This window comes from Floridaenema fluviatile BLCC-F154 (assembly GCF_041929135.1).
GTDB classification, from domain to species: Bacteria; Cyanobacteriota; Cyanobacteriia; order Cyanobacteriales; family Aerosakkonemataceae; genus Floridanema; species Floridanema fluviatile.
On record NZ_JBHFNS010000090.1, the window covers coordinates 57,672 to 98,699 of the forward strand.

At 39.3% G+C, this 41,028-nt stretch carries 38 protein-coding genes (1 of these 38 cut by a window edge); 26 read left to right on the forward strand and 12 right to left on the reverse strand.

Annotation, left to right across the window (positions count from 1 at the left end; genetic code table 11):
- The 15 genes from ACE1B6_RS25030 to ACE1B6_RS25100 form a co-directional block, all read left to right on the forward strand.
- On the forward strand, positions 1–34 hold the end of the coding sequence (locus tag ACE1B6_RS25030; protein WP_413260004.1) for a histidine phosphatase family protein. It extends 611 nt beyond the left edge of the window; only the last 34 of its 645 coding nucleotides appear in the window; its start codon lies off the left edge, out of view; its stop codon occupies positions 32–34.
- A 38-nt stretch (positions 35–72) separates the two neighbouring features.
- Positions 73–1,188 carry an AAA family ATPase gene (locus tag ACE1B6_RS25035; protein WP_413260005.1) on the forward strand — a complete coding sequence of 372 codons (1,116 nt, stop codon included), beginning with the start codon at positions 73–75 and terminating at the stop codon, positions 1,186–1,188.
- A gap of 2 nt (positions 1,189–1,190) precedes the next feature.
- Positions 1,191–1,553, forward strand: coding sequence for a hypothetical protein (locus tag ACE1B6_RS25040; RefSeq protein WP_413260006.1), 363 nt, complete (start codon positions 1,191–1,193; stop codon positions 1,551–1,553).
- Entirely contained in the window at positions 1,534–2,034 is a 501-nt protein-coding gene (locus ACE1B6_RS25045) for an NAD(P)H-dependent oxidoreductase (protein ID WP_413260007.1), read from the forward strand. The genes ACE1B6_RS25040 and ACE1B6_RS25045 overlap by 20 nt, the downstream gene beginning before the upstream one ends.
- A 71-nt stretch (positions 2,035–2,105) precedes the next feature.
- Positions 2,106–2,954: a hypothetical protein gene (locus tag ACE1B6_RS25050; protein ID WP_413260008.1), complete on the forward strand. Its 849-nt coding sequence runs from the start codon at positions 2,106–2,108 to the stop codon at positions 2,952–2,954.
- A 389-nt stretch (positions 2,955–3,343) separates the two neighbouring features.
- A complete protein-coding gene (locus ACE1B6_RS25055; protein ID WP_413260009.1) occupies positions 3,344–3,700 on the forward strand; it encodes a hypothetical protein in 357 nt (118 codons plus the stop codon).
- Between the two features lie 273 nt (positions 3,701–3,973).
- Entirely contained in the window at positions 3,974–5,068 is a 1,095-nt protein-coding gene (locus tag ACE1B6_RS25060; RefSeq protein ID WP_413260010.1) for an iron-containing alcohol dehydrogenase family protein, read from the forward strand.
- A 244-nt stretch (positions 5,069–5,312) separates the two neighbouring features.
- Complete coding sequence (locus ACE1B6_RS25065) at positions 5,313–6,524, forward strand: aspartate aminotransferase (RefSeq protein ID WP_413260011.1); 1,212 nt, start codon at positions 5,313–5,315, stop codon at positions 6,522–6,524.
- Positions 6,525–6,580: 56 nt separating this feature from the next.
- The gene (locus tag ACE1B6_RS25070) at positions 6,581–7,882 is read left to right on the forward strand and encodes a serpin family protein (protein WP_413260012.1); all 1,302 of its coding nucleotides are present in this window, start codon (positions 6,581–6,583) and stop codon (positions 7,880–7,882) included.
- Positions 7,883–7,991: 109 nt separating this feature from the next.
- Positions 7,992–8,297 carry a (2Fe-2S) ferredoxin domain-containing protein gene (locus tag ACE1B6_RS25075; protein WP_413260013.1) on the forward strand — a complete coding sequence of 102 codons (306 nt, stop codon included), beginning with the start codon at positions 7,992–7,994 and terminating at the stop codon, positions 8,295–8,297.
- Between the two features lie 53 nt (positions 8,298–8,350).
- A complete protein-coding gene (locus tag ACE1B6_RS25080; protein WP_413260014.1) occupies positions 8,351–11,884 on the forward strand; it encodes a PAS domain S-box protein in 3,534 nt (1,177 codons plus the stop codon).
- 29 nt (positions 11,885–11,913) lie between these two features.
- Entirely contained in the window at positions 11,914–12,921 is a 1,008-nt protein-coding gene (locus ACE1B6_RS25085) for a 1-acyl-sn-glycerol-3-phosphate acyltransferase (RefSeq protein ID WP_413260015.1), read from the forward strand.
- A 39-nt stretch (positions 12,922–12,960) separates the two neighbouring features.
- Complete coding sequence (locus tag ACE1B6_RS25090; RefSeq protein ID WP_413260016.1) at positions 12,961–13,275, forward strand: hypothetical protein; 315 nt, start codon at positions 12,961–12,963, stop codon at positions 13,273–13,275.
- 2 nt (positions 13,276–13,277) lie between these two features.
- Positions 13,278–13,670: a Shedu anti-phage system protein SduA domain-containing protein gene (locus ACE1B6_RS25095; RefSeq protein WP_413260017.1), complete on the forward strand. Its 393-nt coding sequence runs from the start codon at positions 13,278–13,280 to the stop codon at positions 13,668–13,670.
- A 100-nt stretch (positions 13,671–13,770) separates the two neighbouring features.
- Complete coding sequence (locus tag ACE1B6_RS25100; protein ID WP_413260018.1) at positions 13,771–15,033, forward strand: serpin family protein; 1,263 nt, start codon at positions 13,771–13,773, stop codon at positions 15,031–15,033.
- 64 nt (positions 15,034–15,097) lie between these two features.
- On the opposite strand, the gene rppA is transcribed toward ACE1B6_RS25100, so the two are convergent.
- Complete coding sequence (gene rppA, locus ACE1B6_RS25105) at positions 15,098–15,781, reverse strand: two-component system response regulator RppA (RefSeq protein WP_413260019.1); 684 nt, start codon at positions 15,779–15,781, stop codon at positions 15,098–15,100.
- Between the two features lie 134 nt (positions 15,782–15,915).
- Between rppA and hisG the strand changes: the two genes are divergently transcribed.
- The 4 genes from hisG to ACE1B6_RS25125 all read left to right on the forward strand — a co-directional run bounded on the left by hisG (position 15,916) and on the right by ACE1B6_RS25125 (position 22,289).
- Entirely contained in the window at positions 15,916–16,560 is a 645-nt protein-coding gene (hisG, locus tag ACE1B6_RS25110; protein WP_413260020.1) for an ATP phosphoribosyltransferase, read from the forward strand.
- A 142-nt stretch (positions 16,561–16,702) separates the two neighbouring features.
- Positions 16,703–18,550 carry an ABC transporter ATP-binding protein gene (locus tag ACE1B6_RS25115; RefSeq protein ID WP_413260021.1) on the forward strand — a complete coding sequence of 616 codons (1,848 nt, stop codon included), beginning with the start codon at positions 16,703–16,705 and terminating at the stop codon, positions 18,548–18,550.
- Positions 18,551–18,966: 416 nt separating this feature from the next.
- Positions 18,967–20,064 (forward strand): anthranilate phosphoribosyltransferase, encoded by a 1,098-nt coding sequence (gene trpD / locus ACE1B6_RS25120; protein ID WP_413260022.1) that lies wholly within the window; start codon positions 18,967–18,969, stop codon positions 20,062–20,064.
- Between the two features lie 89 nt (positions 20,065–20,153).
- Entirely contained in the window at positions 20,154–22,289 is a 2,136-nt protein-coding gene (locus ACE1B6_RS25125) for a GGDEF domain-containing protein (protein ID WP_413260023.1), read from the forward strand.
- Positions 22,290–22,349: 60 nt separating this feature from the next.
- Here the strand turns inward: ACE1B6_RS25125 and ACE1B6_RS25130 are convergent, their stop codons facing one another.
- Both ACE1B6_RS25130 and ACE1B6_RS25135 read right to left on the reverse strand, forming a co-directional pair.
- Positions 22,350–23,108 (reverse strand): peptidylprolyl isomerase, encoded by a 759-nt coding sequence (locus ACE1B6_RS25130; RefSeq protein ID WP_413260024.1) that lies wholly within the window; start codon positions 23,106–23,108, stop codon positions 22,350–22,352.
- A 66-nt stretch (positions 23,109–23,174) separates the two neighbouring features.
- Positions 23,175–24,089, reverse strand: coding sequence for a retropepsin-like aspartic protease family protein (locus tag ACE1B6_RS25135; RefSeq protein WP_413260025.1), 915 nt, complete (start codon positions 24,087–24,089; stop codon positions 23,175–23,177).
- Positions 24,090–24,265: 176 nt separating this feature from the next.
- Between ACE1B6_RS25135 and carA the strand changes: the two genes are divergently transcribed.
- The 5 genes from carA (at position 24,266) to ACE1B6_RS25160 (ending at position 28,206) form a co-directional block, all read left to right on the forward strand.
- Positions 24,266–25,417, forward strand: coding sequence for a glutamine-hydrolyzing carbamoyl-phosphate synthase small subunit (carA, locus tag ACE1B6_RS25140; protein ID WP_413260026.1), 1,152 nt, complete (start codon positions 24,266–24,268; stop codon positions 25,415–25,417).
- Positions 25,418–25,802: 385 nt separating this feature from the next.
- Entirely contained in the window at positions 25,803–26,147 is a 345-nt protein-coding gene (locus ACE1B6_RS25145; protein ID WP_413260027.1) for an STAS domain-containing protein, read from the forward strand.
- Positions 26,148–26,256: 109 nt separating this feature from the next.
- Positions 26,257–26,676 (forward strand): Mini-ribonuclease 3, encoded by a 420-nt coding sequence (locus tag ACE1B6_RS25150; RefSeq protein ID WP_413260028.1) that lies wholly within the window; start codon positions 26,257–26,259, stop codon positions 26,674–26,676.
- 92 nt (positions 26,677–26,768) lie between these two features.
- Positions 26,769–27,854 carry a 23S rRNA (guanosine(2251)-2'-O)-methyltransferase RlmB gene (gene rlmB, locus ACE1B6_RS25155; protein WP_413260029.1) on the forward strand — a complete coding sequence of 362 codons (1,086 nt, stop codon included), beginning with the start codon at positions 26,769–26,771 and terminating at the stop codon, positions 27,852–27,854.
- A gap of 70 nt (positions 27,855–27,924) precedes the next feature.
- Entirely contained in the window at positions 27,925–28,206 is a 282-nt protein-coding gene (locus ACE1B6_RS25160; RefSeq protein WP_413260030.1) for a DUF1816 domain-containing protein, read from the forward strand.
- A 97-nt stretch (positions 28,207–28,303) separates the two neighbouring features.
- Here ACE1B6_RS25160 and ACE1B6_RS25165 read toward each other — a convergent pair whose 3' ends face one another.
- From ACE1B6_RS25165 to ACE1B6_RS25180, 4 genes are all read right to left on the reverse strand, one after another.
- Positions 28,304–29,137, reverse strand: coding sequence for an alpha/beta fold hydrolase (locus ACE1B6_RS25165; RefSeq protein ID WP_413260031.1), 834 nt, complete (start codon positions 29,135–29,137; stop codon positions 28,304–28,306).
- A gap of 79 nt (positions 29,138–29,216) precedes the next feature.
- The gene (locus ACE1B6_RS25170; RefSeq protein ID WP_413260032.1) at positions 29,217–29,948 is read right to left on the reverse strand and encodes a DsbA family protein; all 732 of its coding nucleotides are present in this window, start codon (positions 29,946–29,948) and stop codon (positions 29,217–29,219) included.
- Between the two features lie 399 nt (positions 29,949–30,347).
- A complete protein-coding gene (locus ACE1B6_RS25175; RefSeq protein WP_413260033.1) occupies positions 30,348–30,482 on the reverse strand; it encodes a hypothetical protein in 135 nt (44 codons plus the stop codon).
- 222 nt (positions 30,483–30,704) lie between these two features.
- Positions 30,705–31,607 carry a S1 family peptidase gene (locus tag ACE1B6_RS25180; RefSeq protein WP_413260034.1) on the reverse strand — a complete coding sequence of 301 codons (903 nt, stop codon included), beginning with the start codon at positions 31,605–31,607 and terminating at the stop codon, positions 30,705–30,707.
- 267 nt (positions 31,608–31,874) lie between these two features.
- Between ACE1B6_RS25180 and gatA the strand changes: the two genes are divergently transcribed.
- Both gatA and dnaE read left to right on the forward strand, forming a co-directional pair.
- The gene (gene gatA / locus ACE1B6_RS25185) at positions 31,875–33,335 is read left to right on the forward strand and encodes an Asp-tRNA(Asn)/Glu-tRNA(Gln) amidotransferase subunit GatA (protein WP_413260035.1); all 1,461 of its coding nucleotides are present in this window, start codon (positions 31,875–31,877) and stop codon (positions 33,333–33,335) included.
- 111 nt (positions 33,336–33,446) lie between these two features.
- Positions 33,447–37,028 carry a DNA polymerase III subunit alpha gene (dnaE, locus tag ACE1B6_RS25190; RefSeq protein ID WP_413260036.1) on the forward strand — a complete coding sequence of 1,194 codons (3,582 nt, stop codon included), beginning with the start codon at positions 33,447–33,449 and terminating at the stop codon, positions 37,026–37,028.
- Positions 37,029–37,031: 3 nt separating this feature from the next.
- Here the strand turns inward: dnaE and ACE1B6_RS25195 are convergent, their stop codons facing one another.
- The 5 genes from ACE1B6_RS25195 to ACE1B6_RS25215 form a co-directional block, all read right to left on the reverse strand.
- A complete protein-coding gene (locus ACE1B6_RS25195) occupies positions 37,032–39,023 on the reverse strand; it encodes a protein kinase domain-containing protein (protein ID WP_413260037.1) in 1,992 nt (663 codons plus the stop codon).
- Positions 39,024–39,095: 72 nt separating this feature from the next.
- Positions 39,096–39,401 carry a DUF3593 domain-containing protein gene (locus tag ACE1B6_RS25200; RefSeq protein ID WP_413260038.1) on the reverse strand — a complete coding sequence of 102 codons (306 nt, stop codon included), beginning with the start codon at positions 39,399–39,401 and terminating at the stop codon, positions 39,096–39,098.
- A gap of 134 nt (positions 39,402–39,535) precedes the next feature.
- The gene (locus ACE1B6_RS25205) at positions 39,536–39,892 is read right to left on the reverse strand and encodes a DUF2499 domain-containing protein (RefSeq protein WP_413260039.1); all 357 of its coding nucleotides are present in this window, start codon (positions 39,890–39,892) and stop codon (positions 39,536–39,538) included.
- Between the two features lie 156 nt (positions 39,893–40,048).
- Positions 40,049–40,276 (reverse strand): DUF1816 domain-containing protein, encoded by a 228-nt coding sequence (locus tag ACE1B6_RS25210; protein WP_413260040.1) that lies wholly within the window; start codon positions 40,274–40,276, stop codon positions 40,049–40,051.
- 346 nt (positions 40,277–40,622) lie between these two features.
- A partial coding sequence (locus ACE1B6_RS25215) for a zinc ribbon domain-containing protein (protein WP_413260041.1) occupies positions 40,623–41,028 on the reverse strand: 406 nt, incomplete at its 5' end.

Sequence of the window (41,028 nt, forward strand, 5' to 3'; positions counted from 1 at the left end):
TAGCGAGTATTTGCGATCGTTACCTTGTACTTAGATACAATATTTACTATCAAGAGATGCGGAAAAGTTTTTATGCGTTTACTACGAGTTCAAGTTCCAGATTTTCGCGTTTTGCAGAATGTTGATATTACATTTGAAAAGGATTTTTTCCCTAATATTTTTCCCCTTGGCAGTCAAAATGGTGGTGGGAAAAGTACGCTTTTACAACTGATTTTTGGATTATTGCATTGTTCTGGGAATCCCGATCGGGTAGATTTTTTGAAAAACTTACTTCATGGGATTAAAGTTTATGACAAAAATAAAACTATCGCCTTAATTGATATTTGGGATGGAGAAAAATCTATCACGCTTAGGTTTTTGCTAGAGCAAAATAAGAAGCTTATTACATCAAAAACCAAAGAATCCTTTGGAATGATTTGGGATAATGATGATAATAATTATACGGAGAATACAATAGAAATATGCGAATATGAAAAAGAAGTTTTACTTTGCCATTTAGATAACTTAGATATAACTAAAGGAAAAATTTTTCTTAAGGAAGTTTCAGAAAAAATATTTCTGGCTGCACCTGCTACCCAAATTTTTCTCTTTCTTTCTCCCAACTCAAGAAAACTATTATTCAGAGAGCAAAATGAAGAAAATGACTACTATTCACAGCTTAAAGATGCAAAAGCTAAATTACCCGGCTTTTTTACTTATGATTTTATGGCTGTTGATCTACTAACTAAATCCTTGAAAGCAGCTATAGCAGAAGATATCAAACAAGTCAATGAAACAGGCAAATATGGAAATAGTTATAAAGAATTAATTAAAGATTTGCATCTAATATTGGGGAATAAAAAAATCAATTTAGAAGCTGATTTGTCTAGTATCAGTTTTAAATTAGAGAAAGATGGTGAAACTGTAGAACTATATCCAGAAGATTTAAGTCATGGGGAATTAAAGAGACTGAGTATTTATATGTGGTTGAAACATTATAATATAGAAGATGCGATCGTCCTCATGGATGAAATAGAAATTGCATTTCATCCTGATTGGCAATATCAAATAATTGCCGATCTCAAAGAATGGGCACCAAGTAATCAATATATTCTAGCAACTCATTCTTATGAACTATGCCAAGCACTTACACCTTCTCATGTTAAGGAATTAGAGCCAAAACTTCTCAAACAACAAGCATCAAGTTAATTATGAGTTTCGATCCAGCGCAGTTAAAGCGACACTGTGAAATTATTATTCAATCTCGAAGAATTAAGAATAAAATAGTTGTGTTATGTGAAGGAGAAGGAGGTATTAAGGATAATCGGTATAGATTATCGCCGCAAACTTATGCGAGAATGGAGCAAATGCCGGATGCAAACTTTTACAAAGCTTGTGTTCCAAGATGGTGGAGTCAGTATAAACCGGAATTTTTTAATTGTGGCGATCGCAAAGATGTAATAGACACCTACTTTGCCCTTTTAGAAATCCATCAACAAGATAGTGAAAATTCATATTTAACCCCCGGATTACTTCAAACAACAAATAGAAGAAATGCACGCTACCGAAGTTAACGGTTTTGCTCCTGATATTCAGGCAGAAATGGAAAAATTAGAATGGTGCGATTTATTAATTATACAGTTTCCTTTGTGGTGGTTTTCCTTACCTGCAATTCTTAAAGGTTGGGTCGATCGCGTATTTGCAATGGGCAAAATTTACGGTGGTGGTAGATGGTATGATAACGGAGTTTTCCAGGGTAAAAAGGCGATGCTCTCCTTAACTACTGGAGGGCCGGAAAATATGTATACTGCGATCGGGATTAATGGTAATATTAACGAAATCCTTTTTCCTATTAATCACGGAATTCTCAGGTTTGTTGGTTTTGAGGTATTGCCACCTTTTATTGCTTGGGCGGTTGCTCATGCAGATGAAGAAAAACGCCAAGCTTACTTAACAGAGTATAAAAAAAGATTGTTAAACATTGAGTCAACCGAACCGATATTTTACCCGCCTTTGAGTGATTATGACGATCGCTTTCAACTGAAAAGTAAATAATTTTGGGGGACTGGGTACTGGGATCTGGGAACTAGAGAAGACTAAATCTAAAATCTAAAAATGGTTTTAATATGGGTTATCGGACTCAGGCGATCGATACTTCTATTGAAGCAGAAAAAGTGCAGTTTGACCTTTGGCGAAAAATGACACCGAAGGAAAAAGAAGCTTTGTTTCAACGAGTAGTAAGAAAAGGCTCAGCCCTAGCTTTAATGGGAATTAAAAATCAGTTTCCTAATTCCTACCCAAGCCTAATTAAACAGCAATATATTAGAAGACGCTTAGGACAAGAATGGGCTGATTTTATCGGTAAATTAGAAGATTCGGGAGAACTAATGTTAGAAGATCCAATTTGGTTAGCACATCAATTAGCTACTATCTTCAACTCTCTGAATATTCCTTATTATGTTGGCGGTTCCGTAGCCAGTTCCCTCCAAGGAGAAGTAAGATTTACTCAAGACTTAGATTTAGTGATAAATATTCAACCTACCCAAATAGATCCACTAATTAAAGCAATGACAGGACAATTTTATATCAGCGAAGTAGCTGTAGACGAAGCCATTAGAGGGAGAACATCATCATTTAATATAATTCACCTAACTACAACCGAAAAAGCCGACTTATTTGTAATGCGTGACGATGAATTTTCTCGCTCCCAAATGTCTCGTCGCCAGTTACATATTCCCGACAATGATGTTAATAAATCCTTTTATATCTGTTCCCCTGAAGATACAGTATTACAAAAACTCCTTTGGTTCCGCATGACTGCCAGAGAATCGCAAAAGCAATGGCGTGATATTTTAGGTGTACTAAAACTACAAGGAGAAAATCTAGATTTTGGCTATCTCAACCAATGGGCGGAAAAACTGCAACTGATAGACTTACTAGCGCAAGCATTGCAAGAAGCAGGTTTAGCCGAATAATATCAAGTTTGTAGTAGCCACTTTAGTCGTAAATTGTATATGTAAAGACGTGAAAACACCAACAACTAGAAACTACCGAGACTACTTGATAAAATCACTGCAAGACCTGATTATTGCAGTTTTCCGCAACAGTTAATCAAAAAGAGCAATTATAAATCGCTCTTTTTAAACCACATCTAAAGTTTGTTATAACAGACAAAAATCTTTTTTTACATCCATTGCCAAGGCGATCGCTTTCTCGCAAAGTTTCGTTACATCGATCGGAGGAAAATACTTTAAGTAAAAACTCTCTAAAAAGTTTTGTAAAGCAGATTAATTATCAGCATTTCCCGCGATGTAATCTCATAAAATACGAGCAATGATAGGGTTATCAAATTCAATCAAGCAAAATGAAAAGCATATTATTAGGGGTTGCACTACTTCTAACTACCAACCAGATGCCAAGCTATGCCCAAAACGTTAAAGATCAAGAATTTCTTAATCATTATCGGACTTTAGCAGCAAGACAATCACACTCAGAATTACTCATCAATACATTAAACCAGAATCCTACAGGGCATATTCGCTTGGCGCAGAATCTTTGTAACTCATTAAAAAACGGGAAAACTGAACGAGAGTTAATGCAATCTTGGGTTAGTTTTTGGCGAAATTCGTCTAAAGAAATAGTTCAGGCGGCTATTCAATCTGGTAACATCATGTTTACCATTGCACCTAAACATTACTGTCCAGAATTTTCCAGTCCTTAATTAATTTCTGGAACTATTCTGGCTCTCAAAGATGTTGTTGATGTTCGTTTACAGATGAATGAGCTTTGCGATCGAGCTAAACAACACTAGACAAGACTTGATAAAATATTGTCAGAAACAGGAGCTACTGAAATTTCACGATCGCTATATTACAAAAATAATACTAAGAATAAGTTGTTTTTTCCAAGACAATGGCAGAATGTTAATTAGCTAACATAGTCTATTTGTAATACCGATTAATCTTTGCCATAAGTGTCTACTTCAACTACATCAGTGTCCCGTCTTGTCATTGCCCCAAGCCAAGTGATTCGCTGCACCCTAGCCCAGGAGGGTGGGGAAGCGATCGCACGGATAGGTAAAAACCCCTTGGTAGTCGGGGGCGTGCAATCTCTTGCCGTAGTTCAGCCGCAGTTGCAGCTAGTATCAGAACAAGAACAGCTAAGTGTTGCCTTTGCCCACTACACTCCCGATTGTTCCGAATCTACTTTGGCATCTTTAAGAGCAAAAGTAGAAGAACATCAAGCTGACATGATTATTGGTGTCGGTGGTGGTAAAGCTTTAGATACTGCCAAACTTTTAGCACATCAGTGCCACTTACCTGTTGTCACCATACCCACATCAGCGGCAACTTGTGCAGCTTGGAGTGCCCTTTCTAACATTTATTCCGAAAAAGGTGCATATCTCTACGATGTGTCTTTAGAACGTTGTCCCGATCTATTGTTGTTGGATTACAGCTTAATTCAAACTGCGCCACAACGGACTTTAGTTGCGGGAATCGGTGATGCTTTGGCGAAATGGTACGAAGCATCGGTGAGTAGTGGAAACTCTCAGCAAACTTTTATTATTGGTGCGGTTCAACAAGCCAGAGTTTTACGAGATATTTTATTCCAAAAGTCTCGTGTTGCTTTGCAAGAACCAGGAGGCGAAGTTTGGCGAGAAGTTGTTGATGCCACTGTGATGTTAGCCGGGGTGATTGGTGGGTTAGGTGGGGCGCAATGTCGCACTGTCGCTGCCCATGCTACACATAATGGCTTAACTCATATTCTGGCTGCCCATAATTCTTTGCATGGCGAAAAGGTGGCTTACGGGATTTTAGTGCAACTGCGTTTGGAAGAAATGCTGCAAGGTAATCAGTTAGCAGCTACGGCGAGACAACAGTTGTTAAAGTTTTATGCGGAAATTGGTTTACCGCGATCGTTGGATGATTTAGGTTTGGGTAATATTACTTTGACTGAGTTGCGCCAAGCTGCGGAAATTACCTGTTCTCCTAATTCTGATATTCATCGCTTGCCTTTTGAGGTTACGCCGGATCATTTGATGGCAGCAATGGTGTCTACGAAAATTCAGGAAGAGGCGAGGAAGAACTAGGGATTGGGGATTGGGGATTGGGGATTGGGGATTGGGGGACAAGAAGTAGGGTGCGTCAGAAATTCAAATCTTGATGCTGTCGATCGGATTTATCGTCTGACGCACCCTACAAACTTTCTGCCTTTCCCAGTCCCTAGTCCCCAATCCCCAGTCCCCAAAATAAGAGATACTTTTCAAACTACCCTTTTGGGTGGGTTTTTTTTCTCTATTAGTTATTTAGGCAGTTGTGCAATAAGTTAAGAAAATGAATTTAGATTGGATTACGCCTGCGGAACGTTTACAAGCTTTGCCTCCTTATGTGTTTGCGCGATTGGATGAGTTGAAGGCGCGGGCTAGGGAACAGGGTTTGGATTTGATTGATTTGGGAATGGGAAATCCTGATGGGGCGACTCCTGCGCCTGTGGTGGAGGCGGCGATTCGGGCTTTGCAAGATCCGGCTAATCATGGTTATCCGCCTTTTGAGGGGACTGCTAGTTTTCGGCGCACGATTACTGATTGGTATCGACGGCGTTATGGTGTGTCGCTCGATCCGAATAGTGAGGCTTTGCCGCTGTTGGGTTCTAAGGAGGGTTTGACGCATTTGGCGATCGCTTACATTAACCCAGGCGATCTGGTTTTGGTGCCTTCTCCGGCTTATCCGGCTCATTTTCGGGGTCCAGTAATTGCTGGGGGTGAGGTGTATAGTTTACATTTAAGCCCGGAAAATGATTGGTTGATTGATTTGGGGGCGATTCCTGATGAAGTTGCCCAACGTGCTAAAATGCTTTACTTTAATTATCCGAGTAATCCGACTGCGGCGACTGCACCACGGGAGTTGTTTGCGGAAATTGTGGCTTTTGCCCGCAAGCATGAAATTATGCTGGTTCACGATCTTTGTTATGCGGAGTTGGCTTTTGATGGTTATCAGCCGACTAGTTTGTTAGAAATTCCCGGTGCCAAGGAGATTGGTGTAGAGTTTCACACTATGTCAAAAACTTATAATATGGCTGGTTGGCGTGTGGGTTTTGTGGTGGGCAATCGTCATATTATTCAAGGTTTACGCACTTTAAAAACTAATCTGGATTATGGGATTTTTGCGGCTTTACAATCAGCTGCGGAAACGGCGCTTCAGCTGCCGGATGTTTATTTACAAGAGGTGCAAGAACGCTATCGTCGTCGTCGGGATTTCTTGATTGATGGGTTGGCGAGTTTGGGTTGGAATGTGCCGAAAACTAAGGCGACGATGTATCTTTGGGTACCTTGTCCGCCTGGTGTGGGGTCAACTGATTTTGCACTTTCCGTATTGCAGCAAACTGGTGTTGTAGTTACTCCGGGAAATGCTTTTGGCGTTGCTGGAGAGGGTTATGTGCGAATTAGTTTAATTGCTGATTGCGATCGCTTATCCACTGCTTTGCAACGCTTGAAACAGGCTAATATCCGTTATCAATCCCAGGCATTAGTTGCTAGTTCAGAGTGAAAGTTAAATTTGTCTTAAGTTATTTAATCATTTGCTGGGTCGCTCTCGGCTTGGTTATGATTTGGTGGCAAAAACAGTCTGTGGCTAATGGCTCTCGTTTTTCCACCAATTCTACTGTTTTGAATGCTGGATTTTTCCCGAATTTCCGATTGCTTCCAGTGGGAAATTTGGGGAAATCAACTAATTGGGAAAATACTTATTCTCAGTCGGTTCTTTCGGTTAATGAGTCGTCTATTAATCCCCGAATAGTTGCGGCTAATACTAGGTTTAGTTTCAAGCTGTTTTCGCAGTTGCAAACTGAACAAGCTAACCAGAATGTTTTTATTTCTCCGGCTAGTGTTAGTGTGGCTTTGGCGATCGCTTACAATGGCAGTAATGGGGAGACTAGACAGGCGATCGCTCGGACATTAGAATTACAAGAAATTAGTATTCAAGAAGTTAATCAAGCAAATGCTGTAATCAAAAAGCAGCTGCAAGAATCTCGTTTGAAATCCCAGATTCAGCTTGCTAATTCCTTATGGATAGATAAGCAAGAACCTCTGAAACCAGATTTTAGCCAAAAAATTCAACGGTACTATCAAGCGGAAATTCAAAGGATTAATTTTCGCGAACCGCAAGCTACTGCTAGGATTAATTCCTGGGTGCGAAAAAGTACTAATGGTAGGATCGATCGCATTATTGAACGGATAGAACCAAATACTGCTTTCCTCTTACTTAATGCGATTTACTTTGTCGGTAACTGGAAATATCCTTTTGCTAGAGAACTGACTAAAGATCATCCTTTCACTTTGGTAAATGGAACGCAAAAATCTGTAAAAATGATGTTTCAACAAATACCAGGAGTGAAATATTATGAAAATGAATTATTTCAAGCAATTAGCTTACCTTATTCTGATACTAGGTTAAGTATGTACATTTTCTTACCTAATAAAGATGTGGGTATTAAAGGTTTTTATCAAAATTTGAATCAGAAAAATTGGCAAAAATGGATGGAATATTTTAATAGTAATGAATTGGATAATGATTATTCTCAATTCATTTCTGTTGGTTTACCTCGATTTCAATTAAATTATGAAGTTGATTTAATAAATGCTTTGAAAGCTTTGGGAATGCAAATAGCTTTTAGTCAGAAAGCTGATTTTTCCTCTATTACTGTTCCTCCTTTATGGATTGGTAAAGTGCAACACAAGACTTTTTTAGAAGTTAATGAGGAGGGAACTACAGCCACAGCAGTTACTAATATAGGAGGTAGTAGAGGAGGACTAACTAAAATTATTGTCGATCGCCCATTCTTCTGTGTAATTTGTGACAATGAAACTGGAACTATACTGTTTATGGGGTCTATTGTAAACCCCTAGTAATGGTATAATTTTCAAGTATAAATCACCGCAATCAAATAATCCCTTGAAAAGAAAATAAATTCGTTCACAATTAAATTAATCACACTTTATTTAAGTGAAAAAGAATATGTCAGAACATCGCTGTGTAATGGTTTGTCAACACAACTCTTGCTTAAAAAATGGTTCAGCAGAAGTGTTAGCTGCTTTTCAAGCCAGAGAAATTGAGGCAGTAGAAGTGCAAGCTAGTTCTTGTATGGGACAGTGCAGTTCTGGGCCTACAGTGCGAATTGTACCTGACGAAACTTGGTATTGTCGGGTTCAACCTAGTAATGTTGCTGAAATTGTTGAGCAACATCTCGAACAAGGAAAACCCGTAGAAGCTAAGCTGAATCCGAGAATTCATTTAAGAATGGAAATGTTTTTCTCTCCCTAATAGCTACTGCAAGAAGGCAGAAGGCAGAAACATCAACATTACAAAACAAATTTATGTTAGAACCATTTTCTAGACTGGGTTGCCAAATTTTAATTAGCCCAATATGGATATTTTTATTTTTAGGAGTATTGTTACTTTTGCGATATTTGCACAGCGTTCTTACTCAGCGAAAGATAGCTAAAGAAGCGTTGCGGGAAAGCGAAGCTAGATTTCGTTCTTTGACTGATGTAACTATGGAAGGTATTATAATTCATGAAAACGGAAAAGTGTTAGATGTAAATCCTGCTTTTGCTAGGATGTTTGGCTATGAATTAAATGAAGTAGTGGGGATGTCTGCTGAAGATTTTGTGACAGCAGAATCTTGGTTAATTGTAGGGGAAAAAGTTGCATCTGGAAGTGAAGATCCTTACCAAATTATAGCTGTAAGAAAGGATGGTACAACATTTCCGTTAGAAGTAATTGGCAGAACTTATATTTACCAAGGTCGCTCTGTGCGGGTGGCTTCGGTACGAGATTTGAGTAATTCTCAAAAAGCTGAAGAAGCTTTAATAGCTAGTGAAGAAAGATTTCGGGCTACCTTTAATCAAGCTGCGGTGGGAATGGCTCATGTGAGTCAAGATGGTAAATGGTTATATGTTAATCAAAAACTTTGCGATATTGTGGGTTACTCCAAAGAAGAATTGCTGACAATGACTTTTCAAGAAATTACTTATGCGGAGGATTTAGATATAGATTTGGAATATGTGCGAAAGATTTTAGCGCAGGAAATCCAAACATATTCAATGGAAAAACGCTATATCCGTAAGGATGGTTCTTTGGTTTGGATTAATTTAACTGGGTCTTTAGTGCGCGATACTGCTAACGTAACGCTACGCGATCGCACAGGAAAACCAGACTATTTTATTGCGGTAATTGAAGATATTTCGCAGCGCAAACAAACGGAATTAGAATTAAGTAATAGAGCTAAGCAACAGGCGACGATCGCTCATTTAGGACAAAGGGCGCTTTCGGGAATTAAGCTTGATAGTTTAATGGATGAAACTGCTATTTTGATTAGTGAAACTTTAGAGGTTGAGTATTGCAAAATTCTCGAACTACTTCCAGATGGTAAAGCCTTTTTTTTACGTTCAGGAATTGGTTGGCAACCTGGATTAGTAGGCAATAAAACTATAGGTGCAAGGCTTGATTCTCAAGCAGGTTATACATTGATTTGCCAAGAACCAGTAGTAGTTACAGACTTAAGGAAAGAAAATCGTTTTCATGAGCCACAATTACTTCTACAACATGGTGTAATTAGTGGTATGAGTGTAATTATTGCTGGAGAAAATCAACCTTGGGGAGTGTTGGGGGCGCATTCTAGGAAACCGCGAATTTTTACGGAAGATGATATTAATTTTTTTCAAGCAGTAGCTAATATTTTGGCGGAAGCGATCGCCCGTCAGCAACTTTTAGAGAAGAAACAAGCAGCCCGTGCTAGGGCTGAAGAAAATGAGCAATATTATCGATTATTAACGGAAGCTATTCCCCAAATTGTTTGGACAACAAAACCTAATGGTGAGATTGATTATTTTAATCATCGTTGGTATGAATATACCGGATTAAGTGTGGAGGAAAGTTTAGGTTCTGGGTGGCAAACTGTGCTGCATCCTGACGATCGAGAATTTAGCCGTTTGTGTTGGTTGCAAGCAGTGGAAACAGGCAATACTTATGTTGTTGAGTATCGACTGCGATCGCCAGATGGTAGTTATCGCTGGTACTTAGGAAGAGGATTACCTGTACGCGATCGAGATGGTAAAATTGTGCGCTGGCTTGGTACTTGTACAGATATTGAAGATCAAAAAAGAGCACAGTCAGAACGCACTGAATTACTGAAACGAGAACAAGCTGCTAAAAATATAGTTCAAAGGTTGCAAGCAGTAACAGATGTTGTCTTAAACCATCTTTCTTTAGAGGAATTATTGCAAGATTCTCTGGAAAGAATTAGTGAAATTTGTCATGCTGACACTGCTGCTATTTTACTTAAAGATACTCAGAGTAATAATTTAAAAGTCCGAGCAGTTAAGGGATTAGAAGAGGAATTTAGGCAAGAGTTTTGTATTCCTTTAGGTGAAGGTTTTGCTGGAAAAATTGCTGAAAAACTGCAACCAATGATTATTGAAAAAGATGCTTATAATCATGTGTTTAGTCCGGTTTTGCAAGAACGAAAAGTACAATCTCTGATGGGTGCGCCGTTAATAATTGCCGGGAGATTGTTAGGTGTTATTCATGTGGGTACACTTGATATTCATGAATTTACGCCGGAGGATTTGCGTTTATTAGAGTTGGTTGCCGATCGCATTGCTTTAGCGATCGATCGAGCTAATATTTACGAAGCACAACGGGAAGCACTGAACCAAGCCCAAGAAGCGAACCGGATCAAAGATGAATTTTTGGCGATCGTTTCCCATGAATTACGTACTCCATTAAACTCTATTTTAGGCTGGGCGCAAATGCTCCGCACTCGCCAATTAAGTCAAGAAACAATTAATAAAGCTTTAGAGACAATTGAACGTAATGCTAAACAACAGGTAAACTTAATTGATGACATTTTGGATATTTCTCGGATTATTCGCGGTAAGATTCGTTTGAGTATTCAACTAGTGAATTTAGCAGAAGTAATTGATGATGTAATTGAAACTATTAAACCCGCAACTGAAGCGAAAAGTATTCAGTTAGTCTCCATACTTGAGCCGTCAGTAGGATTAGTTGCAGGCGATCGATCGCGCTTACAACAAATTGTCCTTAACTTACTTTCTAACGCGGTAAAATTCACTTCAGAAAATGGACAAATTGAAATTAAGCTATCAGTTTTAGAAGATCGCACAAATAAGTACGCCCAAGTGCAAGTTAGAGACACTGGTAAAGGAATCGGTACTGATTTTCTTCCTCATGTATTTGAAGGTTTTCGTCAAGAAGATGGCTCAATTACTAGATCGCATGGCGGATTAGGACTTGGTTTAACTATTGTCCGGCGATTGGTAGAATTACATGGGGGAACGGTTCAAGCTTATAGCGAAGGAGAAGGTAAAGGTGCAACTTTTACCGTAAAATTACCCTTAATTAAAGAGCATGAGAAACTTAACTATTTACCGAGTAATAATGAGTACAATTTGATGGAATTTTCCTTATCTTCCTCTTCCCTAACTGTTGCTTCCGCTTCTTTATTAGGATTAAGAATACTAGTGGTTGATGACGACATTGATAATTGCGAATTAGTTGCTAACGTACTAACTCAATATGGAGCTTTAGTGAAAATAGCTTTTTCAGCTAAAGAAGCTTTAAATATTATTCAAAAGCTTAAACCAGATGTATTAGTTAGCGATTTGGGAATGCCGGGAGAAGATGGTTATACTTTAATTAGGAAAATCAGAGAATTGGAAGCTAGTGGTGGTGCAACTATTTGTGCAGTAGCGATCGCCCTTTCCGCTTTTGCCAGAGATGAAGATCGCCGCCAAGCTATCCAAGCAGGTTTTCAAATGCACGTTCCAAAACCAGTAGAACCAGAAAATTTAGCTAAAGTAGTAGCAACTCTGGTTAAACACAGTTAACTAGTGATTTGGATAACAAATAAAAAGCTATGAATTATGAAACTGATAAATTAAATTATAAATTTTCCTGGTTTGACTGGTTTTGTCTCTGGTATCCACCAGGTTGGTTGATTTTATTTAACCGCCATTGGCAAAAATATCACGCCGATCCTGATGGTTGGAATTGGCTAGAATACATTTTATTTTTAATTCCCGGTGGTTTTTATTTAGCATTATTAATTCGTTGGTTGCGCCTTGGTTGTCGTCCTCCCCGCTTAGAAAATATAGAAGAATTTAACCCTATTTATCAACAAGCTTTTCGCCAAGAAATACTTGCTCCCATTGCTAAATATTACTTTCGCGGTGAGTTAAAACAACTGGAAAATTTGCCAGAAAAATCACCATTAATAGTGGCAATGAATCATGCCGGAATGTCTTTCCCTTGGGATTTTTTAGTGTTAGCTTATTTGTTAGGAGAATCCCGCAGTTGGACGGTGCAACCCTTAGCTGGTGTTTCCTTATTTGAACATCCTTGGGTAGTTTGGTGGCTACCGCCTGGATGGTCTAAAGTTTTAGGTGCGGTGCGAGCAGAAATAGATGATTTTGCTGCCGCAGTTTCCCACGAAATCATTTTACTTTATGCGCCTGAAGGTTTACGTGGTCCTGGCAAAGGTTGGTTTTCTCGTTATCATTTAGAAACTTTTCATCCGAGTTTTATTAGTTTAAGCGATCGCTATCAAATCCCCATTTCTCCGGTAATTTGTTTAGGAAATGAATCTCTTCATCCTTTGACGATTAACGTGAGAAAATTAGGTAAAATATTTGGTCTTCCCTTCTTACCCATTTCCTTTTTAATGCCTGTGTTTATTCTGTTTCCCTCAATGGGAGTTTGGGCAATGAAAACTCGATTGACTTATTATGTTCAACCTGTTTGTTTACCCGAAAATTTCTCTGATACTAATCACACTAATGCTTATCGTCGCGCCCAAGAACTTAGAGAGAATATGCAAAAGGAAATTTTTGGATTAAAATTGAAAATAAACACACATGAATTATAGATTTATGAATTTAAACACTTAACTTGGCAGGGTAAATCCATGACAATTAATCAACAAGGACGAATTGTAATTCACAACAGTGTACTTCCGGCTTTAGATGCTTTGACAGAAGAGGAGAGACAAAGCGTTTTAAAAACCATTAACTCTTTAGAAATATCTCCAATTCAACAACTTATTAAATCTCAAAATATTGCCAAACTTAAGGCTGATGAAGAACTTTATGTAATTCGTGTTAATCCAAGTTTGCGAATTATTTTTAGGATGACTTCTCCAGATAAAATTGAAATACTGGATATTTTTATGAAAGAAAGAATAGAATTTCTTTTTGATAATTCCCCTAAAATTATACTGTAAAAATGAAAACTTTTCTGCCTTTTGAATTTGATGTTAGACTGTGTATTGAGCAACTTACAGAATTCCAACAATTACTTGCTAGACGTAGGAACTTATCAGAACGTGAAGAAATCTTACCCTTTTTTAGGAACCGTCCACATTTATCTGCATTCGTTGGGACTTATCATCCTAAAATTAATAGATACGATCGCATTGCATTTGAGTATGACTTATTCGGAGATTTTGCTAGCGATTTAGTAATCGGAGATTACTCAAACAACGCTTACTGTTTTGTAGAATTTGAGGCAGCAGAATCAGACAGTATATTTCGTAGTAAATCTAGCAAAATTACTCCAGAATGGTCGCCCAGATTTGAGCAGGGGCTAAGCCAACTAATTATTAAAGATTTTAAATGAAGAATGTTAAGAATTAATATTTGACGGGAACATTTTAAGTTAAATCATCGACTTAGGATTTATCAATGCTTTTTAACAGAGCGATTAACCAAGGATTACTATGAAAAAGCAACTACTAAGTCGGATCAGTTTAGCTTTAAGTTTGATCGTAGTTATTTTACTAACAGGGTCGTTGATTCGACAACCCAAAGAAGTAAAAGCTAACGTAACTCACAGCAGTTTCACCAAACAAAACTCTAATAATATGACTGAAAAATTAGGGCAAGCAAATACCAATTTTGGGTTTAAATTATTTTCGCAAATTTTCGCTAAAGATGGCAGAAAAAATATTTTTGTTTCGCCTAGTAGTGTGGCGATCGCACTGCAAATGACCTACAATGGTGCAGCTGGTTCCACAAAACAAGCAATGGCTCAAACCTTACAATTACAAGGAATCAGTTTAGCAGAACTTAACCAATCCCAATTAGCTTTAACCCAAACTTTAGCCAAAATTGACCCAAAAGTGCAACTAGATATTGCTAACTCCCTGTGGTTAAGAGAAGGATTTCCTTTTCAACCAGAATTTCTGCAAACAACAGAGAAATATTACCAAGCAAAAATCACCAATTTAGATTTCAAGAATCCCAATTCAGTCAAAATAATTAATGATTGGGTAAGCCAAAACACTAGCTCAAAAATTCCTAAAATCATCGATGAAATCGATCCTTCATCTGTGCTTTTTTTAATCAATGCCATTTACTTTAAAGGCAATTGGGAAAAAGAATTTTTTAAATCTGCCACCAAAGAACAACCTTTTACCTTACTCAATGGAACTCGGAAACAACATCCTTTAATGTCCCAACGGGGTAAATATCGTTACTCTGAAACTTCCGAATTTCAAGCTATTAGTTTGCCCTACGGTTCTGGACGTTTGAGTATGTATGTATTTCTGCCGAAACCAAACATTAAACAGGCAGATTTTTACCGGAATTTAACTGCGGAAAACTGGCAACAATGGATGAAACAATTCTCTTATAGAGAGGGAGAAATTGTTTTACCTCGCTTCAAATTAGAATACGAGCTTACTTTAAATGAAGCTTTGCAAGCATTAGGAATGGGAGTAGCTTTTCAAAACCAAGCTAACTTTTCTAATATGACTCCTGAACAAGTAAAAATTGATGAAGTCAAACACAAAACTTTTGTGGAAGTTAATGAAGAAGGTACAGAAGCAGCAGCGGTAACCTCTGTAGCAATTATGCCAACTGCTGCACTACCAACAGAAGAACCTTTTAAAATGGTAGTCGATCGCCCTTTCTTCTGTGCAATTCGCGATAATCAAACCGGAACAATTTTATTTATGGGTTCAATTGTAGATCCAAAATAACAATTACTTACAGTTCGTAGTAAGCACTTCAGTGCGAGTGGCGCTGAAGCGCCTACTACGAACTTTAACTTTCTACGAAGCGATATCCTTTACCGTAAACAGTGTGAATTAGCTGACTTTGATGATTAGCTTCGATTTTTCGACGCAACAAACGAATTAAAGCAGCTAACACATTGCTACTGGGTTGTTCTTCCCCACTCCACAAATGTTCGTAAATTTCTGTATGAGTTAATAATTCTCCCGGATGACGCATAAAATATTCTAAAAGCTGACTTTCTTTGTCAGATAATTCAATCATTCTTCCTTGACGATAAGCTACTTGATTTTCTAAGTCTAATTCTAAATCTCCAACTTTTAATTTTTGGTGAGTTATCGGAGATTCTAACACTGTGACTCGCCGCAATAAGGCGCGAACTCTGGCTAATAATTCTCGTAATTCAAAAGGTTTTACTAAATAATCATCTGCGCCTGCGTCTAATCCTTGTACGCGATCGTCTAAAGTATCTTTAGCAGTCAAAAATAAAACCGGAGTACTTTTTCCTTGACGGCGTAATTCTTGACAAATTTCTAATCCTGAGATTTGCGGTAACATCCAATCGAGAATTAATAAATCATAATTTCCCTGTAGCGCCAATTGATTTCCAGAAATTCCGTCATAAGCTACATCTACACTGTAACCATCACGAGTTAACACTGCTTTGAGAGGATCGGCAAGTTCGGTTTCATCGTCAACTAGAAGAATTTTCATGGGACAATTAAGAATGGGAAAACTACCTGTTACACTTTTAGGGGCGAAGCATTCGGAGAGAAAACCTAGAATTTGAGTAGATAGATTGTCGCTCGAATGATTCGCCCCTACAAAATCTAAAAGCAAAAATCGTTATGTTGACTGTTGCATTGCCAAAAGGCGCTCTTCTGAAAGATACCATTCGTTTATTGCAAAGTGTGGGATTAGATTTTAGTGCTTTTTTAGAATCTAATAACCGTCAATTGCAAATTTCCGATCCTACTAATACCGCTCAAGCTTTGTTAGTACGGGCACAAGATGTTCCGGTTTATGTAGAATACGGACAAGCACAATTGGGAGTTGTTGGTTATGATGTATTGCGGGAAAAACATCCGAAAGTTGCCCATTTAGCCGATCTAAAATTTGGTTATTGTCGCTTGTCTGTGGCTGTAAAACAGTCTAGCCCTTATCGATCGGCTCTGCAACTTCCGCCACATGGAAGAGTAGCTTCTAAGTTTGTTAAATGTGCGGCTGAATATTTTGAGGCTTTGGATTTACCTGTGGAAATTGTACCACTTTCTGGTTCAGTAGAATTAGGGCCAATTACCGGAATGTCGGAAGCAATTGTTGATTTGGTTTCTAGCGGACGAACTCTCAAAGAAAACGGTTTAGTTGAAATTGATGTGTTATTTGAAAGTACCGCTAGATTAATTGTCAATCCTTTGAGTTATCGCCTCAATTCTGATAATTTACATGGTTGGGTGGAGCGAGTGCGAGAAACAATTTCAGCGGCAGTTTAATTGATTATTTGTTATTTGTCATCAGCCATTAGTAGAAGAGGGTGGAAGTCTCCAGGGCAGCAAGGAAGGTGATTCGTACTTCTAAAATCTAAAAATTAAAATATAAAATGGAGTAGCAGATAATTGCTAATTAGGTTTTAGAATGACTCGTTTATCACCACTAATTAAGGAAGATGCCGATCGAAAATCGCCTCGCCGGGAAAGTGATTGGCGATTATTTTTGTGGTTAGTTCCTTATGCACGCCGGAATCAACGATTGTTAATTATAGCGATCGCCCTCCTACTACCAGTAGCAATTTCCGGTTCAATTCAACCATTAATCATTGGACAAGCTGTTTCTTTAATTCGCGGAGAACCAACAAATTTTCCCTTTTTACAAGGTGTCACCTTATCTCAAGGAATCAACATTCTGGCGGGTTTACTGTTAGTATCAGTAGCTATTCGCATGGTACTCGTAAGTTTTCAATCCTACACGGTGCAGCGAATTGGGCAACAAATTACAGCCGCAATTCGTGAGGATTTATTTACTCATGTAACTTCCTTAGCAGTGAAATTTTTCGATCGAACTCCAGTCGGTAAATTAATTACTCGCCTCACTAGCGATGTTGAAGCTTTGGGAGATGTTTTTTCTACTGGTGCAATTGGGATTGTCAGCGATTTATTTAGTATTTTGGTAATTGCTGTTTTCATGTTAACTTTGCAATGGCAATTAGCAATAATGCTGATATTAATGTTAATTCCAGTTTCCCTGGTAATTGTTTATTTCCAAAAGCAATATCGGCAAGCAAACTATAAAGCTAGGGAAGAACTTTCGGCGCTTAATTCCACATTACAAGAAAACATTGTCGGGATTAATGTGGTGCAAATGTTCCGCCGGGAAAAGTTTAATGCTGAGGTGTTTCGCAACACTAATAAACGCTATATTCGAGAAATCGATCGCACCATTTTTCATGATTCAGCTGTTTCTGCTACTTTAGAATGGATTTCTTTAGTAGCGATCGCTTGCGTTTTAGGATTAGGTGGATGGTTTGTTTTGCAGGAAAACTTAACTTTTGGCATCTTATCCACCTTCATTTTATATTCCCAACGTTTGTTCGATCCAATCAGACAATTAGCCGAAAAATTTACCTCAATTCAAGCAGGTTTTACCGCTGTCGAACGGATTACTGATATTCTCCATGAACCGATCGAAATTCGCGACTCCGAAACCCCCAAATCTTTGCCAATAAGTGGTTATTCTCAACATAACGGCGCTGAGTCAATGGGAGAAATTCGCTTTGAACAAGTTGACTTTGCTTATAAGTCCAATGAATACGTTTTAAAGAACCTCAATTTTACCATTCATCCCGGTGAAAAAATTGCTTTAGTCGGGCCAACAGGCGCAGGAAAAAGTTCAATCATTCGCTTATTATGTCGGCTTTACGAACCTACCTCTGGAAGAATTATTGTTGACGGAGTTGATATTCGTGATTTACCCCAAATTGAACTTCGTCGGCACATAGGCGTAATTTTACAAGACGGATTTCTCTTTTCTGGTGATGTCAAAAGTAACATCACTTTAGGAGAAAATTATTCCTTAGAAGCAGTCAAAGCTGCCGCTAAAGCTACTAACGTTGACCAATTCATTGAACAATTACCCCAAGGTTATGATACTGAACTTCGAGAAAGAGGAACCAATCTTTCAGGAGGTCAAAAACAGTTATTAGCTTTTGCTAGAGCCGCAATTCGCGATCCGAGAATTTTAGTTTTAGACGAAGCAACTGCTAATTTAGATGTGAGAACTGAAGCTTTAATTCAGGAAGCATTAGACAGATTACTTGTGGGAAGAACTGCAATTATTATCGCCCATCGACTTTCTACAATTCGCAATGTAGACCGGATTTTGGTACTAAAACGCGGTGAATTAGTCGAAATCGGAAGTCATGAAGAACTATTAGCAAAAGGCGGACTTTATGCGAGTTTGTATAAGTTGCAACTTTTAGGAGCTTAAGTAACATAAGTTGTTAGTTATAAGTTAGCCCTCCTTGATAAGCAGGGGGCTAACTTATAACTAGCAAATGGAGTTAAGTGCTAAGAATAGGCGATCGGGGATTAGGGAATAGGAAACTTTTTCTGGTAATCTTCGATCGCCAATCCGTAACTATACCCAGATATCTCTATATTTACTTATAAAAATCATTGCTATTTGTCTATTATAAATGTATCGCAGTTTGCCAACATAAAAACTATGTTTTAATAATTACCTGAATAATCACTAGTTACTTAATAACGATTTTGGAGAAATGTTTATTAATATTAATTAGTAATAAAAGTTTTTCAAAAATGATTAATAATAAATAATTATTTAAGATTTTCGGGGGACAATTGCTTTAAAATGATAGTTCACTAGCAATTTCATTCATATTCATGACGACTTCCGAAGCTTCCTTGTCACAAAGTATCGTTGTTACTGACTCCACTAATTCCGGTAATTGGTCAAACTTACTGCAACAATTACTAGAAAAACAATCATTATCTAGCAGTCAAGCCACTGATTTAATGCAAGGATGGCTGAATGAAGAAATTGATCCTGTTTTATCAGGAGCAATTTTAGCCGCATTGCAAGCAAAAGGGGTTTCTGCCGAAGAATTAGCAGGAATGGCTAAAGTATTGCAAGCAAAATCTCTGAGAGTAGGAGCATATTCTAACCAACAACCAACCAATCCTGTAATTGATACTTGCGGTACAGGTGGCGATGGCGCATCAACTTTTAATATTTCTACAGCAGTGGCTTTTGTGGCTGCGGCTGCGGGTGTAGCAGTAGCGAAACATGGCAATCGTTCTGCTTCTAGTCGCGTAGGTTCTGCGGATGTATTAGAAGCTTTAGGAGTCAATCTTAATGCTAATGCTGAAAAAGTTGAAGCAGCATTAACAGAGGTAGGAATTACTTTTTTATTTGCTCCCGGATGGCATCCCGCCTTAAAAGTTGTTGCTCCATTGCGACGGACTTTAAAAGTGCGAACGGTGTTTAATTTATTAGGGCCTTTAGTGAATCCTTTACGTCCTACAGGACAGGTAATAGGAGTATTCGATCCGAATTTAATGTTGACAATTGCTCATGCTTTGAATCAATTAGGAATGCAAAAAGCGATCGTCCTGCATGGCAGAGAAAAATTAGATGAAGCAGGTTTAGCAGATAAAACAGACTTAGCAATATTATCAGGAGGAGAAGTTAAATTAGAAACGATCGCTCCTCAAGAACTAGGTTTAATAACTGCACCAACGGCAGCAATTCGGGGCGGTGATGTCTCCGAAAATGCGGAAATTTTACGCAATGTTTTGCAAGGAAAAGGTACAGCCGCACAACAAGATATCGTAACTTTAAATGCAGCAATAGCACTGCAAATTGGCGAATTAATTCCCCTTGGTGATTATCAAAAAGGTATTGCATTAGTGAGGGAAATTTTATCTAGTGGTGCAGCTTGGATAAAGTTAGAGCAATTAGTCGCATTTCTCCAAACTTAAACTTCGCTGGAATCTAGCTTTTTACAGCTAGATAATCATTAATTATGAATCAGCTTTTTTGCAGAACACCGCTCATCTTAATATTAATTATGGGAGTGGTTGTTCTATTTAACCTCGGTTTCGGCATCTACAGTTTACTATTTTTAGCGTTGCTTTGGTGGAAAGTACGATCGCTAAATCGCATCAATCGCCAGCACCTAATTACCTATCAAAAATGTCAAGAAACTGAAAATCAATTTCGTAGTGCTTTTATGCACTCACCAGTAGCAAGTATGCTACATACAGCCGATGGCAAAGTATTACAAATTAACCATGCTTGGACAGCAATCACCGGATATCAAATAGAGGAAATTTCCACCATTGCAGATTGGGTAAAACTAGCCATTACCCAAAATGAACATCAAAAAACATCCGAGAAAAGCTTTCAGCAAAATTCCTGTAAAGATTGCCAATTATCCGCAAAAATTTGTCCTGAACAAACCTTTGCTCAAGAGCTAATTATTCGCACCAAAAGCGGCGAAAAACGCATTTGGCAATTATTTACTACTTGCTTGAGCAATCATTCCAGTCAACAAATGTTCGTTTCCACTGCCATTGATATTACTGATAATAAAATGACCTTGTTTGTCTATCGAGACTATACAGGAGAAATGCTGAATTTCGCTGCCGTAGCAGTGAATAATAATCAGAATAAAAAAGCAGAAGCAGAACTAAAACAAGCCAAAGCTGAATTAGAAATTCTCGCACTTAATCAACGCTGGCAACTGGAATTAAACGAACGTCAGCGTACAGAATTGGCAATTAAGCAAAGTGAATTCCATTTTCAAGAATTAGCAGACAATCTTAACGAAGTGCTATTTATTGAATCTTACGATCTGAGCCAAACACTTTATGTTAGTCCCGCTTATGAAAAAATTTGGGGTCGAACTTGCGACAGTTTATATGCCAAACCTCAATCTTGGCTAGAATCTATTTATCCTGAAGATATTAACAGAGTAAAAAATAGTTTTGATTTAATGAAACGAGGGTTTTCTTCGCAAAAAGAGTACCGAATTGTCAGAACAGATGGCTCAATTCGCTGGATTTTAGCAAAGAGTTTTCCGATTTATGACGATCGAGGAAATCTCTTACGTCATGTCGGATTAGCAGAAGATCTTACCGATCGCAAACAAGTAGAAACCATCTTAACTCAGCAAGCACAAAAAGAACAAGCACTTTATCGAGTAGTCCGCATAATTCGCAACTCTTTAGATCTCAACATAATTTTTGACGTTGCTAGTCGAGAAATTGCCCAACTTTTAGCAGTAGAAACAGCAAACATTATTCAATATTTGCGCTTATTTAAAGTATGGCGCTGTGTATCTGAGTATCATCAAAATCCCACAAATTCAACAATTTTGCATCAAGAAATACCAGAAATAAATAGCAATATTGTCCAACAACTCCATCAATTCAAAATAGTACAAATTACCAATCCTAGTGATAGCAAAGATGAAATGGTTTCCCAATATTCTCAAACTTATCCCGGCGCTTGGTTATTAGTACCGCTACATTTTGATAATCGACTTTGGGGAATTTTAAGTTTAATTAGTAAAACTAATTCACCTTGGCAGCAACAAGATATAGAATTAGCTTGTGCAGTAACCGATCAATTAGCGATCGCCATTTATCAATCAGAACTTTATCAAAAACTGCAAGCCGCCAACCAAGAATTAAAAAGATTAGCCACCATTGACGGATTAACTCAATTAGCAAATCGCCGCTATTTCGACCAATACTTACAAGTAGAATGGCGCAGAAATAGAAGAGAAAAAACTCCCCTAGCACTAATTTTATTAGATGTTGATTATTTCAAATTTTATAACGATACTTACGGTCACATAGCAGGCGATGATTGCTTAAAAAAAATCGCCCTCACCATCAAAAAATTAGTGCGTCGTCCCGGAGATTTAGTCGCTCGTTATGGCGGCGAAGAATTTGCGATAATTCTGCCCCAAACAGATATTAACGGAGCCATGAAAATAGCGGAAATCATTAATCAAAAAATTAAACAACTAGCGATTCTCCATCGAAACTCGGAAGTTAGCCAATACGTAACCGTAAGTTTAGGAATTAGCTGTATGATTCCTAATTTACAAACTTCCTATTTAGAATTACTAACTTTAGCCGACCAAGCACTTTATCATGCTAAAGAACAAGGACGCGATCGCCTAGTTTGCGCCTAACAAATTCTTGATTGTAGTTTGTTGTAGGGGCGATCGCATCACCTACCCCTACAATCAAAATCAACTAACTTGCAACTTCACATTTAGCTTCTGCAATCTTTCCCCTAACCAACGTTCAAACAACTCATTTTGTAAAGCTTGCCTTACCTGAACATCCTCCAAAGAAGAAGGTAAAAACTGCTCAACCCGAAACAAACCCCAACGTCCCTCCACTTGTAAAGGCCCTAAAAGAGCCCCAGGCTCAGCATCCTTTACCGCACCTTGGAGAGGTTCCGGCAAAGTTCCCATACTGATAGCGCCCATCATTCCATTAGCTAAACGCTCCTCAGTCAAAGAATTTTCCCGCGCCACCACTTCAAAACTATCACCAGTTTCAATTTGCTCCCGGAGAGTTTCCGCCACATCAGGATTATCCACAATAATCCGCGACAAAACCACCCGATCTAGAAAAATTTTCCGCTCATTGTAATAGTCTTGCAACCTAGATGAAGTTATTTGATTCTTCAGTTTGTCCAGCTTAAAATTAAAAGCAAACTGATTATGAAAAGTCGGGTAATCTACACCCTTACTATTCAGCCACTCTTGAAAACGCTTCGGATCGGTCAACTGACTTTGAATCCGAAAATCAATAATTGCCTGTTCCACAAGAGCATTTTCAATTTGAGGATCGGTCAGCTTAAGTTGTTCTTGCTCAATAATGTGCTGTCGCAGAATATCCCCGATAAAAAGCCCAAGTTTGCCACAACTTTGCAGATATCGCAAAGCTTGCTCCAAAAAAATAGGCTGGTCATCAACTATAAGAAATGATTGGGAAGTCATGAATTAGCCAGATTTTACACAATTAATTTCCTTGCCCTTATTAATTTTATGGCTGTTGTGTTCCTTTTACCGTACCCGGAATTCGACAAAATTATTTTTAATAGTCATGTCATAGCGGGAAAAAAAGTCTTGTCCCAGTAGCCCAATGCTTAATCCTGGTGGAATGCCCACCGGGACATTTTTCAGCGAAGCACCACCCACTTGTACCGTATCCAGACAGCCAACACCAATTAAAGCACCACCCGCAGCAGTACTCACCTTTGCCACAGCAAAACTTTCTACCTTCAATCTAGCTGCCATTTCTTGAGTAATCGCCGTACCGCTAGCCCCAGTATCCAACATCATCTCGAAAGTTTGCTTGATATTAGCGTTAGTCAGCGTCACATCAATTACCAAAGTGCCAAATTCGCGCCGTTTAATTGGGACACGAATCACAGTACCAGAAGTCGCACTAGTGCTGACTTTTGTCGTACACTTACTCGCCAGAGAAACTTGCTTAAATTTAGGGTCTGCTTGTTTAGCAGCGTAATCAGCTTGTTCTTGATATTCTTTTAGTTTGGCTTGCGCTTGGGCATAATTGGGACTAGAAGTTGGTACAGCTTTGAGCAGTTGCATTACTTTTTGCCATTGACTGCTGACGAGTTTCCAATCATCGCGAGATTGGGCTGACTCACCGATACTTTTAGCACGGGTAGCTTTAGCTTGCGCCTCCTCATAACTATCCTCTACCACCACTTGTGCCTGATTTTGTTTTACCGTCACAGTTTTTGGTTTTGCTCCAACAGTAGCCGTAGTCTTCGCCACCGAAGCATTTACTTGAGACTTAACTTTAACATTAGGGCTTTCCGTAGCTTTCTCACTACTACAAGCCATACTCATAACTGTTACCATTCCGGTAAGTAATATCAATAACGCCCGATCGCGAACAACTTTTTCCATAAAAACTTTGGTTGAGAATTTGCTTAACAAAATTTTAGCCACACTCTCCTCTGCACCTAATCTAACCTTGCCCAAAGTGAGAAAAATCGAAATTTAAGCTTTTGTAAACAAAAAAATTCCTCAATGTAATCAAATCCCAACATTAATCTAATGAAAAACCGCACGCCTCTCTAAGGTCGTGTAAGATCGACATCGCTACGAATCAAAGACAGGAAACTATGCCACTTTTAGACGCTCAACCCGCATTGCTTGTTTTAGTAGATGGCACAACTTTTCGGGGTTGGTCATTCGGTGCCCCAGGAACCACAATAGGAGAAGTTGTGTTTAACACTGGCATCACTGGATACCAAGAAGTATTAACTGACCCAAGTTACTGCGGTCAAATCGTGTTGTTTACCTATCCCGAACTAGGCAACACAGGCATTAATCCCGAAGATGAAGAATCAGAACGTCCCCAAGTCAGAGGCACTATTGCCCGCAACATCTGCACCCGTCCTAGCAATTGGCGATCGACCCAATCTTTACCCGATTATTTGAAACAATACAATATTCCGGCAATTTACGGCATTGATACTCGTGCTTTAACCCGGAAAATTCGGGAATTTGGGGCAATGAACGGGGGAATTTCTACCGAAATCCTCGATCCATCAGAATTACTTGCTAAAGTAAAAGCGGCTCCCAGTATGGCAGGATTAAACTTAGTTAAAAATGTCACCACTGAGAAGATTTACGAATGGTCGGAACCTACTAACCCAGTTTGGGAATTTAAACCAATAGAAAAAACTGACGAATCTTTTACAGTTGTGGCGCTAGACTTCGGCGTGAAAAAGAATATTCTGCGCCGTTTAGCAAGTTATGGTTGTCGAGTAATTGTAGTTCCCGCAGATACACCAGCAGAAGAGATTTTAAAATACAATCCTGATGGAATTTTCCTTTCTAATGGCCCTGGCGATCCAGCAGCAAATATTGAAGGAATTGAAACTACTAAAGCTTTACTGAAAGCAGAAAAACCTGTATTTGGCATTTGTATGGGACACCAAATTTTAGGTCTTTCCTTGGGTGGGGATACTTATAAACTGAAATTTGGTCATCGAGGCTTAAATCAACCTGCTGGGTTAACCGGGAAAGTCGAGATTACTAGCCAAAATCATAGTTTTGCGATCGATCCCGATTCCATTCCCAACGCCAACGTCGAAATTACCCATCTGAATTTAAACGATCGCACCGTCGCAGGTCTACGCCACAAATCCCTACCCATGTTCTCCGTACAATATCACCCAGAAGCCAGCCCAGGCCCCCACGACGCTGACTATCTCTTTGAACAGTTCGTCCAAACAATGCGTCAAAATCGCCAAACTACCTCTGTTTAGAGCATCCCAATTGGGCAAGGGCGAAGCATTCCAGTAGAAAAGTTATTGATTACAAGCAAAGCTTTACTGCCGGAATGCTAATACCTACGGCACGCTACGCGAACGCCCCTAACGCCCCTACAGATATTTTTCCCAAACTGGGATGCTCCCGAAAAACTCAAAACTTTCCCCCAGCCCCCAGCCCCCAGTCCCCAGTCCCCAGTCCCCAGTCCCCAGTCCCCAGCCCCCAGTCCCCAGCCCCCAGTCCCCAGCCCCCAGTCCCCAGTCCCCAGTCCCTAAAAATAATCCCTAAATCCCTAGACAAAATCCCAGAAACTATATATACTGGAGCCTCGACAGAAGGTGACTATGGAGCTAGGAGGGAATTATTCCTGAGCCACTAACCTTGACCGTGAGCCTTAGAGGCACAAGAGATGTCAAGGAAAAATACCAGTTATTTCGTCTGACAGGCTTATTGGATGCCTTTTCGGAACCGACTTTTAGTAAAGTGATCGGCAAATGTATCGATGATGGGCCAAAAAATATTGTTTTGGATCTCTCCCAAATCGATTTTGTCGATAGTTCTGGCTTGGGTGCTTTAGTACAAACAGCTAAGCGAGCGCAAAATAATGGGGGTACTTTACAAATTGTCCCCAATTCTCGTGTTACCCAAACAGTTAAGCTAGTACGTTTAGAAAAGTTTCTATCGTTGCAATCATCGGTAGATACTGCCCTAGAGAATATTAAATAAGCTGGCTAAGCTAAAATAACTGATGCTATCCGGTCGTTTTCTGGATAGCAGATTTGTTTTGAAACAAAATAATCAATCCCAATTGCATTTATGGTAAAATCCAGAAGCGATGTTTTATCAGCCGCTCTCAGAGATAAATTACTCGTTGACTGAAGTTAATCAGCTTTCTCCTGTAGCTTTGGCATATATAGGAGATGCAGTTTTTGAGCTTTATGTTCGGAGCCATTATCTTTTTCCTGCCAAAAGGATCGATAAGTATCATCGGCAGGTGGTGTTTCAAGTGAGAGCAGAGAGTCAGGTAAAACATTTGCGATCGCTCCAACCCCATCTCACAGAAGCCGAGAGCGAAATTTTGCGCCGGGGCAGAAATGCTGCTGGCTCAGGACCAAAGCGATTATCCCCGAAAATCTATCAAGAAGCTAGTAGCCTAGAAACTTTGATTGGATATCTTTATCTCACCGATTCTCAGCGTTTAGCTCAGCTGTTAGCCAAATTAGAGTTAGATTTCCCCCAAGGGGAAGACTGTTAAATAAAACTCAAGACAGCTGAAACTAGCAATTTTGACTATGTACATTAAAATCAGACACCTGATAGGTGATTAGTAAAGGTTTCGATAAAATAATGAGTAAAAATTACCGCCCAGAAAATCCAGGTAAACCCAAGCGCAGTAGACCTTTGAAAGGCAGGTTAAACCGACCATCGGTAAAACCAATTCGGAAAGTCAATGGTAACCTTCCCGCACCTGAACTGCGGAATGAGTCTCGCAATGAGTCCCACGATGAAACTCGACATGAGTCTCACAATGAACCTCGACGTGAATTTAGACGCGAACCTCGACGCGAACCTCGACGTGAATTTAGACGTGAATCACGACAGGAACCTCGGCAGATAAATCAAGAGGTTAGAGAGGAATCTGAAGATCTAGATATGATTTATGGTCGTCAGTCGGTGTTAGCAGCATTGACGAATCAGCGGGCGCTGAATCGAATTTGGATTTTGCCTCATCTGCGTTACGATCCCCGTTTCCATACATTATTAACGCAAGCGAAAGCAAATGGGACTGTAATTGATGAGGTAGAAGCAAAGCGTTTAGATTACATTACTCACAAAGGTAATCACCAAGGAATTGCCGCACAGGTTGCACCTTATGAATATGTAGAGTTAGCAGATTTGATTTCCCAAGCTAAAGCAGCTTCGGAACAACCAGTAATTGTGGTTTTGGATAGTATTACCGACCCCCATAACTTAGGGGCAATTATTCGCACATCAGAAGCCTTGGGAGTTCATGGTTTGGTGATCCCGCAACGACGGGCGGTAGGAGTGACTTCAACTGTGATGAAAGTCGCGTCGGGGGCTTTGGAAAATCTGCCTGTGGCTAGGGTGGTTAATTTGCGATCGGCTCTGGAAGAATTAAAGACAGCAGGTTTTTGGATTTATGGCACCGAGGCGAATACTGAGCAAGCATTACATACGGTTCAGTTTACTGGCCCAATAGTTTTGGTGGTAGGTTCCGAAGGAGAAGGTCTGAGTTTGTTAACTCAACGTTGCTGCGATTTTCTCGTGTCTATTCCTTTGGGGGGAAAAACTCCTAGCTTGAACGCTTCAGTAGCAGCAGGGATGGCGCTTTACGAAATTTTCCGCCAACGTTGGTCAACTACACTACACCTGGATAGGTTAAAAAAAGATACTTTGAAAAAAGAAAGGTAACAGAGTATAAAGAAATTTAAATAAAGAAGCTCGCTAGACGGCATTGCATCCTAGAGGACAGGTTGAGGTCATGAAAGAAGTTTTGCTCAGCATTCTAAATTTCTTAGGTTTGGCTTGGTGGATTGAAATTATTACTCACAAACCCCAATGTACTTACTATTTCGGCCCTTTTCTCACAGAGAAGGAAGCTGAATTGGCTAAGACTGGCTATTTGGAAGATTTGGAAATGGAAGGGGCGATGGGTGTTGATGTATTTATTAAACGCTGTAAGCCAAACGAACTGACAGTAGAGGACGATTTGGGGGAGAAAATTGACCGCAAGGCTTCACCAGCTTTCAGCGGTCAGTTTTAAGATATCGAATCGCTAATCAGGAATTTTTGGTGGGGGAAGGCAAAAGGCAGAAGGCAGAAGGGTAAATTTCTTCCCATCTCCCCATCTTCCCATCTCCCTACCTCCCCGTCTCTCTACCTGATATTACTGTTGGGTGTTCTGAGATCCAGCGATCGATATCTTGAAGCACCTGTTCTGGGATTTCCCAAGGAAAAAGATGGGCGGTGTGGGAATAACATTGCCATTGTGAGTTTTTGAGATGCCGTGCTGTTTCCAAACTTGATTCTGGGGTGATGTGGCGATCGTCCGATCCTGCCATAACTAAAGCCGGACATTGAATTTGCCAGAGGTCTTCAAGTCGGTTATAACCTGTTCTAATCGCTGTAGTTAAGGCGCGTGTAGCAGCTGAAGATGTTCGTAAATAAGCGGCAACTGCTTCTGTGGCAATAAAGTTGTAAGTTGCTGGAGTATGTTGTTGAATCAGGTAGCGAAACAAGGATTTTTTCCCGAAAGTTTCAATATTCCATTGCCAACCCGGTTGTAGTTGATTTACGATCGCCGCTAATCCTGTATAAAGGTTATCTTGCCAGCTAATGGGCGGATGATTACCACGAGGACGGGCAGCGGTGGCAATTAAAATTAATCCGCTGACTTTTTCCGATTTTCGCAAGGCTAATTCTAAGGCTAAAATGCCTCCTAAAGACCACCCTAATACTAGGCAACGCTGTATTTGTAAGCGGTCTAGCAGGCTTTCTAAGTCGTGCAAATGGTCTTGCATGGCAAATTTACCCTGACAGCGACTTTGACCGTATCCGCGTAGGTCAGGGGCGATCGTTTGAAAGCGTTGGGAAAGGTGTTTGGTAAAAACGGACATACTGTTACTAGAACCAGGATGTCCGTGTAGGCAAAGAATGGGAAATCCTTGGCCTTGAATGTTCACGTTGAGTTGCATTTTTGTGGTTTGTCCTTTCTCATTAGTTATTGGTCATTTGTAATATTTTTCCAATGACTAATGACCAAAAGATGATTGATTATTTAACACGGGCTAATACATCTTCCACGTCTGATAATTGAACTGCGCCGGAAAATGTTGCGCCATTGAGGACAAAAAATGGTGTGCCGGAAATGCCGACGCTTTCGCCTAAAATCATGTCTTCGGTGATGGCTTTTTCGGCGTTTTGGCGATCGCTATTAAACTTCTCCAAATCCAAGTTCAAATTTTTAGCGGTCTCTAAATAGAATTGTTCGCCAAGTTTATTTTGCTGAGTAAATAAAGCATCATGATATTGCCAAAATTTGTCTTGTTGCCCAGCTGCCCAAGCTGCTTTTGCTGCTGATAAAGCTTCGGGATGAATATTAGATAGCGGAAAATGTTTGAAAACTAAAGTGACTTCATTCTGATGTTTTGCCATGAATTCTTTAATAGTTTTGTGTGCTTGGGCACAGTAGGGACATTGAAAGTCAGAAAACTCTACTAACAGAATTTTTTTTGCAGGCGATCCCGTCATTGGAGATTGACCAATTATCGCATCGGGGTTAGTTTTCATTTGTTGAACAAATGCCTGCTGTGCCTGCACTAATTGATTTTGTATTTTCTCTTGGTATGCTTGAACAGATTCAACAATTGCTTCGGGATGTTGGCGGATAATTTGTAAAACTTGTTCTTCTAATTGAGGGGAAATTTTAGTAGCTGCTTGGGCGGGTGATGTCCAAAGAAAGAATATTAAAGTGAGTAGTAATATGAAGACTCGGATTATCGGCATAATTTACCTCATGAGATGGTGAGATGCTGATGTTTTTATTGTAAGTGCGATCTGTGCTGGGCGCACGTTATGCGATCGCAAAAAAATCACCTGCTAAACCTAGCTAATAATTCCTCTCTCGATAATTGTAATAACAACGATGTAAACTCTTCTGGTGCTAACTCTAACAAAGGAGCAACTATTGACTGTAGTTCCTCATCTAATACTCCAAAACGAACTCTGAGCAAGTTTTCTACAACAATGCTTTCACCTTGTTGTATTCCTTGTTGTGTAGCCTCATTTAACCTCTCTAAATAAAGTGGTGATGCTGTGGGAGTGAGAATCCATAATTTTGGTAATTCAGATTCGTTAATCCGAGTATTTTCCCTTTTTACTTGACGTTCTATATCTGCATGAATATCAAATAATTTGCTCAGACAATTGCGAATTTGGCTGGCGGTGACTGGATTGCGAAATGTTTTCTAAATACAGATTCAAGTTTTGTTGCAGGGTTTTGTAAGATGTGCTGCCGATCGCAACTGTACAGTTTTCCATCCTGCTACCTTATTTATTTGCCTACAAAATAGCAAATTAAAAATCATTTTAACACATTTTTATAATGATTCTTTAATTTGTTTGTCTCAAGCGATCGCATAAATAACAGAACATAGTCCGATCGCATAACCAAAAACAACCCAATCGCACTTTTTCTCATTAACACAAAAAGAGCGATCGCGCTCAACACACGAATAGCGATCGTCCTTTCCCCCAAACAACCTAAAAACGAAATCCGGGAATTCTCCGAATCGTATTTTGGATTCGATTTACCGTATTCAAAACATTATTAATATCGTCGATCGTATCCCGTTTATCAGGAGTTGAATTAGCCAGAGGCGCACCTAATTCTGGTGCAGATGAATTTTCCACTTGTAAAGCCAAATAAATCCCTTGTTGCGGCGCTAAACTCAAAAAAGTATTAATCGGAATTGCATAATTAAAACCAGGTTTGATCAGCCTAGCAATACTATTAGCTGCCTCTGGAGATAGACCTTCTCTGCGTAATGCTTTAGGATCGGCAGTATCTCCCCAGCCATGAATACCAACAACTCTACCTCCTGCATCTACTACTGGCCCACCACTCATTCCTGGCTGAGTTACGTTAGTATAAATAATCTTGTAACCCTCTACAGGTTGGTCTAAAAATCCTGAAATTCGCCCATCTGTGAACTGACGAACAAGTTGTCCTGTACCACCAGGTCTAGGCCATCCAGAAACAAAAACTGGCTTGCCTTCTGTGAGTTTATCGGAATTTGCTAACTTGGCAACTTTGTAATTTTTATCGCTACTAAATTCTACAATTGCCAAATCTACTCCAGGCAAACGTTTCACCTTCCTGTAATCAAGTTTATAGGCTTGTCTGTCAGAGGTGATGATTTTGTAATCATCAGGATCGCTAACTACATGATTAGCAGTTAAGACATAGTAAGTATTATTGTCTTTGGCAACAATTACTCCTGAACCGTGTCCTTCTTTGGCAATAATTAAAACCGTAACTTCTCTAGCAATATTGTTAATTTCTTCCCCGGAAAGGGCAACAGCAACACGAGGTTGCATTACCACAATGGCGTTAACAATTGCTGTACCTGCGAGTATTGCTGGTAGTCGATCGTAAAATCTCATGTTTCTGTCTCCAAATTAAATCAAATCAAAATCAACGATTAAGTTAACCATCACTAGGTTTTCCCAGAATAGTCGAGCTTGGCACAGACAGCCATAAAACTTTACATTTAATTACGTAAAAGTGGATGTTTAAGCGTTAAAATAGCGTGTTCATCTGCCCAGCCTAAGTTTTGGGGAATTACCATCAGTGACGATCGAGGTAATTTTCAATGGGCGAGGAAACTTATACTTATAGATCTGGGCAATAAGATAAAAAGAGGTCGCTGCATGGCATCCATCCGCGAGTTGCACCAACAACTCATCACCAAAGAACGTTCTGCTGTAGAAATAACTAAGGAAGCTTTAGAACGCATTGAGGCGGTAGAACCGAAAGTGCGTAGTTTTTTGTGCGTCACAGCAGATAAGGCTTTAGAACAGGCTAAGGCGGTAGATGCAAAAATTGCCGCTGGTGACGAAATTGGGCTGCTGGCGGGAATTCCTATTGCCATTAAGGACAATATGTGTACTAAAGGAATTCCCACTACTTGCGGCTCAAAAATTTTGCAAGGTTTTATCCCGCCTTACGAGTCAACCGTAACTCAAAAGTTGGCGGAAGCTGGGGCGGTAATGGTGGGTAAGGCGAACATGGATGAGTTCGCAATGGGTAGTTCTACGGAAACTTCGGCTTATCAGGTTACAGCTAATCCTTGGGATTTGGAAAGGGTTCCTGGTGGATCTTCGGGGGGCTCAGCTGCGGCTGTGGCGGCTGATGAGGCTGTGGTGTCTTTGGGTTCGGATACGGGGGGATCGATTCGGTTGCCTGCGTCTTTCTGCGGTATTGTGGGGATGAAGCCGACTTATGGTTTGGTTTCTCGCTTCGGTTTGGTGGCTTATGGTTCTTCTTTGGATCAAATTGGGCCTTTTGGTCGATCGGTCGAAGATACAGCTATTTTACTGGGTGCGATCGCAGGTTACGATCCGAAAGATTCCACTAGTTTAAATGTGAAAATCCCTAATTATGCTAAATCTTTGAAACCGAATTTCAAAGTTAGGGGAGTTTTAAGAGTTGGCGTAATTTCGGAAACTTTTGGTCAAGGTTTAGATCCAGTTGTGGAGAAAGCTGTAACTAAAGCGATCGAAACTTTGCAAGAATTAGGTGCAGAAATTCATGTAGTTTCTTGTCCCCGTTTCCGCTATGGTCTACCAGCATATTACATCATTGCTCCTTCAGAAGCTTCGGCAAATTTAGCCCGTTACGATGGCGTGAAATATGGTATGCGCGATGAAGAGGCTAATAGTCTTTTATCTATGTATACTAAGACTCGCTCTGCTGGATTTGGTCTAGAAGTAAAACGGCGGATTATGTTAGGAACTTATGCTTTATCAGCAGGTTACTATGATGCCTATTATTTGAAGGCACAAAAAGTCCGCACTTTGATTAAAAAAGACTTTGAGAGTGCTTTTGAAAAGGTTGATGTTTTAGTTTGTCCCACTGCACCAACAACGGCTTTTAAAGCAGGTGATAAAACTGCCGATCCTTTGAGTATGTATTTAACCGATTTGATGACAATTCCAGTTAATTTGGCTGGGTTGCCAGGGGTAAGTATTCCTTGCGGTTTTGACGAACAAGGTTTACCAATTGGTTTACAATTAATCGGCAATGTTCTACAAGAAGAATTGCTTTTGCAAGTAGCTTACGCTTATGAACAAGCAACTACTTGGAATGAGAAAAAGCCGAATTTGGATTAACTAGGGATTGGGGATTGGGGACTGGGGATTGGGGATTGGGGACTGGGGAATTATCCGATCGCCAATCACTAGTAACCAATGGCAAATTACAAATAACTAAGGACGAAAAATATGTCTTTTGTTGGTTTACACACGCACAGCGATTACAGTTTACTTGATGGCGCTAGTCAAATTCCTGAATTGATCGATCGCGTCATAGAATTGGGTATGTCTGCGATCGCACTTACCGATCATGGTGTGATGTATGGTGCGATCGAATTAATTAAAGTTTGCCGGAATAAGAACGTAAAGCCGATCGTCGGTAACGAAATGTACGTGGTAGAAGGCGAAATAGAAAAACAGGAAAAACGCCGCAAGAAATATCACCAAATTGTCTTAGCAAAAGACACCCAAGGCTACAAAAACTTAGTTAAATTAACAACTATTTCTCACTTGCAAGGCGTTCAAGGCAAAGGCATCTTTTCCCGTCCTTGTATTAACCGAGAGTTATTAGAAAAATATCACGAAGGGTTAATTGTTACTAGCGGTTGTCGTGCGGGTCAAGTTCCGCAACTGATTTTACAAAACAAATTAAAAGAAGCCAGAGAATGCGCTAAATGGTATCAAGAAGTATTTAAAGACGATTATTATTTAGAAATTCAAGATCACGGTTATTTAGAAGACAGAATTGTTAATGTTGAAATCGTTAAAATTGCCCAAGAGTTAGGCATCAAAGTTGTTGCCACTAATGATTCCCATTTTACAGGTTGCTCTGATGTGGAAGCACACGACGCTTTATTATGTATTAATACAGGTCAGAAATTAATTGAAGACAACCGAATGCGCTATAGCGGGACAGAATATTTAAAATCCCCTGACGAAATGGTGCAATTATTCCGCGATCATTTGCCCGATGAAGTAATTAAAGAAGCAATAGAAAACACTATAGAAGTATCAAATAAAGTTAAAAAATACGAAATATTTAACGAACCAAGATTACCAGATTATCCAGTTCCTCCAGAACATACACCTAGCACTTATTTAGAACAACTTGCTAGAGAAGGATTGCAAGAAAGATGCAATAGTCGTAGCTATAATGACATCGAATCAGCATATAAAGAAAGGCTGGAATATGAATTAAAAATGATCGAACAGATGGGATTTTCCACTTATTTTTTAGTGGTGGGAGATTACATCAGATTCGCTAGAGATAAAGGCATTCCAGTTGGCCCTGGAAGAGGTTCTGCGGCAGGTTCTTTGGTTGCTTATGCTTTAAAAATTACGAATATTGATCCGGTACATCATGGGCTTTTATTTGAACGTTTCTTGAATCCTGAACGGAAATCAATGCCTGATATTGATACCGATTTTTGTATTGAAAGAAGGCAAGAAGTAATTGAATATGTAACTGAAAAGTACGGCAAAGAAAGGGTAGCGCAAATTATTACTTTTAACCGTTTAACTTCTAAAGCAGTGTTAAAAGATGTCGCCAGAGTGTTGGATATTCCTTACAAAGAAGCGGATGAAATGGCAAAATTAATCCCGGTGGTAAGGGGAAAACCAACTAAGTTGAAGGTGATGATTTCTGATGATACTCCTGCCCAAGAGTTTAAAGAGAAATATGATAATGATGAAAATGTCCGGCGTTGGATTGATATGGCAATGCGGATTGAAGGTACTAACAAAACCTTTGGTGTTCACGCTGCGGGTGTGGTAATTTCTGCTCAACCTTTGGATGAAGTTGTACCATTACAAAAGAATAATGATGGTTCTGTAATTACTCAGTATTTCATGGAAGATTTGGAATCTCTGGGTTTGTTAAAAATGGACTTTTTGGGGTTGAAAAACCTGACGATTATTCAAAATACTTTAGATTTAATTGAGAAAAATCGCGGATTTCACGTCGATCCTGATGATATTACTGCTGATGAAAGAAAGGCATTTAAAATATTATCTAAAGGCGAGGTTAAAAAACGTCCGCCAGAGGTGGAAAAAACTTATAAGGTTCTAGAAAAAGGGCATTTGGAAGGGGTTTTTCAATTAGAATCTTCGGGAATGCTTGATGTGGTGAAAAAGTTAAAGCCGTCGAGTATCGAAGATATTTCTTCTATTTTAGCGTTGTATCGACCGGGGCCTTTAGATGCGGGGTTGATTCCTAAATTTATCGATCGCAAACACGGCAGAGAAGAAATTAATTACGAACATCCATTGCTAGAACCCATCCTTCAAGAAACTTATGCGGTATTAGTATATCAAGAACAAATCATGAAAATGGCTCAAGATTTGGCAGGATATACTTTAGGGCAAGCCGATTTATTGAGGCGGGCAATGGGCAAAAAGAAAGCTGAAGAAATGCAGAAACAGCGCGAAACTTTTATTGATGGTTCAACTAAAAATGGAGTTAATAGAAGAATAGCAGAACAGTTATTCGATCAAATGGTTTTGTTCGCGGAGTACTGTTTTAATAAATCCCATTCAACCGCCTATGCTTACGTCACTTACCAAACCGCTTATTTAAAAGCAAATTTCACTGGCGAATACATGGCTGCGTTGCTAACAGCTAACAGTGGCGATCAAGATAAAGTGCAAAAATACATTGCTAACTGTCAGGAATTAAACATTAAAGTAGAAGGGCCAGATATTAACCGTTCTGATATTAATTTTACACCTTCAGATGGGAAAATTTTGTTTGGTTTGTCGGCAATTAAAAATGTGGGCGAAAATGCGATTAAAAATATTTTAGAAGTGAGGAAAGCGGGAGGAAAATTTCAAGATTTGGCGGATTTTTGCGATCGCATCAACCTCCACAGCGTCAACAGTCGCGCCTTAGAAGCCTTAATTAAATGTGGCGCATTAGATTGTTTAAATAAAAATCGTCAGCAACTCATTGAACATTTACCTTTCGTCGTTAGTTGGGCACAAAAAAGTAAAGACGTTTCCGAACAACCAACTTTATTTGACTTAGGAAGTGTCAGAAGTCCGGCACCAAAACCACCACAAATAAATGATTTCGCCCCCAAAGAAAAGCTGCAATTTGAAAAAGAATTGCTCGGCTTTTATGTTTCTGCTCACCCTTTAAAAGCTATAGAAAAATTAGCACCTAAATTAGGTTTAGATCCCACTCCCATCACCCTGAATAAATTTACCGAAAAACCAAAAGGAAATATTAACGTAATTGTCATGATTACCGAAATTAAAAAAGTAATCACAAAAAAAGGCGATCCAATGGCAATTCTACAAATTGAAGATTTAACTGGCAAATATGAAGCAGTAGTTTTTCCCAAAACTTATGACAAAGTTAACGATTCTTTGGTAACAGATACACCGCTAATTTTAAAAGGTAAAGTAGACACGAAAGAAGAGCAAATTCAGCTAATTGTTAATGAAGCAGAATCAATTCCCGCTGATGCACTGGCGAGTCTGGAAGAAACCGAAGAAACAGAAATAGATAAACCAGAAGTTATGGTAATTTTGGAACTAACATTACAGCAAATTGAAGAACAGCAACTACTCGATAATCTCAGAGCAATTTTAAAAGAATATTCCAGCAATGAACAGTCAAAATTTCCAGTAATGGCACTTGTGCAGGGTAAACATCTCCGTCAAGCTGTACGTTTTGGCAAAGAATATTGGGTACAGGATTACGAAAATGCTGTTTCCCGCCTTAAAGATGCCAAATTTAATGCGTGGATTCACTCGTTAATTGAATTTTAAAAATCAACCAAATCCCTGCCAAATTTTGATGGTTTTATCAGAACTGGCGCTAACAAGTAATTGACCATCAATACTCATTGCTAAAGCATTCACTGCACTAGTATGTTCGTTCAAAGTAAACAACAATTCGCCAGTTTCTAAGCGCCATATCCTAATAGTTTTATCGCTACTGGCGCTAATCACCGTTTGACCATCGGGACTAATTTGTACAGCATTTACATACCCATTATGTCCCGAAAAAGTCCTAATTATTTCTCCGGTTTTTAAATTCCACAATTTAACTGTTTTGTCCTTACTTGCACTAGCAAGCATTTCCCCATCAGGACTAAAGGCTACAGAATAAACTGAGTTAAAATGCCCGTAAAGGGTGTTAACTAATTCTCCTGTAGCTAACTTCCAAAGTTTAATTTGATTATCTAAACCGCCAGTGGCAATTAACACTGCTTTCGGATGAATTGCTATAGCTTTAATCATCCCCGCAGAGGCAAACAAAGTGCGAATTGGCAAGCCATTTTTTAGTCGCCATAATTTGATAGTTCGGTCATCGCCACCACTAATTAACATTTGTCCATCTGGACTAATTGCCACTGCATTAACATCTCTAGAATGTTCGGTTAAAGTTTGCATTAAAGTAGCGTTGTGTAAATTCCAAAGCTTGATTTTCTCATCATCGCTACCACTAGCAAGAATCAAGCCATCAGGACTAATAGTTAAGGAATTAACTGCTTTGGTATGTCCTGATAAACTATGCAAAAGTTCTCCGCTTTGCGAACTCCAAATCTTAATCTGATCGTCTAAACCACCACTAGCAATCACTTGTTTGTTGGGACTAATAGCTACTGCCATTGCCCAAGAACTGTGTCCAGTTAAGGTATTCACACATCGCCAAATTCGCTGTGCAGAATTGGAATTTGGTGGTAGAGAAGCAGGTGGAGGAGTGATAGTACGGCGGATGTTTCTTCCTGGAGAAACTGGTGTTTTCGTACTATTTAAACGTCCAGAAATGCTGGGATTTGTTGCAGGTTTGCGGGGAACTGAAGCTGGGGGAGTTACTGGAGTTGGTTTGACAGGAGGAGGATTTTTCCCAGTAGCGGGTTCCCAACCAACTACATTTAAATCTTGCCATACTGTATCTGCTGATTGATAACGTTCATTCACCCAATCTTTGAGCATTTTATCTAAAATTTGGGTTAAGTTATCGCTGACATTTGAGCCTTTTTTCCGTAAATAATCGCGCCAAATCCACTGCCCATTTAAAGGATTATAAAGGCTGTCTGGTTTAACTTGGGTCATTAAGTAAATACAGGTTGCACCCAAACTATAAATATCGCTAGCGGGAAATACTTGTCCGTTCCGCAATTGTTCTAATGGTGCATAACCTTCTGTGCCAATTTTTGTTCCTGGTTGAGAGGCTGTACCTTCGGTAATTTGTTTAGCAATGCCAAAATCTATTAACACCAATTTGCCATCAATTTGGCGGCGAATAATGTTAGTTGGTGTAATATCTCGGTGAATTACTTGCCGTTCGTGAATAAATTTTAATACTGGCAGAATATCTCGCAAAACTTCCCTTATTTTGTTTTCACTAAATGCCCCTTGTTGTACCAGTTCTTGGTATAAGTTTTGTCCTTCAATAAACTGCTGTACTAAATACAATCGTTTCTCTTGTTCAAAGTAAGCTAACAGGGTAGGAATTTGGGGATGTTCTCCTAGTTCGTGCAGTCTATATGCTTCTTTGTGAAAAAGTTCGATCGCTTTTTCTTGAGATTGCGTCCCTTGCGATTGTACGGAAAATTGCTTGATCACGCAGCTAGCATTTAACATATCTTGATCGGCTGCGAGATAAGTTCTGCCAAATCCTCCCTGTCCAATAGGTTTTACTACTCGGTAGCGGTTTCTCAATAGTGGTTCTAATTTACTACCGCAGCTTTGGCAGAGTTTTCTACCTGAAGGATTTAATGGTTGTTTACAATTGGGGTTGAGGCAACATATCATAATTAGCAAGGCACCCGCGGGCTTGATTTGTTCTGGTTAGCAGGTTTTTCTGTCTTGATACTATCTTTTTTACTAGCTTTTTTCTTGAGGCGATCGCTTCAATTCCATTATCGCTTGTCTAAAGCCTAACACCACCAAGATATTTGCCAAGGTTAAAAAGAACTCAGCACTACCATGTAACCAATCAACATTTGCCAAGGATTCACCATAAACTATTTTTGCGTAAATTCCTGCGGGAATAGTCACACCAACAAACACTAAGGTCATATAAAATCCAATTAAACCTAAACGTGGCATTTGTTGGGAACGAGTAATAAACCACAGGAAACCCAAATAGGGAAATAGTGACACAATAAACAGGGTGTCTTTAGAAATCATCAAAAACCTCACGGGAGTTTAGAAACCCCTGTCTTTCAAGCAGGGGAGGAAAAACGACGCGACGGGATAAATCCCGCTTCGGAACAACTTCTTATAAACTTCTTATAATCTCTGTGGCTTTAGCCCGGAGAGTGTCAAAGTCCTAATTTAGTAGAAGTTTGCTTGCGATCCTGACTAACAGGTGTTTTTACCATACCAGATTTTGTCGATCGCCAAATCCACCAACCAGCTAGCAACAAAGTAAAATTCCCCACTACCGTCATCGACGCTTGCAGAGTTACCAACCATTCCAACGACTTTGGATTATCAAAGTAGTGCCAAGTGCAAGCACACATCGCACTCACTAAAGCTGGCAGCATCCCGATAGACAAAGCATACCACGCTCGGTTCTGCGTGACTTCACCATAAGTCCAAATTAACCAAATTGCCGCTATCCATTCCATAACGCTGGAAACGTGAATGATCCAAGTCGGGATTGAAAGTACGTGCATGAATCAACAATAAATAAAATTTATTTTATGTTATCAAGTTTTCAGTTAACTAATATACCTTTATCAGCATAGCTCGACAGATTATTCTAGCTGAGTTCACTGCTAAAAAATACAACTCTCAGCTAGTTCTCTTTTGAGATTATCCGCACTCTTAAACTAAGCCGGAACTTTAATTTCCCTTTCCCTGCCAGGTTCATCTAAATCGATCGTTAATTGTAAAGGATTATCAAACTTAATCCTTGTATCAATTACTTCTGCTTGTTCCTGCCTTAAATCTTCTATGTAACCGCCTTTCTCTAATTCCGCTTCTTTTAAACTATCAAAAGGCCCAAAATAATAGATACAGCTAGGCTTCTTGGTAACAATCTCCAACCACCAAGACATTTTTTTATCTCCTTTTCTTTTGCTTCTTTTGCCAATATACTTGTGCCATTCTTAGCTTTTGTAGTCTTTCGTTAAAAAATGATTCAGTAATTTATTGAACACAGAGGATAATTATACTGCAAGCACTAACGAAAAATTGATATCAAGAATACAATTAGCCGGATTTTACAAAGCTTGACAGTTTTGCTCTCCTTGATTCTGGCAAAAGTCATAAATTTTACCTGCCATAGATAGAGAATTTTTGGTAAAACTTCGATCTAAAACTGATCCCCAAATTCATCTAGTTGTAATTATCTATTTTGAATTAATTAGCCAAAAATCTTACCCTAATTGACATACTCCCCCGTCAAGCGTCGCTGTGACGGGGGATTCTCCCAGAATCACTTCTTGAGATTACTGGTTCAACGAAACAGCTTAAATCATCAACATCTCTGTTGAAGACCCAGAGGCCGGATTCTCCCCAGTCGTTTGGGTCGGTTTCTGTTTGCCCAACAGTACCGTTAAGGTATTCCCCTAAATATTTCAACCCTTTTTTTAAGATATTAATTGCTGCGTTCCAATCACGATCCAGAACTGTTTTACAGTGAGGACATTGGTGAGTTCTAGTACTTAAAGTCTTATAAACTTTTGCCCCACAAACAGAACAATCGATAGTCGTGAATTGCGGTGGTACAGCGATACAGGTTATCTTGTGGATCTTGGCAAAATAATTCACCCATTGCGTGAATTGATACCAAGAAACATCGCTAATA

Coding starts and splice junctions, on each gene's coding strand:
- ACE1B6_RS25035 (WP_413260005.1), top strand. CDS start 73: ATGCGTTTACTACGAGTTCAAGTTCCAGATTTTCGCGTTTTGCAGAAT.
- ACE1B6_RS25040 (WP_413260006.1), top strand. CDS start 1,191: ATGAGTTTCGATCCAGCGCAGTTAAAGCGACACTGTGAAATTATTATT.
- ACE1B6_RS25045 (WP_413260007.1), top strand. CDS start 1,534: ATGCACGCTACCGAAGTTAACGGTTTTGCTCCTGATATTCAGGCAGAA.
- ACE1B6_RS25050 (WP_413260008.1), top strand. CDS start 2,106: ATGGGTTATCGGACTCAGGCGATCGATACTTCTATTGAAGCAGAAAAA.
- ACE1B6_RS25055 (WP_413260009.1), top strand. CDS start 3,344: ATGAAAAGCATATTATTAGGGGTTGCACTACTTCTAACTACCAACCAG.
- ACE1B6_RS25065 (WP_413260011.1), top strand. CDS start 5,313: ATGAATTTAGATTGGATTACGCCTGCGGAACGTTTACAAGCTTTGCCT.
- ACE1B6_RS25070 (WP_413260012.1), top strand. CDS start 6,581: ATGATTTGGTGGCAAAAACAGTCTGTGGCTAATGGCTCTCGTTTTTCC.
- ACE1B6_RS25075 (WP_413260013.1), top strand. CDS start 7,992: ATGTCAGAACATCGCTGTGTAATGGTTTGTCAACACAACTCTTGCTTA.
- ACE1B6_RS25080 (WP_413260014.1), top strand. CDS start 8,351: ATGTTAGAACCATTTTCTAGACTGGGTTGCCAAATTTTAATTAGCCCA.
- ACE1B6_RS25085 (WP_413260015.1), top strand. CDS start 11,914: ATGAATTATGAAACTGATAAATTAAATTATAAATTTTCCTGGTTTGAC.
- ACE1B6_RS25090 (WP_413260016.1), top strand. CDS start 12,961: ATGACAATTAATCAACAAGGACGAATTGTAATTCACAACAGTGTACTT.
- ACE1B6_RS25095 (WP_413260017.1), top strand. CDS start 13,278: ATGAAAACTTTTCTGCCTTTTGAATTTGATGTTAGACTGTGTATTGAG.
- ACE1B6_RS25100 (WP_413260018.1), top strand. CDS start 13,771: ATGAAAAAGCAACTACTAAGTCGGATCAGTTTAGCTTTAAGTTTGATC.
- rppA (WP_413260019.1), bottom strand. CDS start 15,781: ATGAAAATTCTTCTAGTTGACGATGAAACCGAACTTGCCGATCCTCTC.
- hisG (WP_413260020.1), top strand. CDS start 15,916: ATGTTGACTGTTGCATTGCCAAAAGGCGCTCTTCTGAAAGATACCATT.
- ACE1B6_RS25115 (WP_413260021.1), top strand. CDS start 16,703: ATGACTCGTTTATCACCACTAATTAAGGAAGATGCCGATCGAAAATCG.
- trpD (WP_413260022.1), top strand. CDS start 18,967: ATGACGACTTCCGAAGCTTCCTTGTCACAAAGTATCGTTGTTACTGAC.
- ACE1B6_RS25125 (WP_413260023.1), top strand. CDS start 20,154: ATGGGAGTGGTTGTTCTATTTAACCTCGGTTTCGGCATCTACAGTTTA.
- ACE1B6_RS25130 (WP_413260024.1), bottom strand. CDS start 23,108: ATGACTTCCCAATCATTTCTTATAGTTGATGACCAGCCTATTTTTTTG.
- carA (WP_413260026.1), top strand. CDS start 24,266: ATGCCACTTTTAGACGCTCAACCCGCATTGCTTGTTTTAGTAGATGGC.
- ACE1B6_RS25150 (WP_413260028.1), top strand. CDS start 26,257: ATGTTTTATCAGCCGCTCTCAGAGATAAATTACTCGTTGACTGAAGTT.
- rlmB (WP_413260029.1), top strand. CDS start 26,769: ATGAGTAAAAATTACCGCCCAGAAAATCCAGGTAAACCCAAGCGCAGT.
- ACE1B6_RS25160 (WP_413260030.1), top strand. CDS start 27,925: ATGAAAGAAGTTTTGCTCAGCATTCTAAATTTCTTAGGTTTGGCTTGG.
- ACE1B6_RS25165 (WP_413260031.1), bottom strand. CDS start 29,137: ATGCAACTCAACGTGAACATTCAAGGCCAAGGATTTCCCATTCTTTGC.
- ACE1B6_RS25170 (WP_413260032.1), bottom strand. CDS start 29,948: ATGCCGATAATCCGAGTCTTCATATTACTACTCACTTTAATATTCTTT.
- ACE1B6_RS25175 (WP_413260033.1), bottom strand. CDS start 30,482: ATGGAAAACTGTACAGTTGCGATCGGCAGCACATCTTACAAAACCCTG.
- ACE1B6_RS25180 (WP_413260034.1), bottom strand. CDS start 31,607: ATGAGATTTTACGATCGACTACCAGCAATACTCGCAGGTACAGCAATT.
- gatA (WP_413260035.1), top strand. CDS start 31,875: ATGGCATCCATCCGCGAGTTGCACCAACAACTCATCACCAAAGAACGT.
- dnaE (WP_413260036.1), top strand. CDS start 33,447: ATGTCTTTTGTTGGTTTACACACGCACAGCGATTACAGTTTACTTGAT.
- ACE1B6_RS25195 (WP_413260037.1), bottom strand. CDS start 39,023: ATGATATGTTGCCTCAACCCCAATTGTAAACAACCATTAAATCCTTCA.
- ACE1B6_RS25200 (WP_413260038.1), bottom strand. CDS start 39,401: ATGATTTCTAAAGACACCCTGTTTATTGTGTCACTATTTCCCTATTTG.
- ACE1B6_RS25205 (WP_413260039.1), bottom strand. CDS start 39,892: ATGCACGTACTTTCAATCCCGACTTGGATCATTCACGTTTCCAGCGTT.
- ACE1B6_RS25210 (WP_413260040.1), bottom strand. CDS start 40,276: ATGTCTTGGTGGTTGGAGATTGTTACCAAGAAGCCTAGCTGTATCTAT.